This is a genomic window from Panacibacter ginsenosidivorans (genome assembly GCF_007971225.1).
Classification (GTDB): Bacteria; Bacteroidota; Bacteroidia; order Chitinophagales; family Chitinophagaceae; genus Panacibacter; species Panacibacter ginsenosidivorans.
Genome location: NZ_CP042435.1, coordinates 4,042,033 through 4,099,703, shown reverse-complemented (window position 1 = coordinate 4,099,703; position 57,671 = coordinate 4,042,033). Strand labels below are relative to the sequence as shown.

Genomic DNA, 57,671 nt, shown 5'->3' with positions numbered 1-57,671 from the left:
GCAGTTCAGCATCAAGATCTTCGAGTTCATTTTCTTTCAGGCTAACCTCGTTTAATTCATCAAAAAGAAACTGGAAATAGTCAAGCTCTTTATTAAAATTATTTTTTTGTTGCTGCAATTGCTGTAATTCTTTAGAGACGCTTTGCCATTGGGTGTATATCTTTTTGTATTCAGCAAGCAGTTCTGCATTACCTGCAAGAGCATCTAATACTTCACGTTGAAAATCTGAATCGCCAAGTTCTAATGTGTCAAATTGCTGGTGCAGATCTACAAGCAAAGAAGCAAGTTGTTTTAACTGCTGCAATGTTGCCGGTGAATCATTAATAAATGCACGTGATTTCCCATTGGCTGCAATTTCTCTCCTTAACACCAATTCATCATCTGCATCAAATTCCTCTTCGGTCAAAAATAATTTTACCGGCTCTTTATTGTCAATCGCAAAGAATCCTTCGATAAAACACTTTTTATCTGTTTTCATCAATACAGATGTATCTGCCCGTTCTCCCAGTATAAGGTTTAACGCACCCATCAGGATGCTTTTACCGGCCCCTGTTTCTCCTGTTATAATGTTAAGCTGTTTGGAGAAATCAATTTCTATCTCATCTATTATCGCGTAGTTCTGTATGTGCAGTTTTTGAAGCATAAGAGTAATGTGCTGATGTGCAAATTAGAAAATGTGCTGATGTACCGGCGTATCAATTTTCTAATGTTAATAAATAATGATACTGCTATCAAATTTGAAGATCATGTGCCTTCACACCTGGCAATACCAGCTTTAGCTTTTTGATCGAGGGAGTCTTTGTAATCATGATCTTTCATATCCATACACTGCGTATAAAATTTTATAGCGGCATCTTTCTTACCTTGTCGTTCATATATCCATCCTATTTGCAAGGCAGCCCTTGCTGCATAATATTCCGTTCTGTTTTGTCCTAACTTTATTGCAAACAGATACATTTTTACAGCTTCGCTGTCACGGCCAATGTCATCGTAAATGCGGCCAACGCGATAAGCAAATTCCAGTTTCTCTTCAGGCTTTTCAAAATTATTAGAACTCTTTCCATTTAATAAACCCAGTGCTTCTGTATTATAACCACCGTCATTCAACAACCTCACTTTCAGCAATAAAAGATTGGGCCAGCCTGCTTCTTTAGCATCTTTAGAAGCCTGCTTATCTGCATCTGTCATTTGGCTTCCTTTTTCTAAAACCTGTTTTCTTGCATTTTCAGCAGCAGCTACATTTCCCTGCAGGTAATAGCACCAGCTTAATTTCTCATACGCATCTTTTACATAGAATTTCCCTTTGAACTTATTAAAGAAGCGCTGGAAATACTGAATAGCTTCCGCTGTTTCAAGATGATGCATCTTTACGTAAGCCATTTCAAAATCCCAGACAGCTATGTTTAAATATTCAGGTGACTGATTCCGGTTGAGGATTACATTTTTTGCGTATTCAGTCTTTTTGTTATTGATGGCAAGGTTGGCTGCCATATATGCCAGCAGGTGGTTGTTAACTACATCCAGCTTTCGCTGGCTAATAAATTGAAATACTTCTTCCTGCTGATTTTGCACATAAAACAGAATATAACAATAATAAAAACTTGCTTCATTAAAAAATAGTTTTGCCATTGCATCATTGCTGTTCAAAAATTGTTGCATCAATGCCATGCCATCTTTTATAGAACCCTTTATACCAAAGATGCTGGCCAGCCATTTATAACCGGGCGGTATGGTGCCCGCAGCTACCTGCATCGGACCATAGATCATATTGTTTAACTGGAAAGCAGGATAATCTTTTTTATTTTCTTTTATAAGGCTAAATGCTTTTCTGAAACTCCATCCTGCAGACCATTGCCTGCCAAATTTTATTTCTACACAAGCCTTTTGCATATAAACTACGGTGCGACAATAATTATAAAATGGAGAAGTTTCCGGGCCTTCTTCTATCTTTTCTAATCGCTCAGCAAAATGTTCAAAACGCTTATCATATTCACTTTGATCTTCATTAAAAAACAACACATAAAAATCAATATAACTTTCCAGCATTTCGGGAATAAGGTTATCTGGATTTTCCTTTCTTGCCTGCTGCAGCAATTGCTCGCCTGCATTAAGTTTCAGGCTACTGATCTGTTGGTAGGCAAGTTGACAGGTTGTGCTGAAATCAAAAACTTTTTCTGCTTTTACGGAAATGAAAGAAAAGAAAGACAAAACTGAAAGAAATAAATATTTTCTGAACACAACTGCATTTTGCCGAATAGCATTGTTACCGCACAAGTGTGCGACGCAACGAAAGCGATATAGTAGTAATGCTGTCCGGCTCATAATATGCTTCAAAGGTATTTCCATAGATTGCCCGAAAATAAAAAAGGATGCCGAATACAGCATCCTTTTTAAAAGGTTTATTACGCTTTAACGTTATTTTACTTCTGTGGTATTATTCAATTCGTCGTCTACAAGTATGCGTCCGCAGTTCTCGCAGATCATTACTTTTTTGCGCTGGCGAATTTCGCTCTGGCGCTGTGGCGGAATAGCGTTGAAGCAACCACCGCAGGCATCTCTTACTACAGGCACCACGGCAAGTCCGTTGCGGTAGCTTCTGCGGATACGATCGTAAGAATACAACAGGCGTTCGTCGGTACTTTTACGGGCGCCGTCTGCAATATCCAGGAAATGTTTTTCTTCTTTTTCTGTTTCCGCAATGATCTTGTCAAGCTCGCCTTTTTTATGAGCAAGTGTAGCTTCTCTTGAAGCAATCTGTTTTTTAACTACTTCAAGTGCCTTTGCCTTATCTGCAAGTTCTTCGTTGGCATCCCGAATGTGTTTATCAGCCAGCTTGCCTTCCAGGGTTTGCATTTCTATCTCTTTGTTGATAGCTTCAAACTCGCGGCTGTTCTTTACTGCTTCGCTTTGCTTTTCGTATTTTTTTACCAGCGCTTCAGATTCTTTTATAGCAAGTTTCTTTTGCTCAATAAATTCTGAAATACCGTTGATCTCTTCTTCAACACGGGTTCTGCGGGCATTAAGACCCTGCAGTTCATCTTCAAGATCGCTAACCTCCATCGGAAGTTCGCCTTTCAAAACTTTGATCTCATCTAATTTAGAATCGATCTTCTGCAACCTTACGAGGGCTGAGAGTTTTTCTTCAACAGAGTAATCTTTAACTGCTGCCATATTTTTATGTACGATTTTAGATATTCGATACCGGCTTTTGTGCTTCGTGTCATCGCCTGTTGCGTCGCAATCACTTTATCGTTCTGTTCAATGGTCATCCTCTACAACCTGAATTCACTTTCACATTTCACCTTTCACTGCTCACTTATAATAATTAACCGGGTTTGTCTTCACTTCCGTTTTAAGGACGGCAAAGGTAGGGAATTTAGCTTTTAAAATATCAAACAACAAGTCAATGGTAAACTGCTCACTTTCCCAGTGACCAATATCGGCAATTACCAGCCTGCCGTCGGCATCAAAAAACTCGTGATATTTTACATCTGCTGTAATGTAAATATCTGCTCCTGAAGCAATTGCCCTAGCTGTAAGAAAGCTACCCGCCCCGCCGCAAAGGGCCACCTTTTTTATTTTTTTGGCCAATAACGGCGTATGTCTTATTACCGAAAGTCCAAATGCAGTCTTGATTTGCGCAAGGAAAGTGCTCTCTTCTACCCACTCGGGAAGTTCTCCAACAAGTCCGCTGCCCACCTGCTGAAATTCATTTGCCAGTGCCACCACATCGTAAGCCACTTCTTCGTAAGGATGTGCTTTTATCATGGCAGACACTATCTTATGCTGTAAATAAGCCGGGAAAATTGTCTCTATTTTAACTTCTCTTTCATGATGTTGTATGCCCACTTTGCCTACAAAAGGGTCCGTACCATCACCAGCTTTAAATGTGCCCGTACCTTCTGCATTAAAACTGCATTCGCTGTAATTACCAATATTTCCGCCACCTGATTCAAAAATTGCTGTCCTTACTTTTGCTGCATGTTCTGTTGGCACAAAAGTGAACAGCTTCATTAACTGGTTTGATTTAGGCGCAAGAATTTCCTTATTGATTAAACCCAGTTTATCAGCCATTTTATCATTTACACCATTTATGACATTATCGAGATTGGTATGAATAGCATAAATAGCAATATCATTTTTGATGGCAGTAATTACAGTTTTCTCCACATAATTCTTTCCTGTAATTTTTTTTAGCCCGCCAAAGATGATAGGATGGTGTGACACAACGAGATTGCAGCCTTTACTTTTTGCTTCGAGTATTACATCTTCTGTTGCATCAAGGGAACATATAATGCCGGTGCAATCCCATCCGGCGTTACCGGTGAGCAGGCCTGCATTATCGTAAGATTCCTGGTAAGATGGTGGCGCTGTTTGTTCGAGTAACTGAATTACTTCTGCAATCTTCATGATTGCAAGTTAAGAAATGTGTTGCCATAAAAAACTTCACGTACAAGTGTGCGACGCAACAGACGAAGCCATGAAAAACTACAGCCCGGTACATAAACATTCTCTATCAAAGTCAGGCAAGCGACAATAATATTTTATGCAATGTTTTCTCTTTGCACAAATAGTTTAGAGCATGGACAACGGTGAAAAGGTTATTTGCCCTTTGTGCAGTGATGCAGTAGATAAATTGCTGTACCGTTTTCATATTGACAGTGAACGCAGCGTGCTTGAAAAAATAAAAATGCAAAATCCATCATGGACATTAAATGATGGTTTATGTGGAAGATGTGTTGATTATTATCACACAGCAATTGTAATGGAGCAACGCATATTGCCGGAAATTGGCCCGCATTTTCCTATAAAAAGCGCCGATGATTTTGTGATCTTGCCTACACCATTGCGTGTGCACGCACATCCACGTTATACAGGAAAAGGGGTAACGATCTGCTTTATTGATAGTGGTTTTTGTGCGCATCCTGATTTAGTTGCAACAAGAAACAGGATAAAACTGATGCTTGATATTACTACAGGAGAACTTATTGACTCTACAACTATTGATGCATCATCTGCATGGCATGGAACAATGACCACTGTTGTATGTGCTGGTAATGGTTACTTAAGCAATGGATTATATAAAGGCATTGCATGTGATGCAGAATTGGTGCTGTTGAAAGTACAGGATGTAAACGGCAAAATAACTACAGAAAATTTAGTAAAAGCATTGCAATGGGTACATGATCATCACAAAGCATATAATATACGTATCGTAAATATTTCTTTGGGCGATGATGAAACAGGTTCTTATAAAGAAAGTAAAGTTGATCTGCTTGCTGAAGCATTGATAGAAAAAGGGATAACTATAATTGCGGCTGTTGGTAATGATGAAAACGGAAAGATTCATCCGCCTGCAAATTCTTTACATGTAATAGCCATTGGCGGCATTGATGATGGCAATGAACTTAATAATAATATCAAAGCTTATCATTCAAATTATGGTGCTACGGCTGATGCATTCATGAAACCTGAACTCGTGGCCCATGCTATCTGGATAGCAGCGCCTATACTGCCTGGCACAAAAGAACATACAGAAGCAACATCACTATACTGCAGCATTAGTGAATACAAAGACATTGAAGTAATTGCCCGTATACAACAGGCAAAATATATTTCAGCCAATTATATGCATGTTGACGGAACTTCATTTGCAACACCGATAGTAACTGCAGTAGCAGCACAACTACTGGAAGCAAACCCGTCGCTCACGCCAAAATCTATAAGACAAATACTATTTAGTACTGCAAAAAGATATGAGAGCATATTACCTGAAAGACAGGGCTATGGTATAATACAGCCACGCAAAGCAATTTTAAAAGTTGTAAAAAAGGCGCAGGTCATGAGACCACAAACTTCACCACTCATCGATCGCAAAAAGAACAGCATTGAATTTTATATACAGCATGATTGCGCAGAACAGATATCGCTGGCAGGTTCTTTTAATAATTGGGCTCCGGATGTATTGTTGCTTGAACCTTCACAGAATGGCATATGGAAAATTGAAATACCTTTATTAGCAGAAGGAAGATATGCCTATAAATTTTTAATAAATGAAGAACTTTGGATGGAAGATGTAGAGAATCCTTATCGCGAACCCGATGGCTTTAATGGTTTCAACAGTCTGTTGTTTATTCAAAACTAAATACATGCTTATCACATTCATATCGATCATATTTATCGCAACGGCAATTTATCTTGCGGCAGGCATATTATTTACCATTATTTTCCAGGCAAAAGGTTTATCAAAAATTGATGAAGGTGTACATGGCAGCAGTTGGGCTTTTAAAATTATTATTATTCCGGGCTGCATTGTGTTCTGGCCGGTGTTGTTGAGAAAATGGATTAGAAGTAAATAAGGTATATATAGTTTATAAAGTATTAAAACTTGTGAGCCTGGCCGAAGAATAACTATTAAACATCCGTTGCGTCGCACACTTGTACTGTAACAATTCTATTGAGAAAGCATCATGATCAAACCACTTCGTAAACGGCATTTACAAATATGGACTGCGTTAGCAGTCTTAATACCTATTGGCATTATTTCTGCCTGGCTTTCTATTCCAACAGCGGCAAAAGATAAATTGCTGCAACCTGCATCAGCTAAGGCTTTGCCAGTAGTACTGCTAGCGGCAGAGAAAGATGATTATACTGTGCGCATCAGAAGTTATAGCGATACTTCGCAATTACAATTAGAGTGGATCAATAAAAAAACTTTGACTCATCCAACAGCAACAATCTACAAAATTCAAACAGGTGTAAAAGATATACACAACGGCATATTAGTTGGAAGAATAGAAGCAAGAGGAAATTATTATTTCAAACTTGATTCTACTCTCAAACCTGTCAACGCTTCAACTTATCAACTTTTACTATATGATTTTATTCACAAACAGGTAATTGATACAATAAATTTTTAAAAAATGGGTGCATCATATTCAGCAGTAGGTTGGAACAGGCAGAAAAAAATTTATGACTGGATCATTTTCAGTTTTTGTGTTGTGTACCTGGCAACATTTATTGTACTTACTGCAATCTTTAATCCTGATTATACTTTCGAAACTGTATTAATTCGTTCTACCTCTACGCTTGCGGTTTTGATATTACATGTTATATTAAGCATCGGGCCATTGACAAGATTAAATAAAAAATTCTTCCCTTTATTATATAATCGTCGTCATCTTGGTGTTACTATGTTTTGTATTATATTGGTGCATGGTGCATTTGGTATTCTGCAATTTCATTCATTGGGTAATGTAAATCCGTTTGTATCATTATTTACTTCCAATACACATTATGATTCCATAGCAGATTTTCCTTTCCAGGCTCTTGGGTTTTTTGCTTTGATCATTTTCTTTTTAATGGCCATAACCAGTCATGATTTCTGGTTGCATAACCTTTCACCAAAGATTTGGAAAACGCTGCACATGTTTGTTTACCTGGCCTATTTTCTTGTAGTAATGCATGTGATGCTTGGTGTTATTCAGTATGAAACAAATCCGGTATTTATTATCATCATGATCATTGGCGCAATAACCTTGATATCGCTGCATCTCGTTGCAGGCCTAAAGGAAGCTAGAAAAGATAAGATAAACTACAATTTAAAAGAGGAAGGATTTGTATTTGTTTGTGGGGTAACCGAAATTGAAGAAAGCCGTGCAAAGATATTTTGTATTGATAAAGAAAGAATCGCTGTATACAAACATGAAGACAAATTATACGCGATACATAATGTGTGCAAACACCAGGGCGGGCCTTTGGGAGAAGGCAAGATTATTGATGGCTGCATAACTTGTCCCTGGCACGGTTATCAATATTTACCACAGAACGGGCAATCACCGCCGCCATTTAAAGAAATGGTGAATACCTATGATGTAAAAGTGAAAGACAACAAAGTTTGGCTAAATCCTATGCCATATGCAGAAGGAACGGAAAGACCCGGAGCGAATATTAGATAAAAGTTATACTGTACAAGAGTGCGACGCAACACAAGTTTAATAGATATTCAAGAGTTGGGCTCAAAAAAATAATTGATCACAATGCAAAACGATGAATTTTATATAGGTTGGATGCAGGAAGCGCCAAAAAGTTTTTCTGCATGGATAAAGAAATATTTATTCGTGCTTCTGACAATAATTATTATGTTAGGGGTTTTACTCGCTTTATCGCAAAAAAAATTTGACAGCGGCAATTTTGAATTTGGAAAGCTTACAGAAGTAAAAGGAATTTATTTCAGCAAGCCCGTACCTGTTATTAAAGTGATTGATGGAAAAGACATTTGGGGAAATGAAAATTATATAACTGTTCCGCTGATAGGCTTTGGCAAGCATGGTGCAGACGGTGTAATTGCTGACATTGAAAAAGAAAAAAATATTTCACTCGAAGCAAAAGAAGTTACGTTGAAAGGAACGTTATTGTATAATGATGGGAAATTATTGATGCAGATTGATGCCAATGATGAGCCACTTATAAGTGTTGCAGATGCTGCCATAAATATTGCTGATCTGCAAAAAATCAAACAGCTTGGAACAACGGATATTAAAGGAGAGATCGTTGATCCTAAATGTTTTTTTGGTGTTATGAAACCCGGCGAAGGCAAGCCGCATAAGGATTGTGCGATACGTTGTATTCTTGGCGGTATTCCACCGGTATTGAAAGTAACGAATGAAGAAGGGCGACAAAACTATTATTTGATCGTTGGGGCCGATGGAGAAAAAATGAATGACATGGTGCAGGATTATGTTGCTGCGCCTGTAACCATACACGCAAATGCAGTTGAATATGGTGATTGGATCGTTTTGTATGTTCAGCAAAATGGTTTGCAACATTATTCTTATATACAGGAACATTATAATTCCGCTTATGTTGCCTGCTCAGCAAATTGTTTAAAATAATTTTGCATACACATTATGTTGAAATGTTTTGTAAACTGCACGCTAAATCATTTTGCTGACTATGTTAAATAACAAAATCAAAATACTGGGTATATCCGGAAGTCTTCGTACAAATTCTTCTGCAACATCTGTTCTTAAACAAACAGCTTCGCTCCTACCCGCTAATACAGTTCTTCAATTGTATGAGGAGCTAGGGCGATTGCCGCATTTCGATGATAGTCTTGAAGTTCCTGCTGAAGTAATTCATTTCAGGCAATTGGTTGCGGAAGCCGATGGTGTATTGATCTGTACACCTGAATATGCTTTTGGTGTGCCGGGTTCTCTAAAGAATGCGTTGGATTGGACAGTTGGTTCCGGTGAATTTGTACACAAGCCCGTTGCTGTAATTACAGCTGCATCTGTAGGTAAGAATGCACATGCATCGCTCTTGTTAACACTTTCTGCTATTACTGCTAATGTGGCCGAAGATGCAAAATTGCTGATCCCATTCATCCGCGCAAAACTGAATAAAAAAGGGGAGATCAATGATCCTGCTTTGCTTGCTGATATGCAGCGTGTAGTTAATGCTTTTGTATCGTCTATTGAAAAGTGAAATAACTGGTGCCTGCTATGAGAGAGATAGTTTTAAAAAACAATTCAATCGTAAACATAAGACTGCTGAATAAAGATGATGCAGAACCACTCTTTCAATATCTTGAAAGCCTTTCTGCTGAAAGCCGCTCCAGGTTTGGTCCGCACGCATTTGACAGGGAAACAGTGACTAATATTTGTAATAACCTGGATCATGACGATGGGCAGCGATTTATAGCTGTTGCCAATAATCGTATAGTTGCTTATATGCTTACAAAGAGAGGTATGCTCGATGCGGATGCTGAAAGATATGCACAGCATAATTTGTTCTTTGATGCAGCAACAACAATAACCTATGCGCCTTCTGTTGCAGATGATTTTCAAAATACAGGGTTGGGTACAAAAATGTTTACTGAGATCTTACAGCAGTTAAAGCAGCAAAGTTGTAAAACAATTATTCTTTGGGGCGGTGTGCAGGCCTCCAATGCAAGGGCAGTTCATTTTTATGAAAAACATGGTTTTGAACCCAAAGGTAATTTCTGGTTTGATGAAAAAGATAATATTGATATGCTGCTGAATATATAATTGTCTTAGCTTCCTGCCCATTGGTCATCGCCTGTTGTGTCACTCACTTGTACTTTTAAACTTTGAGCGGCAAGCGGTGAGCTCAGGGTTATTTGCTCATAGTTATTCTTACGTACAAGAGTGCGACGCAAGAATGCTTTATACAACTACAATAGCCGGGAGCCAAAAAATTATATTCACTGCTTACTGCCGGGCCCGTTAAGACTACCAAAACAAACTTCACTACTTTTGCGGCAATGCAACAGAAAAAATATTCTTTAGAAAAGATACTTGCCGGACTAAATATTGATGCGCTTAACAAAATGCAATTGGCTGCTTTGGCTGCAACTGAGAAGCATGATAACGTGATATTGCTTGCTGATACAGGCTCAGGCAAGACACTCGCTTTTTTACTTCCTATACTTCAGTTGTTAGAAGCCGATAATAAAAAAACACAGGCCATGATCATTGTGCCATCAAGAGAACTGGCATTGCAGGTAGAACAGGTATTTAAAAAAATGAGCACGGGTTTTAAAATAACCTGCTGCTATGGCGGGCATTTAAGAGAAACTGAAGAAAATAATTTAGTGCAACCGCCTGCAGTAATCGTAGGAACACCTGGCAGAATTGCAGATCATATCCGCCGCGAAAATATTACTACAGATAGCATCGAAATATTGGTGCTTGACGAGTTTGATAAATCTCTGGAAGCAGGATTTGAAGAAGAGATGTCGTTCATCATTGGTTCATTGCCATCATTGAAAAAAAGAATACTTACATCTGCTACGGAAGCAGTGTATATACCTGATTTTATTGGCTTACAGGAGCCTACAAAGCTTAATTATTTATCCGGCGAAATAACAAATGGGCTCGCTATTCAAACCGTAAAAAGCGATGATAAAGATAAAATAGACACACTGTTTAATTTGATCTGTTATCTTGGAAACCGCTCTGCTGTTGTGTTTTGCAATCACCGGGAATCTGTAGAACGCACCAGCAATATGTTGAAAGAAAAAGGTATTGTAAATGTATTTTATCATGGCGCGATGGAGCAACAGGAAAGAGACAGTGCGTTGTGTAAATTCAGGAATGGAACTTCGAATGTATTGGTTACAACAGACCTTGCTTCAAGAGGACTTGATATTCCCAACATACGTTATATCATTCACTATCACATGCCGGCTTCAGAAGATATTTTCACGCACCGCAATGGAAGAACGGCACGGATGGATGCAAGCGGCACTGCAATACTTATTTTATCGCCCGAAGAAAAATTGCCACCTTACATTACTACAAACGTTACAGAAATAAAGTTGCCTGCAGAAGCAGTGTTGCCAGAAAAACCAAAGTGGTCAACTATATTTATTGCCGCTGGTAAAAAAGATAAAGTAAATAAAATTGATATCGTTGGTTTTTTAACTAATAAAGGGCAACTGAAAAAAGAAGATATTGGTTTGATTGAAGTAAAAGATTTTTTCTCATTTGTAGCTGTAAGAAAAGTAAAAATGGCGCACACACTGCAACTGATCAAAAACGAAAAAATAAAAAACAAGAAAGTAAAGATCGATATTGCCAGGTAATACTTTTTTTTGAGCCAGGCATTTGAATCCTTATCAGACCTACGTTGCTTCGCACTCTTGTACTGTTACTTATAAATTCAGCAGGAACTACTTATTCAATAATCTTCTGTGATAATTTATTTGCCCAAGATGATAATCCAAATGTCCATAAAGGTGAATAAGAAAACTTTCTGTTGTCATTTCATAACCAAAAACATTTATAGGATAAATACTTTTTATAGTATCATCGTTTAGTTTTGGCAACGTACTCATCACCGCTTCTTTTGTTTCTTCAATACTCTGCAGCAATTGCTCCTTAGAAACATCTTTATCTGAAAATTCTTTGTCGCGTTGTCTTTCGTAAGGAATATTGCCCAACACTTTACCAACAAAATGTTTTAGGTTACCTACAAGGTGTAAACTTAAATTACCTGCACTGTTTAAAATGCCATCCTGTATTTTCCAGAGATCAGTTTCATTGGTATAAGCAGCTATTTCCTGTTTCAATTTATTAAGGTCCCTTTCAAAAAGTGGCAAAAGTGTTTGTTGTAACATAAAAAAATTGATTGACGTTATAATTGAATCATTAAAGATAAAGATGTATAAAATTCGCGACTCTCCGTTTGTAAAAATTGTTTAGTATATAACAAAGCGTTCAGGAGTGCGACGCAAGAAAAGCTGCATTGCATATTGCAGATGGGCTTACAAATAAATTACAACTTCCAGGTATGAACAAAGTTTGCAAAATTTGGAATAATATCCAGCATTGCATGAATGGCCATAATGAGATAAAGGTTTTTTGTTTTGCTCCAGATGATACCAATAAAAATACCGCCTACAGACATTGTGCAAACAGTGTAAGCAGCCCAAAAAGCAAAAGGTAATGATTCAGTAATGCCTTCTGTTTCGCCAAACCCGCGCAGGTAAAGCCCCGGCGCATGCGCAAGGCCAAAAATCAAGCCGCTGATAAGAATGCCGCCTGCATTGGATTTTAGCAATGCACTCATTCTTGATTGCAACAAACCACGAAAGAAAAATTCTTCCACCAGGCCAACTTCGAGAAAAAGCCAAATGAACAACAGTGGAAATCCTGCAAGCATTTGTGCAAAAGAAAAATTGCCCTCACGAAAATGTTTGCCGCCATTGCTCATGAAATATTGAAACGCCAGTACGATCACCGAGATTACACAAAAGGTTATCAGGCTCTTCTTTGAAAAGATATTTTTAATGGGCGCTTCCAAACCAAAATCAGTTAAGGAAAATCCTGCAAGCCTGTATAATAAGAGTGGCACCATTACAAACACCAATAATTTTCTTGCAAGAATAACAAATGCATAAGCCCGGTCATTTTGCAGGATAGAAGCTGGTACTAAATGGTCAACAAAACTGCTGCCATATGTTATATAAAGTATTATCCAAAATATTAGTGCGAACAGAAGCCATGCTTCATTTTTAAAAGGATGTTTATCAATTCCACTATTGCTGATATTTTTTGTAAGCAACCAGGCTACAAGCGAAAAGCCGATACCAAATGAAAATAATCCTGTTAAAATATCTTCAACAGGATTCTGAAAAACTACCACTAAAACCAATGCAGCAATTATGTAAATAAATATATAAGCACTGATATAAATTTTGTCTTTACGCATCAACTTATCAGGCATTGTTGTAAACCTTATATACCGGCTCTCTTATTACAGAACCTTTTTCACTACAGATAAATTCAAGTATATCCGCAAGCTGCTCCGGTTTTACCCAATCAGCAGGATTTACATCAGGCATACTTTTTCTGTTTATCGCTGTATCAATAGTGCTGGGCACCACAACAGAAGCAACTACATTAGTGCCTTTGTTTTCTTCATTGATAAACTCTGCAAGTTTGAAGAGCAGTGATTTGGTTAATGCGTAAGCCACCAGAGCCTTGCCCTGTGCAGGATTAATAGCAGGCCTTGCGCCAATAAACACTAATCTCCCATATCCATTTTCCTGCATATGCTTATGTAAGGGCTGTGCTACGAAATATGCTGTTTCAAAATTCAACGAGAATTGTTTTAGTATGTCTGCGCCATTTGTATCGTTTACAGTCCCCATGGCAAAACCGCCAACAAGCATCAATGCAGCATCTATCTTTCCATGCCTTGTTACAGTTGACTTTATAAATTCTGCAGTCTTTTCTTCATTGGTAAGATCAATGGAATGAAATTCAAAATTAGTATTGTTTAATGCAAACTCAAGATGATCATCTTTTCCATCAATAGCAACAACTATATATCCCTCATCTAAAAACTTTTTTGCAGTGGCAACACCAAGGTTTCCGTTAGCACCTGTTATAATAACTGTCTTCATGGCTTTATTTTGTATGGAAGTTAAGACATCTTTTATTTAAATTTTACTGCCAGCAAAACCTGCCACCAGTTTCTACTCTTATCTTATACAAACTACTGTGGGCTGTCAAATATAAAGTCTTGCCATCTTCATCACCCCACGCCATATTAGCTGCACGCTCCGGTGTTGTTATCTTTCCTAATAATTTTCCTTCAGCAGATAATATCCAAACACCACCTGGCGCACTTACAAAAAGATTTCCTTCTTTATCCACTTTCATGCCATCAAGCGCTTCATCATCTTCTGTTAAGTTCCAGTCGAAAAATATTTTGCCATTCTTTAAACTTCCATCTTGTTGTACTTCATAACGCCATAATGTTTTGGTGTGATGTATATCACGTATATCCCAGTTTGTAACGTACAAATATTTTTCATCAGGTGAGAATGCAATACCGTTTGGTCCGCCAAGATCTTTTGATACAACATTAAGCTTTCCATCCTTTATCATAAACACTCCTGAATAATCTAACTCTTTTCTTGCATCATTGAAGAATTTCGGTAAGCCATAAGGCGGATCTGTAAAGTAAATTGTGCCATCACTTTTCAAAACAATATCATTCGGACTATTAAATCTCTTACCATCAATCTTATCCGCTAAAACTGTTAATGGTCCTTTCTTTTCATAACGCACTACTCTCCTGTTTCCATGTTGGTCAACAATCAATCTTCCTTCTTTGTCAATTGCCAAACCATTACTTCCCGGCTGACCATACTCACCAATATCTGCACCCGTATAACCGCTATGACTCATATAAACAGTTACATTATTATTCTTTGGGTTGTAACGATAAATTGTATTCGTGTTAGGATCACTAAACAATAAATATCCATCGGGGTGCCACACAGGCCCTTCCGTAAACTGAAATCCATCTGCAACTTTATCAATCGTAGCATCTTTAGAAATGATATGATTCAATTGTTCATCAATCACAGAAATTTTTCCAACATTTTTCCATGCTGCGTTCGATGGCAAGCCGTCTTTATAAAAATCAACAACCGCATTTCTTACCCATATATAATTATCTGGTATCATTCCCAACGGGCCATTAATCCCAAGTATTGCAATCGAAAAATGATCACCAGGTTTTGCATTATCAGTAAGTATAACCCTGTTGCGGGTATTGTATCCACTGATCACACCGTTCCCACTCTGACCAAATCCATGCATCTGTTTTCCATTCACCCAAATCTCGCTGTAATCATCAACTGTAATTTCAAACACTGCAGTGCTGCCTGCAGTATTCAATTTTCCAATCGTTGCAGGAATCGTCAATTCTGTTTTAAACCACACGGTTGAAACAAGTCCCATGCCTTCACGCATTTCAAGATCAATTGGTTTTATTGCAATAAAATTTTTATCAAAATCTGCAGCGCTAATCTGCGGATGAATGGTATGTGTTGAGATCGTCATTCCTGTAGGATACAGCAGCAGCGGGTCTTTTGATGATGGTCCCGGAGATTTGAAACTCGTTTCCTGTATGTGCGCTGGTTGCACAAACCATTTCGCATCTACTAATGCGGCACCCTCTGTTGTCTTCAAATCTGCAATTGCAGTTGGTTTTTCAACTGTTAATTGGCGTGTTTCCTGCGCCATTGCAAACGCACTTATCAAAAGCGATGGAAACAACATTCGCATTTTTATGTTTGTAAATTTTTCCATGTTGAATTTTTTGTTTGTCAGAAGATGTTCTTCGTGGCATCGCCTGTTGTGTCACTCACTTGTACCAAAGAGCCACGAGCGGCGAGCTATGAGCTTCGAGCTTTTTTCTTTGCTCGCAGCCAAAAGGTCATAGCTATTTTTCAGTACAAGTGTGCGACGCAACAAATGTTTAATGCTTATTCAAAAACATGGCACATAAAATTTCTTCCGCACTTTTTGACTTTGGAATTTTTACTTTTACTTTAATCAATACTTACTTTAGCACCGGCATTAGCCATGTCTTCATCCTGTTGCGCACTTGTACTACCGCTAACACCTACCGCACCTACAACCTGACCATCAACAATGATTGGAACACCACCTTGTAAAAATGTATGACCAACAGTAATGAGCGCATCTCTGCCACCATTGATTGCATTCTCCAGTTTTGAGGAAGGCGCTTTGAAAAGCGCAGCAGTATTGGCTTTTTTGATTGCCACTTCACTGGCAGCAGCGAAAGTATTATCCAGTCTTTCGAGGTAAACAAGATTACCGCCGTTATCAACAACAGCGATTGCACCACCGGGAGCATTGTTTGCTTTTGCATATTTCACTGCTTCTGCAACAACTTTTTTTGCGGCATCAAGTGAAATATTTTTTGTTGCAATTGTTTGTGCAGAACATACTGAAGCAATACCGATTGCAAGAACAATGAAGAAAAATATTTTTATCATATAAATGTTTTGAGTCTTTTATTATTTAGCGTCTGTAGTCGCTGGTTTTGCAGGAGCATCAAATTTTACTTTTTTACCTGCATGTTTCCTTATTTGGCCAGGCCAGTAACCATCTGCTTTTGCAGTGTTGCCTTTTGCGTCTTTGTTGAACTGATCATACGCATCCTGTGTGTGCTGCAAAATCAAACGACCATCAACAATCTGCCAGATGTTCGGATCAATTGGGCGAAGTTTATTTAGACTCATCGCATAACCGCAGAAGGCACCATATTGTGGAGCAAACATTTCAGGATGATCTTTAAACATTGAAGCATGTGCTTCTGATGCAAACCAATAGGTAGCACCATTATAACGTGCAGAATATTTTGGATCGCCTTTGGTTGGTTTCATATCTGTGAAGTAGGCAACGGCATCATAACCCTGGAGTGTTACTCCATCAGGGTCGGTGTTATTTAAAAATGCTTTCTCGGCATCTGTTTTAATTTGTTTGCCACCACCAGCTGTAACCTCTGGCCAGTATTTATCTGCGAGTGAAAGATTGCCTTGTACATCTTTATTCCAGCCGTCAACAGCACGTTGATTGTGTTGTATAACAAGCCGATTGTTTACAATAGAGAACGTGTTTACATCAATTGGTGCAACCCGGCCGAGTGATACTGCATAAGCACACCAGCCACCAAATTGTGGTTTGTATTTTTCCGGGTTTGCTTTGAACATATCAAGATGTTCCTGTGATGCGAAATAATAAACAGCATCATCATAATTGTATTGAAATTTTGCATCTCCTTTCACAGGTTTGTCATCTGTAAAGAAAGCAACGGCATCATAACCATCAATAATAACACCATCGGCATTGAGGTTATTGAAATATTTTCCTTCATATTTCTGTGCGTTAGTAAAAGATGGCAACGCAACCAACATCAAAATAAAAGCAGAGATTGCTTTTATGTTCATCATGATCTTTTTCATTTTTATAATTCTTTTATTTACGATACAAAAGAACTATGAATGTGAAAAGTGGGCTGTCGGTTGGATTACAGTTTAAAAAGATTTGCAGGAGTATATTTTAGAAAGATTGTTTTCTGCCGAATAAAATTGTACTTGTACAAGAGTGCGACGCAAGTAAAAATGATGTATATACAAAAGCTTGCATCAAAAAAATATCACCTGAAGGTTCACTTACAAACATTTTGTCCGGTATCGAACATTTTTAAAAATAGAAAACACACTAATACATTCGTTAGCAATCATTTAGGTTTGGCACTTCTATTGAAACATATTTGGCCAAAATAGGTTTCATGGACATCAGTATAGAAACTCAGGTAAGCGGAAAAAAAAGAAAGAAAGCAGTTACAATCATTGTTGTCATTGCTATTGCTATTATTGCCTTAATCCTGCTACTACGTTCCACTTTACAATCATCTATCACAAAAAAAGAATTTACTACTGCCGTTGTTGAAATGGGTAGCATAGAAAACACTGTTAATGCATCGGGTGAAGTATTGCCTGAATTTGAAGAGATCATTACTAGCCCCATCAATGCTTCAATAAAAAATGTAGTGATGGATGCAGGCACCAATGTAAAAGCTGGTGAATCTATTTTAACGCTTGATAAATCTGCCACCCAAACTGAATTAGAGAAACTGAAATTTGAACTGGAAGTAAAACGCAATAATATTCATAAACTAAAACTTGAACTGGATAAAAGCTTTTACGACATCAAATCAAACAACGACATCAAGCAACTACGTATAAATAGCCTGGAAGCAGATGTTGAAAATGCAAAACGTTTGTATAAAGCCGGTGGCGGGACACAGGAAGATATTGAGAAAGCTGAACTGGATCTGAAAGTTGCAAAACTGGAAAAACAACAACTGGAAAATGAGATCAAAAGCAAACAACAAACCATGCAGGTGGAAATGCGTGAATCTGAAATTGATGCTGCAATAAAAGAGAATGATTTGAAAGAGTTGCAACGCAAACTTGATCTCGCCAATATTGTTACGAGCCGCGCTGGTGTAATTACATGGATCAATAAAAATATCGGCGCTTCCGTAACTGAAGGCGAAGCACTGGCAAGGATCGCAGATCTTTCTGGTTTTAAAGTTTCCGGCAGCGTTTCAGATAATTTCATGAGTGATCTGCACATAGGTATGGCAGCAATTATACGTGTTGGTGAGTCTCAGATGCGTGGGACCGTAAGTAATATTTATCCATCAGTACAAAATAACATTGTAACATTTGATATACGGCTTGATGAACAAAACAATAAGCTGCTGCGCCCTAATTTAAAAGTGGATGTTTATCTGGTTACAGCTGCAAAAAATAATATAATGCGTGTAACTAATGGTCCCGGCTTCCAGGGGGCTTCTTCACAGAACATATTTGTGGTACATGATGGAAAAGCTGAAAGAAGAAGTGTGCATATTGGCATGACCAATTTTGATTTTGTAGAGATCAAAGACAATGTAAAACCGGGCGATGTGATCATTACTTCAGATATGAGCAAGTTTAAAAATGTACGGGAAATAACGATCAGGAATTAAGACAGAAAAATGAAGACACAACTACATTATATTATTTTTTTACTATTGCTGTCAGGGAAAATATTTTGCCAGGATAGTAGTGACACTGCAAGATTGAGCCTGCAGGATGTAATAGCAATGGCAAAAGAAAAATCAATTGAATCGAAACAGGCAGCAACGGTCAAAGAGACAAAGTATTGGGAGTGGCGTGTGTACAGGTCAAATTACCAGCCACAACTTTTATTAAATGGTTTATTGCCTGCCTATAGCAAAACATTCTCGCAGGTAATTCAACCAGATGGTACCATTTTGTTTCAACCAATACACAACAACAACTCCTCATTAAACCTTTCCTTCAGCCAAAGCATTGCAGCCACCGGTGGCACTGTATTCGGTACCACACAATTACAAAGGTTCGATGATTTCGACAGGAAGAACCAATTGTATAATACAGTACCGTTTGGGATTGGTTATAGTCAGCCGTTGTTCCAGTTCAATACGTTGAAATGGGATAATAAAATTGAACCACTAAAATATAATGAAAGCAAGCAGGCTTATATAGAATCCATGGAAGGTATTGCGATTGTTGCCAGCGGTTATTTTTTTGATCTCCTTTTGGCACAGGTTAATTACCAGATCGCTCAAACAAATTTGGAGAACACAAAAAAGATCATGCAGGTGGCCAATGAAAAATTAGACATTGGTAAAATAGCAAAGAATGAAATTCTTCAATTACAGCTTGAGCAGTTAAAAGCAGAAAAAGCAACTGGTGTTGCTAAGCGTGATATGGAAATTGCCTTATTAAATCTCCGTACATATACAGGCCTGCAAAACACTGATAAAATTGCGCTTGACCTTCCATCAACGATTGTTGATATGCAGGTTACAGCAGATAAAGTTTTGGAGCAGGCTTATGCAAACAGGGCTGATGCTATTGGGTTTGCAAGAAAAATTGCAGAAGCACAAAGAGACGTTGTAAAAGCCAAAGCCGACAATGGTTTGAACGCAACACTTACTGCACGACTTGGCTATACACAAACAGCTTCAACCATACCAAAAGCCTATCAATCGCCGCAGGATCAGCAATTGCTGCAACTTGAATTTGCCATACCAATAATGGATTGGGGAAGATCAAAATCAAGAACAAAAACAGCAGAAGCTAATCTGAAGTTTGCAGAATATTCAGTAGAGCAGGATAAGCAAAATTTTACACAGGAAATAGTAACACAGGTTACATTGTTTGACATGATGAAAGGGCAGGTGGAGCTTACAGCAAAAGCAGACAGCATTGCTTCTGAAAAATACAATATTGCACAGCAGCGCTATGTACTGGGCAACTTAAGTATTACTGATCTTAGTATTGCCTTCCAGGAGAAGGACCAGGCCAAAAGAGATTACATAGCAGCATTAAGAGATTTCTGGGGTGCTTATTACCAATTACGCTATCTCTCCTTGTATGATTTCGAAAAAAATGAAAAGATCACTTATAAATAACTACCAAAAAACAATCGCATGATACAGTTACAAAATATCGAAAAAGTTTATCGCACCGATACGGTACAAACACTGGCATTAAACAGTATAAGTCTTGATGTTGCCAAAGGAGAATTTCTTTCCATTATGGGTCCTTCAGGTTGTGGCAAAAGCACGTTGCTGAATATAATGGGTTTGCTTGATGCGCCTACAAAAGGAGAAATAAAAATCGCAAACCAAAAAACGGAACATTTAAGCGATAAGCAGCTTGCGCATTTCAGGAACAATAAACTTGGATTTATTTTTCAAAGCTATCACCTCATCAATGATCTTAAAGTGCTGGATAACGTAGAACTGCCATTGCTGTACAGAAAGATGTCTGCTAAAGAAAGAAAAGAACTAGCGCTGGAAGCATTGGGCAAAGTTGGCCTCAGCAACCGTGTCAAACACTTTCCAACACAGCTTTCCGGCGGACAGAAGCAACGGGTAGCGATTGCACGTGCAATCGTTGGCCAGCCGGAAATTATTTTGGCTGATGAACCAACGGGCAATCTTGACAGCGCCATGGGCAATGAAATCATGGACATTCTTATTCAGCTGAATGTAGTGGAAGGCACAACGATCGTAATGGTTACACATGATGAGCATATGGCAAAGAAAACACATCGTTTGGTAAGATTGTTTGATGGCAGCCAGGTTCAATAATTATTTATGAGCTATGCTACAGTACTGCTATTAAACTTTTCTTGCGTCGCACACTTGTACACTTAGTTCTTTGCTCAACATATTTCCGAACGTACAAGTGAGTGACACAACAGTAGTTGATGAAAGAACAAAAGCTGGCTCAGTAAAACATACAATTTAAAGTATAACATATGCTAAAGAATTATTTTAAAATAGCCATTGCAGTTTTAAAGCGAAGAAAATTTTTCACGTTCATCAGCTTATTTGGCATAAGCTTTACGCTTACTATATTGATCGTGGCAACTGCATTCGTTGATAACGTTACCAGCGCTAATTATCCTGAACTGAACAGGGATCGATCTCTGTATATTAATTTTCTGCAACAAAGGAATTCTAAGTATGGATATACGCAAAATGGACCTGCCAGTTATTATTACATGGATCAGTATGTAAACAAATTAAAGACGCCGGAAAGTATTGGCATCTCATCTTTATTTGTTCCGGTGAATACTTATGTAAACAATAAGAAACTTGTAGTAAACATTAAATACACTAATGAAGCGTACTGGCATGTAATGCAGTACCAGTATATAGAAGGCAAGCCCTATACACAACAACAAATTGATAATGCAGAACGTGTAGCCGTTATTTCAGATGATCTGAAGAAGGATTATTTTGGTGATATACCAAACGTTGTTGGTAAATACATTGAAGCAGATAATGTTCAATACCGCATTACAGGCGTAGTTAAAAGTGTACCTGTAACAATGGCTATCTCATACGCAGATCTATATGCGCCATATACCGTTTCAAAAACAGATTACAGAACCAAAGGGCTCAGCGGCAATTACAGTGCGATATTACTGGCACGTTCAAAAGCAGAACTTCCAAAAATAAAAGAAGAATACGCCGGTATTGTTGCAAAAATAAAACCGGAACAAAAAGATTTTGATCAGTTCATAAGTTATGCGGACAGTTATGTTACAAGCTTTACAAGACAAATGGCCGGTGATCCTACAAATTCATCGGGGTTAAATATTTTGATAACGGCCGCAAGCGCATTTATTCTATTTTTCATGTTGCTGCCAACATTGAATCTGATCAATATAAACATAAGCCGCATCATGGAGCGATCCTCTGAAATAGGCGTACGAAAAGCATTTGGAGCTTCTTCAAAAACTTTGGTTTGGCAATTTATTGTGGAAAATATCATTCTTACTTTTTTTGGTGCCGTGATAGGCATCGTGCTTTCTTTTATTATTCTGCAGGTAATTAACAACAGCGAACTTATTACTAACATGCATCTTTCTATCAACCTGACTGTATTATTGTACAGCCTTATTGCATGTTTGTTCTTCGGGTTATTATCTGGTGTTTATCCCGCATGGCGCATGTCTAGATTAGAAGTTGTAACAGCATTAAAAGCGCAATAAAATATTTATTTTTTAAAAGCATTGTATGATAAAGCATTTATTTAAACTGATATGGAACAAAAAGAAACAGAACTTTCTTTTAATAACAGAAATGTTCGTTTCCTTTATTGTAATGTTTGCTGTTTTTACGCTGATTGTGTATTACTATAACAATTATAAACAGCCAATGGGGTTTGATTACGATAATGTTTGGGTGGCAAATTATACACCGCCGCCAAATATTCAAAGCAATGATTCTGCCCAGCTTTTTCATGATGTGCTTGAGAAGATGGTCAAATCAATGCCCGAGGTAGTCGATATGAGTTTCATGAGTAATAATGTGCCTTTCTCTATGAGCACATCAAACACTGAAATAAGTTATGGTGATCACAGGAATGTACGCACAAATATTTATACTGCTGAAGATAGCTACAAAGATGTACTGAACTTTAAAATATTAGAAGGAAGGTGGTTTACAAATGCTGATATTGTAAAAGGTAGAGATATACCCATAGTAATAAACAAAAAACTGAAAGAAGAATTGTTTGGAAATGAAACTGCAACGGGAAAAATAATTGGTGAAAACATGATAGATAAATCGCAGCAATCTGCCAGGTACAGGGTAATTGGCGTTGCTGATAATTTAAAAGACAAAGGCAGTTACCAGGCTATTGAAAATGGCATGTACAGAAATATAGATACTGGAGCCATGCATTGGGTAGGAAATATCGTACTGAAAGTTAAACCGAATGTTGATGCGGCTTTTGAAGGAAAGCTCTTTAAAACACTTTCCAATGCTATTGGTACAAGTATAGAAATAGAACACTTCGATAAAAAGCTTGTAACCAAAAACAGGATCATGCTGGTGCCCATGATTATATTATTAATTGTGGCCGGGTTTCTTATCATCAATGTTTCTCTTGGATTGTTTGGCGTGCTCTGGTATAATATCAACAAAAGAAAAAGTGAGATTGGTTTGCGAAGAGCAGTTGGTGCAAGTGGCAGCTCTGTTTCAAACCAGTTGGTTGGCGAAGCTTTGGTGCTGGCAACTATTTCACTGATACTGGGTTTGTTTTTTGCTGTACAATTTCCTTTGTTAAATGTGTTTGATCTTGCATCTAATATTTATTTGTGGGCCATAGCATTTTCTGTTTTGTTTATTTATGTGCTTGTAATTATCTGTGCATTATATCCCGGAAAGCAGGCTGCAGCTATTTATCCGGCTGTTGCGCTTCATGAAGAATAAAATGGTTTGTTGTATTATTTTTATATACCGGGCTTTAAAATATGTATTAAACTTGTGTTGCGTCGCACACTTGTGCTTCCGGTTGAATAATGAACAAAGCGTACAAGTGAGTGACACAACGAAGATGATAAATGGTAAACTGCCGGCTTCAAAAAAATATTAATTTGCTGCATTAATTATGATACTGATTATTGATGATGATATTGCTGTAAGAACCTCGCTATTGCTCTTGTTAAGAAACGAAGGTTATAATGCCATGGATGCATCTGCACAGGAAGAAGCATTGTCTGTAATAAAAAAAACTGAACTCTCACTTATTATACTCGACCTGAATTTTTCGATCGAAACATCCGGCCGTGAAGGCATGGAGCTATTGCAACAAATAAGAAGGTTGAATGCAACGGTACCCGTTATTCTAATTACAGGTTGGGGCAGTATTGAACTTGCGGTAGAGGGTATGAAACATGGCGCCAATGATTTTATAACCAAGCCATGGAGTAATGAACATTTGTTGCAGTCAATAAGAACACTGCTAAACCTGCAGGATAAAAAGAAAGAACATCATACGCGTAAACAATTAGACAGCCTTTATAATTTTCAGCACATCATTGGTGAAGATGAACAAATGCTGGAACTTTTAGAAACAGTGGGTCGCGTGGCGGCAACAGATGCTTCTGTGCTAATAACCGGTGAAAGTGGAACAGGTAAAGAATTAATTGCAGAAGCGATACATCAAAATAGTTTAAGAGCGCACAAACCTTTTATAAAAGTAAATCTTGGCGGCATCTCCACTTCATTGTTTGAAAGCGAAATGTTTGGACATGTGCGTGGTGCATTTACCGATGCAAGAACAGATCGTGCAGGAAGATTTGAACTGGCTAATAAAGGCACGATCTTTTTAGATGAGATCGGTGATCTTGATGCAGGCAGCCAGGTTAAATTGCTGCGTGTGTTGCAGGACAGAACTTATGAAGTGCTTGGTAGCAGCAGAACAAAAACAGTTGATGTTCGTGTTATAAGCGCTACTAACCGTAAGCTGGAAGAAATGGTTAGTATGAATACTTTTAGGGAAGATCTGCTTTACAGGATAAATCTTATCACCATTCACTTGCCGGCTTTAAGAGAAAGAGCAAAAGATATTCCGCTGCTGGTAAATTTCTTTATCACTAACCTGAAAGAAATTTATAACAGGCCATTACTAACTGTAAGCAAGGATGCCATGAAATGGTTACAGCAATTGCCATTACCTGGTAATACACGGCAGTTAAAAAACCTTGTAGAAAGATCTGTACTGGTAAGTAAAAATAATAACCTTGACATAGAAGATTTTCGTAAGCAATTAGAATTATCTCCGGGTAAGAAAGGAAATATTCAATTACCTGATGTAGGCGTATTAACTTTGGAAGAGACTGAAAAGCTGATGATAAAAAGAGCAATGGAATTTCATAAGAACAGGATCTCCAAAGCCGCCGTATCATTAGGGCTTACACGCAGCGCACTGTACAGGCGATTAGATAAATACCATATTCCTTACGATGAAGCTTCGGACTAAATACTTATTGTTTGTTATAATACTGCACCTTACTGCATTGGTGTTATCCTTTTTTATTTTCAAAGACGATAAACTGATCTTTATTATATCGGAAGTATTCATCCTGTTATCAGCATTTATTTCCTGGCAATTATATAATGAGCTGATACAGCCCTTAAAAATGCTGATGCAGGGAACAGAAGCCATCAAAGACCGCGATTTCAATATCAAATTTGTTGAAACCGGTAAATATGAAATGGATCAGCTTATCAATGTGTACAATCAAATGATCGACCAGTTGAGAACGGAAAGAACAAAACAGGAAGAGCAGCATTTCTTTTTGGAGAAACTGATACAAACTTCTCCAACAGGAATTATGATACTTGATTACGAAGACCGCGTACAACAGATCAATCCAATGGCATTGCAGTTATTGAATATAAAAGAGAAAGAAGTTGTTGGTAAATCTATTGATGCAATTGAACATCCTGTAATGAAACAACTGAAGCTGCTTCCATCAGGGAAATCGGCCACCGTAACTTTTGATGCAGTTACCACTTATAAGCTTCAAAAATCTCATTTTATTGACCGTGGTTTTCCGAGGCATTTTATAATGATAGAAGAACTGACGGCAGAAATTCTTGCAGCAGAAAAAAAGGCTTATGGAAAGGTGATTCGTATGATGGCGCATGAAGTGAATAATACCGTAGGACCAGTAAACTCTATTATCCAAAGTACTTTACAATCTCAAAATATCTGGAAAGAGAATGAAACAAGTAATTTACATAACGCTTTGCAGGTTGCATTTGACCGCAACAATAACCTGAATATTTTCATGCGCAATTTTGCAGATGTGGTAAGGTTGCCTGAACCTCATTTAAAAAAAGTTGATCTTATAAAGATCATACATGGTGTTTCTCAATTAATGCAAATGAAAGCCGGAGAAAAACAGGTTGAGTTTATATATGAACTCAGGACAAATTCATTTTTGATTGATGCAGATGAACAACAACTGGAACAGGCACTGATCAACATTGTAAAAAATGCTATTGAAGCAATTACTGATAAGGGGAAAATTATTTTCGATTTGAATGCGCAAGCCCGTCAGCTCGTTGTAACAGATACAGGGTCAGGTATAAATGTCGATGTTGCAAGTAATTTATTCAGCCCTTTTTTTAGCACTAAAAAAGATGGGCAAGGTATCGGTCTAACACTTGTAAAGGAAATATTATTAAATCATGGTTTTACATTTTCTTTAAAAACAGTGAAAGACGGGCAAACAGAATTTGCTATTCAGTTTTAATAAAATTCTGTTCATTTAATTATTACGATCAATGTTTAGTAAGCTCCATTAGTTTTTCTCTATCAAGAATTGTAATATTTTTACCATCAACTTTCAGCAATTTATCTTCTAACAATTCATTAAGCATCCTGAAAACAGTTTCATAAGTTGTTCCAACAAATGATGCAAAATCCTGGCGACTTAATTCAATATCTATTGATCCATCTTCTTTCACGCCAAACTTTTCTTTCAAGGTAAACAATGCCTGCGCTATGCGACCTTTCACCGGCATATGTACCAGGTTGCGCATGTTTCGTTCTGATTCTTTTAATTCACTTGCAAAAAACATCATGAGCTCATACATAAAGTCATGATTCACTTTCATCGTCGATTTAAAAAAATCAAGATCTACATAACAAACATTAACCGGCTCCAAAGCTGTTGCAGATACGGAATACAGCATATCGCCACCCAACCCACGATGCCCTGCTATAGCGCCTTTTCTTGCAAAACGCAGTATTAGTTCTTTATCGCCCCATTGCTTGTGCACTTTCACCGTTCCTTCATTTATAAAATAAACACCTTTCAATTCCTCGCCCTCTTTAAAAAGTAATTCACCTTTCTTATAGTGAAAATTTTTACGGTTGGCTTCCATTGCAGGCTTCCATTCTTTTATACAAAGCCTGCACATCATGCAGCTTTCAAGATCACAATGTTTTTTACTTTCTTTCATATTTTTGGTTTCGGCAATATAGCTACTATGATGCTTTCCTTGTGTCACTCACTTGTACGTTTGGAACTTTATTGAGCAAGATGAGAGAAGATTCAAACTTATTCAACATAACTTAATGCAATATAATTGTAAAACAGTAAATGAAGTGATCAAACCTAATAGGTCTTAAAGACCTGTTAGGTTTATGGTAAGAGTATGGTTGACGGAGACTTTTAAAGCAGATGGGTAACCTGCTGATAGATAATTGTTCAGAACGTACAAGCGTGCGACGCAAGAGGTGATGCCATAAGCAATACAACCGGGCTCATAATATTTCTACTTCTTATTAACAAATACATTGCTATAGTTATTTGTATTCATTGAAACCTTTTGCGCTAGTTGTGAAGGATGCAAATTAACCACCTCTCCTACCATAATAATTGCAGGATTACCAAGACCAGCGTGTTGCGCTTTAAATGCAATATCTCTTACCTTACCGATCACTATCTTTTCTTTGTTGGTTGTGCCATCCTGAATAATAGCGACAGGCGTTTCTTTTTTGCCATGCGCTGCAAAAATATCCATGATAGCTTCGAGCTTGCTCATTGCCATAAGAATAATAACTGTTGCAGATGACTGCGCGGCAAGATGAATATCTTTCGAAATTTCTCCCGACATAGTTGTGCCTGTTGTTATCCAAAAACTTTCGTTGATACCGCGGCAAGTAAGGGGAATCATCTGTGAAGCAGGAACTGCAATTGCGCTTGATATGCCAGGAATAATTTGCACTTCAATACCTGCGGCTCTCGCAGCATCTATTTCTTCCTGTGCCCTGCCAAACACAAAAGGATCTCCACCCTTTAACCGCACAACATGCCCGTGCGAAAAAGCATATTCAATTATAAGATGATTGATCTCTGATTGTGATAACGCATGGCATCCATAACGCTTGCCAACAAACTGTTTTATTGCCTTAGGTGATACATATTCCAGCAACGATTCGTTTGCAAGGGCATCATATAATATTACGTCTGCCTGCTTTAGTATATTAATTGCTTTTAATGTGATCAATTCTGCATCTCCCGGACCCGCTCCTACTAAACTTAAAATTGATTTTTTCATATTATAAAAATAATTATTTTATTTAAGTCATTATTTTAATACTCAAATTTAAAACTATTTTCATAATTTTATGACATAAATAATATTTAATATATCATATAGTGATTGCTTTTAGGTTTTTCACATACATATAAATATTATAAATACGATTGTTTGCCGATAATTCGATTCATCATTTAAATGGCAGGTTAAATGAAAATAGTAATTGTCGGGAATGGTATGGTAGGCTACAAATTCTGTGAAAAGCTTGTAGCCAAAGCAAATTCAAACGAATTTGAAATAACAGTATTCGGCGAGGAAAATCGCCCGGCTTATGACAGGGTTCATCTAAGCGAGTACTTTGCGGGTAAATCAGCCGAAGACCTTACAATGGCGCCCCCAGAATGGTATGCGTCGCATAACATTACGTTGCGCCTCGGCGATCCTATAACATCTATAAAAAGGCAAACCAAAACAGTTCACTCCCACACTGGTCTCGCAGTTACTTACGACTATCTCATTTTAGCCACAGGTTCTTCTGCATTTGTCCCACCTATTCCGGGTACGGATAAAAAAGGAGTATTCATTTATCGTACTATAGAAGACCTGGAAATGATGACTGCACATGCAAGAAAAGCAAAGAAAGGTGCAGTCATCGGTGGAGGCTTACTTGGTCTCGAAGCCGCTAAAGCAATGATTGATCTCGGTGTTACCGACACACATGTTATTGAGTTTGCGCCTCGACTAATGCCACGCCAGGTTGACGATGCTGGTTCCTATATGCTCAAGGCAAAACTCGAAGAGCTTGGATTAAAAATTTTTACCAGTAAAAACACTTCTGCTATTCTCGGCGATGAATCGATTGCAGCAATGCAATTCTCAGATGATACATATATAGATGTAGATATGTTGGTGATCTCTGCGGGCATTAAACCGCGAGACGAGCTTGCAAAACAATGTGGACTCACAGTTGGTCCACGCGGTGGTATTGTTGTTAACGAACACATGCAGACAAACGATGCAAACATTTTTGCTATTGGTGAATGTGCCTTATATAATAATATGATTTATGGTCTTGTCGCACCCGGTTATGAAATGGCTGATGTAGTTGTTTCAAATATTATCGGTGGCAACAAAATATTTACCGGTTACGACATGAGCACCAAACTAAAACTGATTGGTGTTGATGTTGCAAGCTTTGGAGATCCCTTTGTTTCAGGAAATGAATGCCACACTATAGTTTTTGAGGACAAGATCAAAGGCATTTACAAACGCATCAACATTTCCAAAGACGGTAAACAGTTATTAGGTGGTGTACTTGTTGGCGATGCAGAGCAATACAATATGTTATTACAAACATGCAAGAACAAAGTAGTACTGCCACCAAATCCGGAATATATAATTCTTGGCTCAAGGGGCGGCAGCGAAAGTGAAGGTGGTGCAGGAATATTAAGTCTTCCTGATGATGCATTGATCTGTAGTTGTGAAAGTGTAACTAAAGCTGATATCTGCAATGCAGTGAGTGAAAAGAATTGCGAAACAGTTGATACGATAAAGAAGTGCACCAAAGCCGGAACCGGCTGCGGTGGTTGTGTTCCCATGTTGAAAGACCTGATGCTGCACACCATGAAAGCACAAGGAAAATATGTACGTAATATTTTGTGCGAACACTTCAATTACTCACGCCAGGAGTTATACGATCTTATAAAGATGAGGCAGATCAAATCTTATGATGATGCATTAAACGGGATCGGTCATGGAGATGGTTGCGAAATATGCAAGCCTGCTATCAGTTCTATCATGGCGAGTTTGTGGAATGAAATGATCCTGAAGAAAGGTAATGACACTGCACAAGACAGCAACGACCGTTATCTCGCTAACATACAAAAAGGTGGCACATATTCCGTAGTGCCACGAATTCCCGGCGGAGAAATAACTCCCGATAAATTAATCGTAATCGGTCAGGTTGCGAAGAAATATAATCTCTACACAAAGATCACCGGCGGACAGCGCATAGATATGTTTGGCGCGCATGTAAACGATCTTCCCGAAATATGGAAGGAACTTATTGATGCAGGTTTTGAAAGCGGTCATGCTTATGGCAAGGCATTGCGTACTGTGAAGAGTTGCGTTGGTTCTACCTGGTGTCGTTTTGGTTTGCACGATAGTGTAAGTTTTGCTATTCAAATCGAAGAACGTTATCGTGGTCTTCGTGCACCGCATAAAATAAAATCTGCTGTTAGTGGTTGCATTCGTGAATGCGCCGAAGCACAAAGTAAAGACTTCGGCATCATCGCAACAGAGAAGGGATGGAATCTTTACGTGTGCGGCAATGGCGGCAGCAAACCACAACATGCATTGTTACTCGCAACAGATCTTGATAGCGAAACATGCATCAAATACATCGATCGTTTTCTCATGTTCTATATTAAGACAGCAGATCCGTTAACGCGTACTGCAACATGGCTCAACAAAATGGAAGGTGGCATTGATTACTTACGCAATGTCGTTATCAACGATAGCCTTGGTATTGCTAACGAACTCGAAACAGAAATGCAATCACTGGTTGATAGTTATAAATGCGAATGGAAAGAAGTTGTTGAAACACCTGAATTGCGTAAGCGCTTTAATCATTTTGTAAATGCTCCCGAAGAAAAAGATCCTACAATACAGTTTGATGAAATGAGAGAGCAGAAGAAAGCAAAAGAATGGAAGTAGTGAACAAAGAACAGTAAACAATGAATAATAATTATGAGCCAAACCAATTGAACAAATATTAAACATCGTTGCGTCGCACTCTTGTACTTCTGGTTCAATAATGATCTGAACGTTGAAGTGAGTGACACAACAGGCGATGACCAAAGAACAAAAAGTTAAGTACCTAAAATAAAAACATCTTTTATGAATACAACTATCACAGAAAATATTACCTGGTTTCCTGCATGTAAAACACATGATGTTCCTGCAAATGGTGGCGTGTGCGTAAAATATAAAGACCAGCAGATTGCATTGTTTCATTTTACACGGCGCGATGAATGGTATGCAACACAAAACATGTGTCCGCATCGTCGGCAAATGGCACTGAGCCGCGGAATGCTCGGCTCTCAAAACGGAGAACCTAAGATTGCCTGTCCATTTCACAAAAAAACATTCTCGCTTGCTACAGGTGAATGCCTTAGCGGTGATGAATGCAGCATTAAAACTTATCCTGTAAAAGTTGAGCACAACATAGTGTTCATAGGCATCACAAAGGATGAGGGATTTGAAGAAGCCTTAGTTTAAAAAAGAAGCCCGGAAGGTGGCAGCCTAACCGGGCAGGTTTCAAAACAATAGTTGATCACTTTAAAACCAAATCAAATGTACAGGAAAAAATCTTTTACCAAAATAGCGCTGTGTCTAACGGCATGTTTTGGTATGCTGCACCAGGCAGAGGCGCAGCTAACGTTATCGGGTCAATTGCGAACGCGAACAGAATTCAGAGATGGGCAAGGTGCACCGCTTCCAAAAGATGCAAAAGCTGCATTGTTTACATCGCAGCGTACAAGACTTTCTTTGAACTACAATATGTATAGAATAAAATTTGGAGTAACGGCGCAGGATGTACGTGTATGGGGACAAGACGTTTCAACAATAAATAAAACTACGACTGCAGATAACAATGCCTTAATGCTTCACGAAGCATGGGCAGAAATTTTATTAACAGATACAATAGTAAAAAATAAAACATTCAGTTTAAAAATTGGTCGCCAGGAACTTTCTTATGATGATGAAAGATTGGTTGGCAAACTGGATTGGCTGCAACAAGGTCGCAGACATGATGCCGCATTGTTGAAATACGAAACAAAGAATGGTTATTTATTACATACTGCATTTGCATTTAACCAGAATAGAGAAAACGCATCAGGTACAATTTATAACAGCACACCTCCGGGAAATTATACTGCATCAACAAATGGCGGCACGATGTATAAAAGCATGCAGATGTTGTATGCAGGTAAGAAACTAGAACAAGGCAACGCGTCATTCTTATTTCTTGCAGACCAATTCAGTAAATATCACAGTGATTCACTGAATGCAAAAATTTTTGAAACAGGAACATGGGCAAGATTTACAACAGGTGTTTATTTCAACAACACGTTTAATAAAATTGCTACAACAGCATCTGCTTATTACCAGTTTGGTAAAACATCAACAGGGCAAGAGTTGAGCAGTTATTTATTAAGTGGTAGTGCACAATATTTATTCAGTAATAAATTCAATGCAGGTGGGGGTGTTGATTATTATAGCGGCGGTAGCAATGGAACCACAAGCCACACATTCGATCCGCTCTATGGCACGCCACATAAGTTTGCAGGTTTTATGGATTATTTCTATGCCGCAAGTGGTTTTGGTAAAGGTGGTCTTGTTGATTACTACGCAAAAGCAAAATACAAACCGTCGGATAAATTTCAATTAGCTACAGATATTCACCAGTTCAGCAGTGCAGCAAGTATAAGTGGAACAGACAAAAAAAGTCTTGGACAGGAAGTTGACTTAGTTGGTGTTTACAGCTTAACAAAAATGATTGGCTTTGAAGCAGGTTATGCTCATTACTTTGGCACATCGCTTATTGCGTCACCAACGGTTAAGAATGTAACCAACGCAAACCTTCAAAGTAACTGGGCTTATTTACAGATCAATATAAAGCCCGAGTTTCTTTTAAAATAAATACGATCAGCTTCTCATGTGTACTCTAACGGTTGCCCGCCATATGTTTAAATAATTTAAACACATTCAAAACTTACCACAATGTCTGCAAATATTATAAATACGCCACTCGAAAAACTCAGCATCTTTAAAGGCAAAGGTGTGCAGATGCGCACGTTCCATATAACATGGCTAACATTTTTTGTATGCTTTTTTGGCTGGTTTGGCATTGCACCATTAATGCCAACTATCCGTGCAGATCTCAACTTAACAAAAGCAGAAGTTGGTAACACGATCATTGCTGCAGTTTCTGCAACGATCATTGCACGTTTATTAATTGGTAAACTCTGCGATACCTGGGGACCACGAAAAACTTACACAGCATTATTATTGATCGGGGCTATACCTGTAATGGGTGTTGGACTTGCGCATGATTACACAACATTTCTTTTATTCCGTTTGGCAATTGGCATTATCGGCGCATCATTTGTTATCACGCAGTTTCATACATCAATGATGTTTGCGCCAACGATCAAAGGCACTGCAAATGCTGTTGCAGGTGGTTGGGGTAATCTTGGTGGAGGCATCACCAATATGTTAATGCCATTGATCTTTGCGGCTATCGTTGGTGCTGGTTATACAAAATCAGAAGCATGGCGTTATGCTATGATACTTCCTGGAGTGTTATTACTCGTTATGGCTTTTGTGTATTACAAGTTTACAAAAGATACTCCCGCAGGAAACTATGATGAGATCGGAAGAACAAAAGCAACAAAAACAAAAACTGACTATACTATTTTGAAAGACTGGCGTATCTGGAGCCTTGCGTTGGCTTATGCGGTTTGTTTTGGTATGGAAATAACTTTTGACAATGTTGCCGCATTGCATTTTGTAGACACGTTCAAACTCTCTCAATCAAGTGCAGGTTTATGGGCTGGAGTGTTTGGTTTCATGAACATTTTTGCACGTGCACTTGGTGGCATCTTCGCGGATAAAGTTGGTAACAAATATGGCATGAAAGGAAAAGGTTTGTTACTCGCATGTGTGTTGCTACTTGAAGGTATTTGCCTCTTGTTGTTTGCGCAATCAGGCAATCTTGCAATGGCAATTGTAACGATGTTATCATTTGCGCTCTTTCTAAAAATGGCAAATGGAACTACGTACGCAATAGTTCCTTTTGTAAATGAAAAAAATGTTGGGCTTGTTGCAGGCATCGTTGGTGCAGGGGGAAATGTTGGTGGTATGTTGTTTGGTTTTCTATTCAAAAGCGAAACCATCACTTACGTACAAGCCTTTACCTATATAGGTTTCGTCGTTATGACAGTTTCCGGAATTGTGTTCGTTACAAGATATCAGAAAGCGAAAGTAATAGAAGCGGTGGAAGCAGAAACTGAATTTGCAGCAGCGTAGTTCAATTTGAAGATGTGGTGATTTGAAAATTTGAAAACGAAGAAAATTTTTATGCGCCAGGGTGAAGAATAAGCATGAAGCTTTCGTTGCGTCGCACTCTTGTACTGAAAAACAGCCATGAGCTATTAGCTGCGAGCCACGAGCAAAAAGAGAATGCTCGAAGCTCAAAGCTCGCTGCTCGCAGCTCCACAGCACAAGTGAGTGACACAACAGGCGATGAATAAAGTATCAACAGTTGGTCAATAAAAAATAAATGAGTAATTCAACATCATATAAAACGACTTGTTGCTATTGCGGTGTTGGTTGCGGTATTGTGGTAAATAAAGATCGCAATGGCAGGTTGCATGTGGAAGGAGATAAAGATCATCCGGTAAATAAAGGCATGCTTTGCAGTAAAGGCATGAACCTGCATTATACGGTAATGGATCAAAGTGATCGGTTGTTGTATCCTGAAATGCGATATAGCAAAAACATGCAGCGACAAAGGGTTTCATGGGATGTGGCATTGGAAAGAACCGCTGCGGTCTTTAAAACATTGATCGAAAAATATGGACCGGATAGTGTTGCATTCTATGCATCGGGGCAATGTTTAACAGAAGAATACTATGTGGTGAATAAACTTATAAAGGGTTTTATCGGCAGTAATAATATTGATACGAATTCGAGGCTGTGCATGAGCAGTGCAGTTGCTGCCTACAAAATGAGTTTAGGTGAAGACAGTGTACCTGTTTGTTATGATGATATTGAAGAAGCAGATTGCATTTTTGTAGCTGGCGCCAATCCTGCATGGTGTCACCCGATTATCTGGAGAAGAGTGGAAGCAGCAAGAGCAAAGAATCCCAACTTAAAAATTATCGTAAGTGATCCGCGCAAAACACAAACCTGTGCTAATGCAAATGTACATCTTCAAATAAAGCCAGGAACTGATATTGTGTTGCATCATGCTATCGGCAGAGTGTTGATTGAAAATGGCGATATTGATTTTTCCTTTATAAAAAATCATACAGAAGGTTTTGATGCGTACAGTAAAAAAGTAATGCGGCGCAGTATTGCAGAAGCTGCCTTGATCTGTGATATTCCTGAAGCTGCGATAAGAGAAGCAGCGTCATACATCGGTAATGCCAAAGGTTTTATTACCATGTGGACGATGGGGTTGAATCAAAGTGTGGTTGGTGTAAATAAAAATCTTTCACTCATCAATCTCAATTTAATTACAGGTCATATTGGTAAGCCGGGCAGCGGACCATTTTCATTAACCGGTCAGCCCAATGCAATGGGTGGTCGTGAAGCCGGTGGCATGGCAAACATATTACCTGCGCACAGGGATCTTTCAAAAGAAGCGGACAGAAATTTTGTACAAACATTCTGGGGCGGGACAAATATTTCTGCAAAGCCCGGTTACACCGCAACAGAAATGTTTGAAGCATTAAATGATGGAAGATTGAAAGCAATATGGATCATATGCACGAATCCTTTGACAAGTTTACCTGATGCACGCATGGCAGAAGCTGCATTGAAAAAAGCAAAGTTTGTAGTGGTGCAGGAGATAAGCAACAAACCAGAAACATTGCCATATGCAGACGTTGTTCTGCCTGCTGCTGCTTGGGCAGAGAAAGAAGGTACCATGACCAATGCAGAAAGAAGAATTTCTTATTTAAATAAAATTGTTGATGCGCCGGGAGAAGCACTACCAGATGCAGAGATCATTTGCAGGTTTGCAAAGAAAATGGGTTATCATGGCTTTGATTATAACAATGTAGCCGAAATTTATGCAGAGCATTGCAAATTAACAGAAGGAACAAATATTGATATCAGTGGTTTAAGTCATGAAGTGTTGAAAGAGAAGCGCGGTGTGCAATGGCCCTTCCCATCATCGTCTCCCGCAAGGGACGATGATGACAACTTCTTTGGTACGGAAAGATTATTTGCTGACAAAAAATTTTATACGCAATCAAAGAAAGCAATTATACATGCTGTTGATGACAGCAATCAATCTGAGGCTACTAACGAAGATTTGCCTCTCACACTAACCACTGGCCGCATTCGTGACCAGTGGCATACTATGAGCAAAACAGGAAAAATAAATAAATTGAAACAACACATCTCTAATGCATTTCTTGAGATACATCCTGATGATGCAGAGAGGAGAAATATTAATGAATACGACCTGGTTGAAATATTTAATGGCAGAGGAAAAGTAAGAGTAAAAGCAAATCTTTCTACCGATATAAAACCCGGTGTTATATTTCTGCCAATGCACTGGGGGAAAATATTGAACAACGATCTCAATCGTGCAAATAATCTTACCAATAATCTTGTTGACCCAATTTCTAAAGAACCTGATTTCAAATTTTCAGCAGTACAGGTAAAGCGATATAAAAAAGCAAAACAAAAAATTATTGTGATTGGTGCAGGTGCAGGTGCATTTGGCTTTGTAAAAAGTTACCGCGCATTAAACACAGAAGATGAAATTGAAATTTTCAGCAAAGAAAATTTTCCTTTTTACAATCGTGTAATGTTGCCTGATTATATAAGTGGTGCACAGGAATGGCTCCAACTGGTAAAAATGAAAGACGAAGAAGAATTCGATTTCAATATCAAATTGCATCGCGGTGTAAGTATTGAAAACATAGACAGAAAAAATAAAACTGTTATTGATAGCAAAGGCAAAACACATTCCTACGATGTATTATTATTAGCAACAGGCAGCCGCGCAACGATGTTGAGAGATGTCCCTGATATGAATGGCATTTTTACCATGCGCAGCAGGATTGATGCAGATAATTTTAAACATCATGTCGATCCTTCAAAAGAAAAAGTGTTGATCGTTGGCGGCGGTTTGCTTGGTATTGAACTCGCCGCATCGTTAAGAGAAGTGAATGTTGGGGTTTGCATTGTGCAGCGTATCTCAAGATTAATGGATCGACAGCTAGATATTTTAGGAAGTCAGCTCTTGCATGAAGAGCTTACAGATAAAGGCATCGATATTTTTTACGATGATGAGATAGAACGCTTTCTTGGCAAAGAAAAAGTAGCAGGCGTTCGTCTAAAAAGTGGACAGGAAATAAATTGCCAGGCAATCGTTATTGCAATCGGCACTACACCAAATATAGAACTGGCAAGGGCTTGTGGTATTGAATGTAAACGCGGTGTTGTAGTGAATGAATATCTACTTACAAATGACCCTGACATTTATGCTATTGGTGAAATAGCAGAGTTCAAAGGATTCTTATATGGCATAACTGCTGCTGCAGAACAGCAGGCAGAGATTGTTGCAAGACATTTAAGCGGCGATATTGCACACTATTACGAAGGGTCTTTATTGATGAATATTTTAAAAATGCATGGCACAGAATTGTGTTCACTTGGTATACCAGATGCACCTGTAAATGATCCTGCTTATGAAGAAGTAGTTTTCATTGATAAAGCAAAACGCTATTACAAAAAATGTATTATTCATAATGACCGTTTGGTTGGTGCAATATTGATTGGTGATAAAACAGAGTTCTTAGAATTCAAAGATCTCATCAGCAATAAAATTGAATTATCCGAAAAGCGTTTGGAGTTGTTACGTTCTGGTAAAAAAGCTGAGCCTGTTATTGGCAAACTTGTTTGTTCTTGCGGAAATGTTGGCGAAGGAAATATCATCCATAAGATCAATGAAGGTTGTACAGAGTTGAGAACATTGTGTCAGGCTGCAGGTGCCGGTATGGGTTGCGGCAGTTGCAGACCAGAAGTACAGGCGATATTGGAAAAAGAGCTTTCAAGAGCAGAGAATGAAAATGTTTTGAAAACGATAAGAGCTTAAATAATTTTTGGATAACCGGCTTTTAAGTTTCAAATATGCATTGTTGTGTCACTCACTTGCACTGCTAAATCATTGTTGAGCAAACATACCGAAAGTACAAGTGTGCGACGCAAGAAGTGGTGATATTAGCAATGCAGTCTGGTGCATAAAATAAAAAATCATGACAATAACGATCAATTTTACAGGAGGCATTGTTTCACCGGGATATCTAAAAGATATTCTTGAAATAGCTGCTGCATGTGGTGTGGGAGACGTAAGTGTTGGTCGCAGGCAACAACTTAAAATGGAAGTACCTGCAAAACACACTTCACTGTTTAATAAATTATGCGCTGAAAAAAATATTCAATTTTATAAAGCTGGTGAAGTGCTTCCCAATATTGTAAGCTCCTACCCTGCTGCGAATATTTTTACTACAGACACATGGTTAAAAGAAGGCGTGTATAAAGATATTTTCTACTCATTGGATTATACTCCGCAACTAAAAATAAATGTGTGCGACAGCAGCCAGAGTTTTGTTCCATTCTTTACAGGGCATATCAACTGGATCGCTTCTCCAAATATTCATTACTGGTATTTATATATCCGTTTTCCCAAAACACATAAGGTGTATTGCTGGCCCGAATTGATCTACACCAACGATGTGGCGCAGGTTTCAAAACAAATTGAAGCCTTGCTATTGCAGGATAAAGAAACATTTTATGCAAATGCCAATGCGGATGGTAAAAAATTGTTTGCAGATTTTAAAGCACAACACAGTTACATTGGCAAGCAACCAGAAACAGAATTGCTGTTACCAAAATTTTATTTGCCTTATTACGAAGGCTTCAATAAAATGGACAATCATTATTGGCTGGGCATTTACAGAAGAGATGAATTATTTCCTGTTTCCTTTTTATTGGATGTTTGTGAGATCTGTCTTGAAACAAAAATTGGGCAATTGTACACAACGCCATGGAAGAGCATTATTGTAAAAGGTATTGAACAAACAAACAGGATTTTATGGGATCGCGTGCTAGGCAAGTATCGCATTAATGTGCGTCATGCTGCAAATGAATTGAACTGGCAGGTGGGTGATACCGGAGAAGAAGGATTGATCTTAAAACGGCATATCATTCGTTATTTTGATAAAGAAGATGTACGTACGTATGGTTTAAGTTTTGCAGTACAGATATATGCTTCATCGAGTATGTTTGGTTCTGTTATTATTCGTAAACAGCAAAATAAAAACCCACATAAATTAAAATCATTGGAACGCTTTGATATTTTATACAATCCAGATTTTAATCCCAATTCAGGCGAGCTCATTATCTATAGAGACGGTGTTGAGAAAGATCATATAGGCACTTATCTTGTTTCGCTTTGCAAAATGTTTTATGAGCAGGAAAGTAAAAGGCATGTATTGCAAAGCGCCGGTAAACAACCAGTCCCACCCGCTGTAACAGCTAAGTCAGTGAAAATGGTTCATCAATGCAAACACTGCTTTACAATATACGATGAACAGCAAGGCGATGCAGAAAATAACATTGCAGCAGGCACCCCATTTGATAGTCTTCCTGCTGCATATACTTGCCCATTATGTGATGCAGGCAAACAAGATTTTATCGAAGTAGAAGAAAGTAATTTGTCAATAGCAGTATAATATTTTTTTTTGAGCCGGGCTTAAGAATAAATATTAAGCTTTCGTTGCGTCGCACTCGTGTGCTTTCTGAACTTTATTCAGTGTTATCTGCATTTTAGTTTCCGCTGCGTTTTATGCTTAAAATAAACTAACTAAGCTCCTGCACATTCACTCTTTATTATATCATCCTATTTAATGCATAATTTAAAACTAATGGACACCCGGAAAATTAAGATAGACCTGGTACACAATTGGATTAGCATATGTAGGCACAAATCCTTTTGGTGTTGTACCAGAAGTTGGTCCCATTGAAACGATACCTCCGAAAATATAACCAACCATACTTTGTAATGTACTGTCCGCATTTATTTTATTTACATCCAATATCATAGGGTTTCCTGCCAACGCAAATTGTTGCACAGGAATAAAGATCGCATTGGCACCAATAAACCCGGGAAGTAAAGGCGAATTGGGTGGTATTTGAATAAATTCCAGGGAGTTATTTATTCCTCCGCCAGTAACAATTGTAGAAGCAATATTTGAGAAAGGCATTGGTACGCCATGGTCTCCAACAACAAGCTTACCTGAACTTTTATCAAACATTTTGTAAGTAATACCGCCAAAAAAAGAAGTTGCGGAAACAGAAAATGAGCTATCAGAAAAAGTAGCAGTGGCACAAGAATATTGGTTAACATTCTGCTGCATAGAATCTACCATAATTGAAGGGTTGCCAGTTGACAGACCATTTATAAAAACTGCATTTCGAAAAGCTTCATCTTTTTTTGTAAAAACACCACCGTATAAAATAACACCCTGGTCATTGCCCGGGGGACCAGGCACAACATTCATATCTCTCCGGTGCAGGTTAACTGTGTCTATAAGCGAAGCTGTATCACTTATAACCCATGTGCTTTGTTGCTGCTGTAAAGTAAATTTGCGTATAGCATTAGTATAGGCTCCTGTAGTGCCTGAATTATAAGTAGTGCTATAATTTTGCCCGCCTATTAAATAAAAAAATCCATTGTTATAAACAAGCGCGCCGCCGGTTACTTGTACAAAAGGGTCTTGTATTTGTTTTGTAATTACACTACTGAGTGATGCGTTTCCCCCATTTTGAACGTAGCTCACCAGTGCACTCAGATCAATTTCCAGAAAAATATTTGAGGTGTAGTTGAAGTTGGGTGCTGCAGGGTTACTCTTTGTAAAACCACCACACAGATATAGAAGATTACCAACCTGGCAATATGCAGAATTGGTGGCAGATAATATAGCACTCAAAGAAGAGGGAACGGCGATGCTCCAGCTTTGCTGATGATTTATATCAATAACCCAAATTGAATCATTAGCAACTTTTGATCTAAATGGTGGAGGGTCATTGTCAGTACCATGAAACCCCTTCTTTTCTCCTCCAATAAAAATCCATAAACCATTATACTGGCCAAATACAAAAGACTGCAAAGCTGGAATCCTGCAATTAAGTATAGACGGTTCAAGGCTATAGTAAAAAGTAGCAGGCAAGTATTGGCTTGTGTCTGTAGCTTTCTTAACAGACATCATCTTAATATCCATTTTCTTCTTTACGCTTTCTTTTTTTTGAGATGATGGATTATTACAACTGCAAAAACACGCAGAGAGGAATAAAATAATTACGATTGAAAAAAGTGATTTATTCATAATGAGTAGTTTGCTTTTTTAATTGCTGTGATTGTTTAATCCACATTTGCAACAATTGTCTTTGCGTAGCAGACATGTCTCTTGTAATTGGCATAAACAACGGTTGATTCCAATTACTTTCATCAGTAAGCATAAGAATTTTCTTTTGAATAAAAGGATCGCTCCATGTTTGCTCGTTAATTGGCAACACGATATCCATGATGGGATAAACTGTTTTATATAATTGTAAAACATTCGTAAAAACAACTTCCCATGTGATAGGCTCTTGTCCGCTTAGATATGGCGCTAATTGCGGCTCTTCAGATAAAACCCTGCAAACAATAAGGGAAGTATTCATTGCCAAATATGCAAAAGCCGGTAGGGAGAAGGCTGTTGGAAATTTTTCATTGGAATTAGTAGGAAACAGATAAGTAATGCAACCTTCCTGGTCTACCGGAAAAGTATATTGAAGCCCGTCAAAAACCTGAATGTTTGTATTGGTAACGTTCATAGTTGAAAGATTAACACCCTGGACCGTCGTTGAAGCCGGAGTAAGGTTGCTTACGGGAACGCCTCGTGAAAAAACTCTTAGAGTACATGGAATTCTGGGTAAACCATCGGACATATATAAACCAGGAGGTGTTTGATTCTGCTCTGCGTAAATGCCTTGCTGATCAGTAATTATATACAGATCATCTTCCGTTAAAAAATTTATATTATTTAAACTGAGGTAAAAATATCCGGTGCTATAATCCCCCGATGGAAGAGAAATATCCACCATTCCTGCAGTGTTAATAAATTGCTGCATGTTGTAATTGTCTGCATAAGTTATACTTCCAATATTTGACGGGCTTCCACCTGCATCAGGTTGAAACATAAGATTGAAAGTTCCATAATTATAATTTATAAAATCCTGGTAAGGTGGAATATCACCATTGCCTGAATACGGTGGCATAGTTCCCGGATTCGCTCCATATTCATGCAACATATTGGAAAGATCAAGCGAAATAAGATTGAGGGAGGCATTAACAATAAAAGGAACAGGTGCAAGATTAACTGCTGAAGGAATTCCAAGTGGACCGTTGGCGCCTTGCGGTATTGGATTATCTATGCCATTGCTGTTAATTGCAACAGTTGCAGATGGTGCATTTTTTAATATCCTGGAAATTGATGTTGTTTTCATATCTCCATTACTCCATGGAGTTATGGAACCTGTAATCGAAACTTTTGCCGGGTTTTTTGGTATTTGCACTTTATTACCGCTAACTGTCGTAACATCTGCAATTGGCATATTGCTGTAATCAGGGTCGCGAACCTCATGTACTTCATGAATAAGTATCTTTATAAAGATGCCATTTACAGCTCCGTTTCCATATTTGGAAAATAATTGCGTTAAGTTGTTACTACTGTCATCTTCTATCGTTGTATAAAAACTGGCAGAGCCACCCATGGGAACGATATTCGCATAATTTAATACGCGAAAAAGATTCATGAAATGGACGGTAGACTTCACAGGGTGCCCTTTAAAAAAGGTTATGTTGCTACCATTTATTGATTTATACAAACCGGCTTGTCCGTAAAAAATTTGTGTACATAATTGTCCTTCAGAATCTACATCACAAAGGAATGCTGTAGTACGCGAACCCTTTGTAAAATAATCTGAATTGAAAGATAACTCTGCGCCTATCAGAATAGAAAGATCTTCGGGACACAGATCTATATTATCGGCTGAATATGTTACAGGTACATTATTGTTATTAGTGTCCGGCACAGTTATGCCTGTAACAACAACATTATCTAATGCCATGCTTATATCGCCATAATAATTCCAGTAACCGGGATTCATTCCATAGTTGCCAACAGCCTGGTAAAACTGCTCATAACCTGAATCTGTAGAGAATGTTCCTAACGGGGTAGTGCACCATTGCTGAAAGTTATCTCCTGTAACGCCTAATGGGTAAATATAATCCTGGGTTCCATTACTGCCTGGAACAGGCTGAGGGTTTGAGCCAGTCGGCGCTGTTATTTTTGTAGGATCAAAAGTGATCCAGGGCGGTACAAATACACCTGATTCACTCTGGTTAAAAAGTATAACATTGGGGATGTACCCATTATTTGCAGTCGGAGTATCTAGAAAGGCTTGCCCATGAAAATTTATCCTGGGAAAATCAAACTGGCTCATGTGTTATAGGTTTAAGTGGTGATTATTATTAAGTAAAATTTTTAAATAAAACTTCAACCGCTGAATAATGATCATAAAGTACAAGAGTGCGACGCAACCGCAGTTGAATAAAGAACTGAAGCCGGGTACAAAATATCTCTCACAAAAACATTACTACATTTGATTTTTCAATGGATAAGAAATGGGTAATAATGTCAGTAAATTTTTACAGGGGAATCGTAATGACAAATTCTGTAAAACTTCCTTCTTTTGTATTTACTGTCAATTGTCCATTATGTTCTTTTACAATTTCGTAACTGATGGAAAGACCAAGCCCTGTTCCTTTGCCGGTAGGTTTAGTAGTAAAGAATGGCTGAAATATTTTATTTAATATTTTTTGTGGTATCCCAGGGCCATTATCCTGAATAGAAATTTGAAAAGTATCTGTATTTTTTGTTGTGCTAATTGTTACAATAGGGAAATATTCATTAAGTGCTACTAATTGCTTTTCATTAACTGCATAAAATGCATTATTTAAGAGGTTGAGCAATACTCTTCCTATATCCTGCCGGTTAATATTTACATTACCAATACCGGCATCATAATTTTTGACAATTTTAGCATTGAAGTTTTTATCCTTTGCTCTCAAACCGTGAAAAGAAAGGCCAACATATTCATCACACATCATGTTTAATTCCACCATTTCTTTTTGACTGGAATTTGCACGTGTGTGCTGCAACATGCCTTTTACAATTGAATCTACTCTTATGCCATGAGACAATATTTTTTCTGAATTACACTTGATATCTCCTGAGATTTCTTTTGCTGCTGCTATATTCTCTGAATTAAGTTCTTCCTGCAATTCCATTATAAGATCTGTATTCAATTCGGAAAAATTCTTAATGAAATTGAGTGGATTTTGAATCTCATGTGCTACGCCCGCCGTTACTTCTCCTAACGATGCAAGCTTTTCCTGTTGTATTAATTGTTGCTGGGAGTCTTTTAGCTCTTTTGTTCTTTCTTCTACTTTTTGTTCAAGTTCACGGTTGGCTTTATCCTGTAATTCCCCATATAGTTTTAATTGCTCAATTATTTTTTGCTGGCTTTCGTCATTTTGTCTTTTCAAAACATTGATCCTGTTTCCCAAAGCAAAAGAAAATAACACAATTTGAATAGCAGAACCAATTGGTATTGAGAAATTAAATAGAAAACCCTGGTCCATTTTAAAAATAGCTAATGATAAATAAACAAAAATGCTTATCATGAATATGCCATTAGCCAATAGAAAAATACCTGATGATGGATACCTTTGTTTGTAGCTCCTTATGGCTGCTATTAAGGTTATCGCAGATGTCAGCATACCTAATAATCCGGAAATATTTGTTGCAACAAAAGAATAACCAAATAAGGCAGGTATTAGTACAAGCACCAATGCCACCATTATGAAGCTGAATATTTTATCTGTTACAGGCGAATATGTTTTTGTTTGAAGAAAACTTCTTGTAAATAACAGGATGGCTATGCCAAACAGAGAAGAGCTTACCAAATCAAAATTTGTTATCCACGAAGGAAATTCTGAAACACTCCGAAATATCTGAACAGTGTAACCTGTATTTTCCCAAATCGCAAACAGGGAGAAAAAAATAAGGTACAGGTAATAGAGGTAACTTTTTTCTTTTATAGAGTAAAAGACAAATAAGTTGTACAGCAACATTACCACGTAAATACCAGAAAAAAAATAGATGATACTAATAACTCCTTCCTGGTAATCTAAAATTGATGATTTGGAATACACAGCGCATGAAAGATCATCAGGCCTTTGCATATAATCATAGCCTGTTGTAAGCTTTACATAAATTTCTCTTGACTGAGCATTGTTTATCCTTATATCAATAAGATTTCTATTTGCCAGTTTAAAATCCTTTTTATCAAAAGGAATAGTATGCCCGGTTATTTTTTTTAAAACCCCGGAAGCACTGTCGACGATGTACATTTCAACAGATTTCCATTTGTCATACTCAATAAGCCATTCGTTATTGTTATTCGAATTATTTTGTAACTCAAACTTTACCCAATAACAATTGACATTATCTTCAACGGCGGCTTGCTCAAGATTCCCCTGATGAAAATATTTTGAAAAGCCGGGAACGCTTACCTGTTCAAAATTCAGTGAGCAAGAAGTATCAGCGTAAAAAAGGCCATTTGTAACTACAGTTATTTTATCCGTGCCTGTAATAGAAGTTATACTGGTTTGTGCTTTCGAAAAAAAGAACAAGCAACTAAACAAACAAGAAATAGCAAACTTACAAGCCATTTTGCCTAAAGTTTGAAAAGGGGGGAAAATACAGTCGCATTACCTAAAGTAATAATATTTATCTGGATATAAAAATTATTTGTTGGAACATTGATTATGCCATAGCAATTAAGAATGATGTCTTTATTGACCAGGCTTTAAAACCAGGGTCGGCTTTTCTTGCGTCGCACACTTGTACTCATGAATGTAAATGAAGAGTGAACAGTGAATAATGAACAATCATAAATCTCTTTGCCTGTTGCCTCTTTGCCTGTTGCCTCTTTGCCTGTTGCCTCATTTCCTTGTCGCTTCTTTTTTCCGAGCGTACAAGTGTGCGACGCAACAGGCGATGCTATGTAAACTGCAGCCGGTAACAAAAGAATACTCTTCATAAAACACAACCATAAAATATCGCCTGTAAATATTATCTTCAAAATCTATTTATTTAAACATGAGAACAATTACCATACTAACCGCAACCTTGCTTTTTGCAATTTCATCTGTTTCTTTTGCGCAAGGCAACGCAGCAACATGGCTTCGCTATCCATCCATTTCGCCAGATGGGAAAACAATTGTATTCGAATACAAAGGCGATCTCTATAAAGTGTCGTCAACCGGTGGAGCTGCACTGCCATTAACTTTGCACGAAGCCCACGATTTTATGCCGGTGTGGAGTCACGATGGAAAATGGATTGCATTTGCAAGTGATCGTTATGGCAACTTTGATATTTTTCTGATGCCCACAACCGGTGGCGAGCCAAAACGTTTGACTTATTATTCCGTTGGCGAAGTACCTTATGATTTTAGTCCAGATGACAAATATGTAATCTTCGGTGCTGCAAGAATGGACGCTGCAGATAACAGGCAGTTTCCTTCAGGTTACATGCAGGAGTTGTATAAAGTTTCTGTAAATGGCGGTCGTGTAGAGCAAATACTTACAACGCCTGCGGAAAATGTAAGGTTTAGCAAGAATGGCAACACCATGATCTATGAAGATAGAAAAGGACAGGAAAATCCATTACGCAAACATCATACATCATCTGTTGCAAGAGATATATGGATCTATGACGCAGTAACAGGTAAGCACACAAAGATAACCACATTTGCAGGTGAAGACAGGAACCCTGTTTTTACGGGTGATGAAAAATCAATGTATTATTTAACTGAAGCCAGTGGCAGCTTCAATATTTACACTATGCAGTTGAATGATCCTTCATCTGCAAAAGCCGTTACAAATTTTAAAACGAATCCTGTTCGTTTCCTAAGTATTGCAAATGATGGCACGTTGTGCTTTAGTCAGAACGGAGACATCTATACAAAAGGCAGCGGCGAAGCTCAAAAATTAAACATCACGATTGCAACAGATGATAAATACAACAATGAAAAAATTTTGCAGGTAAGTGGTAATGTAAAAGAGTTAGCAGTTTCACCAAATGGAAAGGAAGTAGCGTTTATTTTTCGTGGAGAAGTATTTACAACATCTGTTGAAGGCAGCACAACTAAAAGAATTACCAACACTCCCGAACAGGAAACCAGTGTAAGTTTTTCGCCTGATGGTAAATCTTTGTTGTATGCCAGCGAACGCGATAATAGCTGGAAAATTTATCAGACAGAAATGCAGCGCAAGGATGAATTATATTTCTATGCTTCCACACTTCTAAAAGAAACACCCATCATTGTAAACGATAAAGAAAATTATGAACCTGCATATTCCCCGGATGGAAAAGAAATTGCATTCATCGAGAACAGGAACACATTGAAGATATACAACATCGCAAGTAAACAGGTGCGCACACTGCTTACTCCAAAAGAGTTGGTGAGTATGGGCGATAACGATCAATACTTTCAATGGAGCCCTGATAGTAAATGGCTGCTTGTTCAATATTCACCCGAAGGAACTTCTTACAGTGAAGTAGGTTTAATAGCTGCTGATGGAAAAGGCAAGATTACCAATCTTACACAAAGTGGTTTTAGTGATGTATCTCCCAAATGGGCAATGGGTGGTAAAATGATGCTATGGTTCAGCGATCGCGAAGGCTTGAAAAGCCGTGCCAACAGTGGTGGTTCGCAGTATGACGTATATGCCATGTTCTTTACACAGGATGCGTTTGATAAGTTTAAACTTAGTAAAGATGAAGCGGCATTATTAAAAGATAAAGAAGACGAAGCAGCAAAAGCTGACACTACAAAAAAGAAAGTAGAAAAAAGAGATACTGTTCTTATTGATTGGGATGGACTGCAATTACGCAAAGTAAAACTTACCATTGCTTCTGCAGATATTGCCGATGCGCTTGTTTCAAAAGATGGAACAAGCTTATATTATCTCGCAAAGTTTGAAGATGGTTATAATCTCTGGACAACAGATCTTAAAACAAAAGAAACAAAAATCCTGTCATCGCTAAATGCAGATTACGGATCTATACAATGGGATAAAGAGCAGAAAAATATTTTCGTGAATGCAAATGGCAGCATTAGCAAAATTGATCCTTCGAGCGGCAAAGCAGATGGCGTAAAAATAAAAAGTGAAATGACGCTTGATGTTGCCAAAGAACGTGCCTTTATGTTTGAGCATGTATGGCGCAGAACAAAAGAAACATTTTATACTTCGGGTTATCATGGTGCAGATTGGGATTGGCTCGGTAACAACTACAGGAAATTTCTTCCCTCCATCGGCGATAATTATGATTTTGCAGAACTGATGAGCGAGATGCTTGGCGAATTAAATGTATCACATTGCGGTGCATCTTATTTCAAAAATGATCCTAACGGGGATGCAACAGCAGCGCTTGGTGCATTCTATGATAATGCCTACAAAGGCGATGGTGTAAAGATCGTAGAAGTTATAAAAGATGGTCCGCTTGATAAAGCCGGTCTCAGCATAAAACCCGGAATGATCATTGAACAGATAGATGGAGAAACAATTACCGCAGATAAAGACCTCGCACAATTCCTAAATCGCAAAGCAGGAAAAAATGTATTGATCTCTGTTACCAATCCTGCAGATAAAAGCAAAAAAGAATATACCATCAAACCAATTTCTCTTGGAGAGCAAAATACACTGCTCTACAAACGTTGGGTAAAACGCAACGAAGATGAAGTTGCGAAACTCAGCAATGGCACGCTTGGTTATGTGCATATTCCCGGCATGAACGATTATGCATACCGCAATATGTTCGGAGATGTGCTTGGAAAATTTGCAGATAAAAAAGCGCTGGTTGTTGACACACGCAACAATGGTGGTGGTGATCTTGTAAGCGATCTCGCCATGTTCCTCAGCGGCAAAACATATCTTGTAAATACAAGCGATAGCCGCGTTTGGTATTACGAACCAAGTTTCCGCTGGACCAAGCCAAGCATTGCGCTTGCCAATGAAAGCAACTACAGCGATGGTCATTGCTTTGCGTTCAGTTACGAAGATCTCAAGCTCGGAAAGCTGGTGGGCATGCCGGTTCCGGGCACATGCACTTTTGCAGCCTGGGAAACGTTGCAGGACGAAAGTATGCGTTGGGGTGTACCGCCAATGGGTGTAAAAAGTGTAACCACCGGCGGCTATTTAGAAAATCACCAGACCGTACCAGACATACAACTCATGAACGAATACGATAAAGTAAGCAAAGGACAAGACCAGCAACTCGAGGCCGCAGTTAATGAATTAATGAAAGAGATAAAGTAAAATTTTTATGTACTAAGCTTTAGTATTTCATGGCATCGGTTCTTGCGTCGCACACTTGTACTTTTAGTTTTCTAAGTAGCAATTGAAAATTTTACTATTGTTTAAAACTTCAGTGTTGCCACAGCGTTATCTGAAAGGAAAGCTGTGGATTTGAAATAATGATTCATGAATCACAGAGTTCCCTGCGGGTAACCCTGTGAGAACAAAAAAATTATTAGATTAGCCTATGGTACAGCATACATCATACACGGTTATTTTCTGGACTGCTATACTAGGCGCTATCGCTGCAGGAATTGTTATTCCTTTCGTCAAGTATGCAATACCACGATACTTTAACAAACTCCTTATAAAAGTTACGCTAGAACAAAGAAAGGAAAATACATATAGCGTATACAATCTAAGATTGTTTAATAAGACTTTTTCGACTTTAAAAAATGTGTATGCTTATGTGACAATTGATAATGATGCTTCGGACATAGTTAAACAAGAAAATTTTAGAATAAGCTTTTTTTGTTCGGATTCTGCTGTTGACTTTGGGATGTTATCATGGTCTAAAAATGTGAATAATCAAATTGCGCCGAATATAGACATTAATCAAGGTGAAGCTCCTGATATAAATTTTGTCCGCTATCATGTAAACAACCCAGACGATGCGATTGAAGTTTCTTCCGAACAAGGATTCTTTGATGAAAAATTAAAAAATTCTTCAAGAATTGTTTTGAAAGCTGGCAACCGAGATTTTATTTTTAATGTTTTAATAACTGCAGACAATATTTGTCCTAAGAAATTATCATTTCGATTTAATCATAATTCGAGAAACATAACTGCATTTTAAATACTTCGGTTGGCTTAAGAATATAAGAGAAATGTTAGTAAGGAATGAGAGCTATGATTTTTGTTAACTCCGCCATGGTGCGTGTTCTCACGCACCATTATATAAATTAACTTTTATCACCATCAAAACATAATCAATGTCAAACCTCACCTACATATCACCTTCTTTCATTGTTGCAAGTTTAAAAACTTCAGTTTCATTTTATATAGAAAAACTTGGTTTTGAAATCAGGTATATTGGCCAGATGGAGACCTTCTTTCTTCGTAATGTCTCCGCAGGGACATTGCGCCTCGCTTCTATTCCTAATTAAATTATGAGATAGTTGACAAAAAATAATCAGTAACATTGGTTACAATCTTGTGAATATCCGCTTTATAAAAACCAGCACCATTCATGCAACCGCATTCAACAATAAAATAGTCATCACCGCACAAACATATGTCCATTACAAAAACATTATGAGGAGTATATTCCTGACATCTTTCCTCAGCAAAATATAAAACGTCATCAGGGCACCCTTGTTCTTTTCTCAACTTAAAATATTCTCTATATTTTGACGCTGCAATAACTTTTTTATTGACGATCCAAAGTCTCCATTCATAATGAATATTATAAGGCTCTGATACGATAATCTTGCTTTCAAGAGAAAGATTTGTGTTTCCAACTATTTTAAGCTTTTTATACCATTCCCCTATCTCATCAAATCTTTTGACCTCACCTGCAAACGATTTGCTATCATCATTTGGGCGAATAAACAATAATTTATCCGGGTTATACTTGTTATCATCAATTAATTCTTTAAAGGTTATAACAGAGGCATCATAATTAAGCATGTGACAACCCCATTTTTCAATGTAGTTCTCAATAGAAAAAGTAACTTCATCAAAGAAAAGTCCGCAACGAAGGTTATCATCTTTTAATGCTAAAGCGTTAAAAGTAGTTGACCCATATATTATTGAATGGCGACTTCTATTAAATCTCGGGAGTTCATTAGTAAAAGGAATTATATCAAGTTCAATAAACGGAATACCGATTTCCAGACAAGAATCCTTTAACTCCTTAAAATCAGATTGACTTGTCAGGTTACGTTGCACAACCCATTGAATATTTTTATACTTTTCGTTCATTAAACAAATTTAGTCTTCTAAAAACTTAAATATCAAATGCAAACAAACCTCCCAGTTAGTCTAAGAATATAAACGGGGTGATGGCGCAGGAATGAGGCGGCGGAGTTGTGCGTTAGCTTCCTGTGCCTTTGTTGCAATTATGAATCACTTCTTGCTATACATGCTTTACTCTACCTGTTTATGTATTACCTTTTGCAGATAATAGTATATGTTTTTGTAGAACTGGCATGATTAGTTATCGTAAGGTAATCTTCACCGCCGGTATTACTTAGAATACCAGTATCTCTGCCACCAATATTGTAACTAATAAAAACAGTATCATTTTTTTGCTGCCATGTAAACGAATCGTCATCGCCTGGTATTCCTGAAATTACAGACAACGAGCCTTGCTGAAAGAGGTAACATGTATCTGATCCGGCATAGTAATATCTTCCTGTTGCGCCTGTATTAAATTCATATTTGTTATCACTGAGGCAAGGGGTGGTAATTGCATTATAATTAAGTACATAGCTTTCACCCTTGTCGGTTATGTTTTGTGAAGACCAATCACCTGTAGCTTTAACATAATCGGGTGTTGCGGGACCGGTATTATTATCTTTTGAGCAGGCTATGATAAGTAAAAATGATAAACAAAAACAAGAAGAAAATCTGATAGACATATAAAGTATTTATGGTTGAAAAAATAAAATCAAATATATAGGAATTTTTAGGAAAGTTTTCCCTAAACTAGCACATGTTTCTGACCTGTGCTTAGCATTTACTTATTTTAAAAATTGATGTAATGTCAAACCTCACCTACATATCACCATCTTTCATTGTTGAAAGTCTAAAAACTTCGGTTGCATTCTATGTAGATAAACTTGGTTTTAAAATAAGGTATATGGGTCCTGATGGCGATCCCTTTTGGGCTATTGTTGGTCGGGATAATATTTCTATTTTTCTTAAGGAAATTGCTCCGGAAATAAAACCCATTCCAAATCATACACGCCACGAATGGGCGCGCTGGGATGCATATATTTCCGCAGCAGATCCGGATGCATTGTTCGAAGAATATAGCTCACGTGATATAACTTTTCATCAACCTCTTCGTAATGACGAGGATGGCTTGCGTGGATTTGAAGTTGCAGACGCAGATGGCTATACTTTATTTTTTGGAAGACCCAATATTTAGATCATAAAAAATTCTCTTATGAATAAAATATTAGTTTCAGCTCTGCTGTGCTTTTCGATGAATTTCAGTTTGCATTGTTTAGCACAACAAAAAATTATCAGCGCAGATTTATCAGATAAATCAAAGTTGCAAACTGTTAACAGGACTGCTACATTGTCAAAAGACGCACAAGGCAAACCAATTATTCATTTAGATGCTAAACCCGGGGACGGTGTTATTTGGATAAAAGGTTTACATTTTACAAAAGGTACAATTGAATTTGATGTAAAAGGTAAAGATCTTTTACAACAAAGCTTTGTGGGTATTGCATTTCACGGCGTTAACGACAGCACCTTTGAAGGAGTTTACTTTCGTCCGTTTAATTTTCAGGCAGCAGACCCTGTAAGAAAAAAACATGCTGTTCAATATATCTCTCTCCCAAAATATGACTGGTCTTACTTACGGGAAACTTATCCCGACAAATATGAGCATGCTCTTTTATCTGTAGTTGATCCTAACAGTTGGTTTCATGTAAAGGTCATTGTGGAGAATAATAGCATTACTGCATTTGTAAATGCAGACACAGAGCCATGTCTTTCTGTTCAGCCATTAACACATGCGCCAGAAGGGAAAATAGGTTTTTGGGTGGGTAATAATTCTGACGGCGATTTCTCTAACCTGGTTATAAAAAATATGCCCTGAAATTTTCGAGCATATGAAGGCCTAACTTTGAGAAAAAAGAAATATCATAAATGCTAATTGCACCAATTTTATGAGTACAGGAAAAGTAATTCTTACATCAAATAAAAAAGGAACAAAGACTGCAAACAGTGAATACACTTTTCACATTTCATCTTATGATACAGATGGAAAAGTTTGCCTGTATGAAGCATTATTTAAAAATCATCAGCAAAATAAAAGTGTGCATTATCATAAACTGATAACAGAAACATTTACAGTGCTGGAAGGTGAGTTTTATTTTTACTTAGATAAGGATGAATACGTTTTAGGCAAAGGTGATTCACTGGTAATTCCTCCTTATACTATTCATGGCTTTCGTTCAAAAGCACCTAACAGCCGCGTCATGATAGCATTTTCTGATAGCAGGAACAGAGATGATTTTTTTATTGAACTCGCACAAATTGTAAATGGTGAAATGATCTTAAATGCTGAAGAGACAGAAGCATTTTATAATAAGTATGACCAGTATAATGTTCCGCTATAAACATCTGCTATTTGTACAATAAAAATTCATCAGCACAAGGGTGCGACGCAACAGGCGATGCCATAAAAGATCAAGTGCCGGACTCAAAAAAATATTACTCCACACTCTTTTTATTTCCGGCAACAGCAATATAATAAAGCGGTATACCAATTAATGTAATGATCAATCCCGGCCAGGTAAATTGCGGTTTATAAATAATAAGTAACACGCAAAACGTAATACCCATAACAATATATAATGCGGGTAAGAAAGGATATCCAAATGCTTTATAAGGCCTTTCGATGTTTGGCATTTTTTTGCGTAAAATGAAGATGCCAAGAATAGTAAGCACATAAAATATTACGGCAACAAATGAGATCATATCGAGCAGGTCGCCATACTTACCACTTAAACAAAGAATAGATGCCACAATGAACTGTGCCCACAAAGACCACTGTGGTACTGCATTTGCGTTGAGTGTACCTGCATTTTTAAAGAACAGTTTATCTTTTGCCATGGTGTAATACACACGTGCACCGGCAAGTATCAAACCATTGTTGCAACCGAATGTAGAGATCATGATCATAACTGCAATTACATAAGTGCCGATGTTTCCAAAGATTACGTTCGCCGCAGAAACGGCCACACGGTCTTTTGCTGCATGTGCAATTTCATTCATGGGCAGTACCGAAACATACATGAGATTGGTAGATACATAAATAACCGTAACGATGAGTGTTCCAAGGAATAAACTGAGGCCAATGTTTCGTGCAGGATTTTTTATTTCGCCTGCAATGAATGTAACGTTGTTCCATGCATCGCTGCTGAATACTGAGCCTACCATACCTGCCGCAATGCCGCCAAACAATGCAGCACCTGTAATGCCGGTAATATTAAATCCTTCTGCAGGATTGCAGACATTGATCAATGATTCTTTTGTTGCAGTCCACGCATGTGCCCAGTTGGCATTCCAGACTTCTGGCTTAAATGCAATAAAGCCTGCAAGGATCAACCCAAATAATGAAAGCAGCTTTGTACCGGTAAAAATATTCTGGATCCATTTACCACTCTTTACACCTTTTGTATTCGTATAAGTAAGCAATGCGATAATACCTATGGATACAAATTGCGCAGCGCTGATGGTAAAGTAAGATTGTTGCCCGCAGGCATCAATACTTGTAGGAATTCTGATGAGTTTATTGTCTTCGCTTAGTGCAGGAATTAAATAGGCGGCAAATTTTGAGAACGCCACACCAACAGCAGCAATGGTTCCTGTTTGTATCACGGCGAAAAAACTCCAGCCATATAAGAACGCAATGAGCGGATTGTATGCTTCTTTTAAATAAACATATTGACCGCCTGCTTTGGGAAACATGCCACTGAGTTCTCCGTAACTTAACGCAGCGGTCAACGTCATAAAACCTGTTATTGCCCACACCACTATTAACCAGCCGGCACTACCTACATTTCTTGTTATGTCTGCACTTACAATAAAAATACCCGAGCCGATCATACTACCTGCAACGATCATTGTTGCATCCATTAAGCCTAATGCCGGTTTAAAACTGGAGGCGTGTTCTGACATGTGATTTATTTAAAAGGTCAATTACTTGATAAACAAAATCCCGTTGCATAATACAACGGGATTTGAAGATATAAAATATGTTTGAACTTATTTGGTCTTTGATGCTTTGTATTGCTCGTTTAGACCGATTATGATACTGTCGGTAATGTTCCTGATGGTATCCTTATAATAAATATCATCATCTTTACTTGATGCAAATACATATGCATAGCCTTTATTGGCGCAGTATGCTTTGAGAAAATCCTGGATCTTCATTTTTACCCCTTGCAGTTTTTCCAGCATCTCTGCCTGCATTTCAGAATTGATGTTTGCTTCGGTGGTTTGATAATCGTTCTGAAGTTTCATCAGTTGTTGTTCATAATCGCTCTGCTGACTTTGAGAAAGCGTGGGGCCCTTATCCTGATATTCTTTCAGTTTATTTTGATACCTGTTTCTAATAGCATTCAATTGCTGACCATAATCCGAATCTTTTTTGGTAAGATAATCCTTCACCTCTTTGTAGTATTCGTAGTTTGTTTGCAAAGAGTCCAGTTCAAAATAAGCGATCTTGAATGTGTTTGCAGCAGCAGCCTGCGCATGTTGCCTGTCATGAATGTCACTTCTTGTATAATCAAAATACATGTAGTACAACACTCCAACAGCAATAACAAGAACCAGATTTAAACCGAGTAAAAACTTATTCATGCAGGCGATTTTTTTAAAGCGTGTAAGATAGAAGGATTTTAAAAAACAGAATTGTTAAAAAGAAATTAACAGATAATATTCACAGTTTACATTTTATGAACCAGGCTTTTGAATAAATATTTAGCTTCTGTTGCGTCGCACTCTTGTACTGCATTGGAGGTGGTCAAAAGTGAAAAGGCAAAAGTGAAGTAGCGCAAAAAAATTTGACCTTTGATCTTTCACTTTTCACCTGCACATCTTTGTACCGAACGTACAAGTGAGTGACACAACCGGTGATGACTCAAGCTCCACAGCCCATAACATAACTACTATAAAATAAAAACAGGAAGCATTGCTGCTTCCTGTAAGTTATAAAAACGGAGCGTTAATTATTCTTCATCATCAAAGTTCAATACTTCACGTGCAGTTGCCAGTAATTCGTATTCTTCCTTGTTACCAACAATAGTGTTCTCGAACTCTTTCTGGCCTGTACCTGCAGGTATCAGGTGACCGGTGATAACATTCTCTTTCAATCCGAGCATATCATCTGTCTTACCCTGTATAGCCGCAGAACTCAACACTTTTGTTGTTTCCTGGAAGGATGCTGCAGAGATCCAGCTTGGTACGCCCAGTGATGCTTTGGTGATACCAAGCAATACCGGTGTAGCAGTAGCAGGTTCTGCGTCGCGTACTTCAACAAGCTTTTTATCTGAACGGCGAAGGATAGAGTTTTCTTCCCTGAATTCACGAACAGAAACGATTTGTCCAGCCCTGAATTTTGAACTTTCACCCGGATCAGTTACAACTTTCTTATCAAAGATGCGGTCATTCTCTTCATTGAATTCGTAACGGTCTTCGAGATCTTCTTCAAGGAAGCGTGTATCACCAGCATCAACAATTTCAACCTTCTTCATCATCTGGCGAACGATCACTTCAATGTGTTTATCATTGATACGCACACCTTGTAAACGGTATACTTCCTGAATTTCATTTACCACATATTCCTGAACTGCAAATGGTCCTTTGATCGTTAAGATATCAGCAGGAGCAATTTGTCCGTCAGACAATGGAGCTCCAGCTTTTACGAAGTCACCATCCTGCACAAGAATCTGGCGAGTTAATGGTACAAGATATTTTTTAACCACACCATCTTTTGCTTCTACTACTATTTCGCGGTTACCACGTTTAACGTTACCAAAAGTTACCACGCCGTCGATCTCGCAAACAACAGCAGGATTGCTTGGGTTACGAGCTTCGAACAACTCAGTTACACGAGGAAGACCCCCTGTGATATCCCCGCTCTTACGCATTGTTCTTGGAATCTTCGCAATTACCTGTCCGGCTTTTACTGATTCATTTTCTTCAATGATCAAACGAGTACCAACAGGTAAGTTGTAAACTTTATTTTCCTTACCTTCTACAATAAGGCCTGGTATTTTAGTTTTATCTTTTGTTTCAATAACCACTTTATCACGGTGACCTGTTTGCTCATCA

48 protein-coding genes (2 of these 48 only partly in view) are annotated in these 57,671 nt (G+C 38.0%); 27 read left to right on the top strand and 21 right to left on the bottom strand.

Going from position 1 to position 57,671, the window contains the following annotated elements; all coding sequences use genetic code 11:
- The 4 genes from recN to FRZ67_RS17135 form a co-directional block, all read right to left on the bottom strand.
- Positions 1-643 carry the 5' portion of a DNA repair protein RecN gene (gene recN / locus FRZ67_RS17150; protein WP_147191508.1) on the bottom strand. 1,013 nt of this gene lie to the left of the window's left edge, so the window shows 643 of its 1,656 coding nt (coding positions 1-643); the start codon lies at positions 641-643; its stop codon lies off the left edge, out of view.
- Between the two features lie 101 nt (positions 644-744).
- Positions 745-2,238, bottom strand: coding sequence for a tetratricopeptide repeat protein (locus tag FRZ67_RS17145; RefSeq protein ID WP_225975379.1), 1,494 nt, complete (start codon positions 2,236-2,238; stop codon positions 745-747).
- A gap of 177 nt (positions 2,239-2,415) precedes the next feature.
- The gene (locus tag FRZ67_RS17140; RefSeq protein WP_147191503.1) at positions 2,416-3,171 is read right to left on the bottom strand and encodes a zinc ribbon domain-containing protein; all 756 of its coding nucleotides are present in this window, start codon (positions 3,169-3,171) and stop codon (positions 2,416-2,418) included.
- Positions 3,172-3,312: 141 nt separating this feature from the next.
- The gene (locus FRZ67_RS17135) at positions 3,313-4,410 is read right to left on the bottom strand and encodes a Nif3-like dinuclear metal center hexameric protein (RefSeq protein ID WP_147191500.1); all 1,098 of its coding nucleotides are present in this window, start codon (positions 4,408-4,410) and stop codon (positions 3,313-3,315) included.
- A gap of 172 nt (positions 4,411-4,582) precedes the next feature.
- Between FRZ67_RS17135 and FRZ67_RS17130 the strand changes: the two genes are divergently transcribed.
- The 8 genes from FRZ67_RS17130 (at position 4,583) to FRZ67_RS17095 (ending at position 11,608) form a co-directional block, all read left to right on the top strand.
- The gene (locus FRZ67_RS17130; RefSeq protein WP_147191498.1) at positions 4,583-6,145 is read left to right on the top strand and encodes a S8 family serine peptidase; all 1,563 of its coding nucleotides are present in this window, start codon (positions 4,583-4,585) and stop codon (positions 6,143-6,145) included.
- 4 nt (positions 6,146-6,149) lie between these two features.
- A complete protein-coding gene (locus tag FRZ67_RS17125; RefSeq protein ID WP_147191496.1) occupies positions 6,150-6,359 on the top strand; it encodes a hypothetical protein in 210 nt (69 codons plus the stop codon).
- 111 nt (positions 6,360-6,470) lie between these two features.
- The gene (locus FRZ67_RS17120) at positions 6,471-6,920 is read left to right on the top strand and encodes a hypothetical protein (protein ID WP_147191494.1); all 450 of its coding nucleotides are present in this window, start codon (positions 6,471-6,473) and stop codon (positions 6,918-6,920) included.
- 3 nt (positions 6,921-6,923) lie between these two features.
- The gene (locus FRZ67_RS17115) at positions 6,924-7,958 is read left to right on the top strand and encodes a Rieske 2Fe-2S domain-containing protein (protein WP_147191492.1); all 1,035 of its coding nucleotides are present in this window, start codon (positions 6,924-6,926) and stop codon (positions 7,956-7,958) included.
- An 81-nt stretch (positions 7,959-8,039) separates the two neighbouring features.
- Entirely contained in the window at positions 8,040-8,894 is an 855-nt protein-coding gene (locus FRZ67_RS17110) for a hypothetical protein (protein WP_147191490.1), read from the top strand.
- A 61-nt stretch (positions 8,895-8,955) separates the two neighbouring features.
- Positions 8,956-9,486: an NADPH-dependent FMN reductase gene (locus FRZ67_RS17105; protein ID WP_147191488.1), complete on the top strand. Its 531-nt coding sequence runs from the start codon at positions 8,956-8,958 to the stop codon at positions 9,484-9,486.
- 17 nt (positions 9,487-9,503) lie between these two features.
- A complete protein-coding gene (locus FRZ67_RS17100) occupies positions 9,504-10,049 on the top strand; it encodes a GNAT family N-acetyltransferase (protein WP_147191486.1) in 546 nt (181 codons plus the stop codon).
- A gap of 236 nt (positions 10,050-10,285) precedes the next feature.
- Positions 10,286-11,608 carry a DEAD/DEAH box helicase gene (locus FRZ67_RS17095; protein WP_147191484.1) on the top strand — a complete coding sequence of 441 codons (1,323 nt, stop codon included), beginning with the start codon at positions 10,286-10,288 and terminating at the stop codon, positions 11,606-11,608.
- Positions 11,609-11,695: 87 nt separating this feature from the next.
- On the opposite strand, the gene FRZ67_RS17090 is transcribed toward FRZ67_RS17095, so the two are convergent.
- The 6 genes from FRZ67_RS17090 to FRZ67_RS17065 form a co-directional block, all read right to left on the bottom strand.
- Positions 11,696-12,142, bottom strand: coding sequence for a DinB family protein (locus tag FRZ67_RS17090; protein WP_147191482.1), 447 nt, complete (start codon positions 12,140-12,142; stop codon positions 11,696-11,698).
- Between the two features lie 158 nt (positions 12,143-12,300).
- Positions 12,301-13,251 (bottom strand): CPBP family intramembrane glutamic endopeptidase, encoded by a 951-nt coding sequence (locus FRZ67_RS17085; RefSeq protein ID WP_147191480.1) that lies wholly within the window; start codon positions 13,249-13,251, stop codon positions 12,301-12,303.
- On the bottom strand, positions 13,244-13,933 hold the full coding sequence (locus FRZ67_RS17080; RefSeq protein ID WP_147191478.1) for an SDR family NAD(P)-dependent oxidoreductase: 690 nt from the start codon (positions 13,931-13,933) through the stop codon (positions 13,244-13,246). The genes FRZ67_RS17085 and FRZ67_RS17080 overlap by 8 nt, the downstream gene beginning before the upstream one ends.
- 43 nt (positions 13,934-13,976) lie before the next feature.
- Entirely contained in the window at positions 13,977-15,632 is a 1,656-nt protein-coding gene (locus FRZ67_RS17075; protein ID WP_225975378.1) for an SMP-30/gluconolactonase/LRE family protein, read from the bottom strand.
- 242 nt (positions 15,633-15,874) lie between these two features.
- Positions 15,875-16,345: a GlcG/HbpS family heme-binding protein gene (locus tag FRZ67_RS17070; protein WP_147191476.1), complete on the bottom strand. Its 471-nt coding sequence runs from the start codon at positions 16,343-16,345 to the stop codon at positions 15,875-15,877.
- 21 nt (positions 16,346-16,366) lie between these two features.
- Complete coding sequence (locus FRZ67_RS17065; RefSeq protein ID WP_147191474.1) at positions 16,367-17,314, bottom strand: YHS domain-containing (seleno)protein; 948 nt, start codon at positions 17,312-17,314, stop codon at positions 16,367-16,369.
- Positions 17,315-17,643: 329 nt separating this feature from the next.
- Between FRZ67_RS17065 and FRZ67_RS17060 the strand changes: the two genes are divergently transcribed.
- From FRZ67_RS17060 to FRZ67_RS17030, 7 genes are all read left to right on the top strand, one after another.
- On the top strand, positions 17,644-18,891 hold the full coding sequence (locus FRZ67_RS17060; RefSeq protein ID WP_147191472.1) for an efflux RND transporter periplasmic adaptor subunit: 1,248 nt from the start codon (positions 17,644-17,646) through the stop codon (positions 18,889-18,891).
- A 9-nt stretch (positions 18,892-18,900) separates the two neighbouring features.
- On the top strand, positions 18,901-20,364 hold the full coding sequence (locus FRZ67_RS17055) for a TolC family protein (protein ID WP_147191470.1): 1,464 nt from the start codon (positions 18,901-18,903) through the stop codon (positions 20,362-20,364).
- 18 nt (positions 20,365-20,382) lie between these two features.
- The gene (locus tag FRZ67_RS17050) at positions 20,383-21,048 is read left to right on the top strand and encodes an ABC transporter ATP-binding protein (protein ID WP_147191468.1); all 666 of its coding nucleotides are present in this window, start codon (positions 20,383-20,385) and stop codon (positions 21,046-21,048) included.
- A gap of 170 nt (positions 21,049-21,218) precedes the next feature.
- On the top strand, positions 21,219-22,460 hold the full coding sequence (locus tag FRZ67_RS17045) for an ABC transporter permease (RefSeq protein ID WP_147191466.1): 1,242 nt from the start codon (positions 21,219-21,221) through the stop codon (positions 22,458-22,460).
- Positions 22,461-22,485: 25 nt separating this feature from the next.
- On the top strand, positions 22,486-23,685 hold the full coding sequence (locus tag FRZ67_RS17040; RefSeq protein WP_147191463.1) for an ABC transporter permease: 1,200 nt from the start codon (positions 22,486-22,488) through the stop codon (positions 23,683-23,685).
- A 178-nt stretch (positions 23,686-23,863) separates the two neighbouring features.
- Complete coding sequence (locus FRZ67_RS17035) at positions 23,864-25,237, top strand: sigma-54-dependent transcriptional regulator (RefSeq protein WP_147191460.1); 1,374 nt, start codon at positions 23,864-23,866, stop codon at positions 25,235-25,237.
- Positions 25,221-26,519, top strand: coding sequence for a sensor histidine kinase (locus FRZ67_RS17030; RefSeq protein ID WP_147191458.1), 1,299 nt, complete (start codon positions 25,221-25,223; stop codon positions 26,517-26,519). Before FRZ67_RS17035 ends, FRZ67_RS17030 begins: the two co-directional genes overlap by 17 nt.
- A gap of 28 nt (positions 26,520-26,547) precedes the next feature.
- Here FRZ67_RS17030 and FRZ67_RS17025 read toward each other — a convergent pair whose 3' ends face one another.
- Both FRZ67_RS17025 and cobA read right to left on the bottom strand, forming a co-directional pair.
- A complete protein-coding gene (locus FRZ67_RS17025; RefSeq protein ID WP_147191456.1) occupies positions 26,548-27,231 on the bottom strand; it encodes a Crp/Fnr family transcriptional regulator in 684 nt (227 codons plus the stop codon).
- 315 nt (positions 27,232-27,546) lie between these two features.
- The gene (cobA, locus tag FRZ67_RS17020; RefSeq protein WP_147191454.1) at positions 27,547-28,332 is read right to left on the bottom strand and encodes a uroporphyrinogen-III C-methyltransferase; all 786 of its coding nucleotides are present in this window, start codon (positions 28,330-28,332) and stop codon (positions 27,547-27,549) included.
- A 192-nt stretch (positions 28,333-28,524) separates the two neighbouring features.
- Here cobA and nirB point away from each other — a divergent pair, with 192 nt between their 5' ends.
- The 6 genes from nirB to FRZ67_RS16990 all read left to right on the top strand — a co-directional run bounded on the left by nirB (position 28,525) and on the right by FRZ67_RS16990 (position 39,854).
- A complete protein-coding gene (gene nirB / locus FRZ67_RS17015) occupies positions 28,525-31,029 on the top strand; it encodes a nitrite reductase large subunit NirB (RefSeq protein WP_147191453.1) in 2,505 nt (834 codons plus the stop codon).
- Between the two features lie 183 nt (positions 31,030-31,212).
- Entirely contained in the window at positions 31,213-31,593 is a 381-nt protein-coding gene (gene nirD, locus FRZ67_RS17010; protein ID WP_147191451.1) for a nitrite reductase small subunit NirD, read from the top strand.
- Positions 31,594-31,668: 75 nt separating this feature from the next.
- On the top strand, positions 31,669-33,018 hold the full coding sequence (locus FRZ67_RS17005) for an alginate export family protein (protein ID WP_225975377.1): 1,350 nt from the start codon (positions 31,669-31,671) through the stop codon (positions 33,016-33,018).
- Between the two features lie 81 nt (positions 33,019-33,099).
- Positions 33,100-34,407 (top strand): NarK family nitrate/nitrite MFS transporter, encoded by a 1,308-nt coding sequence (locus FRZ67_RS17000; protein ID WP_192903880.1) that lies wholly within the window; start codon positions 33,100-33,102, stop codon positions 34,405-34,407.
- Between the two features lie 253 nt (positions 34,408-34,660).
- Positions 34,661-38,215, top strand: a complete 3,555-nt coding sequence (locus FRZ67_RS16995; RefSeq protein WP_147191449.1) for a nitrate reductase — start codon at positions 34,661-34,663, stop codon at positions 38,213-38,215.
- A 160-nt stretch (positions 38,216-38,375) separates the two neighbouring features.
- The gene (locus FRZ67_RS16990) at positions 38,376-39,854 is read left to right on the top strand and encodes a rubredoxin (protein WP_147191447.1); all 1,479 of its coding nucleotides are present in this window, start codon (positions 38,376-38,378) and stop codon (positions 39,852-39,854) included.
- Between the two features lie 189 nt (positions 39,855-40,043).
- Here the strand turns inward: FRZ67_RS16990 and FRZ67_RS16985 are convergent, their stop codons facing one another.
- The 4 genes from FRZ67_RS16985 to FRZ67_RS16970 form a co-directional block, all read right to left on the bottom strand.
- Positions 40,044-41,507: a hypothetical protein gene (locus tag FRZ67_RS16985; RefSeq protein ID WP_147191445.1), complete on the bottom strand. Its 1,464-nt coding sequence runs from the start codon at positions 41,505-41,507 to the stop codon at positions 40,044-40,046.
- Positions 41,500-43,668, bottom strand: a complete 2,169-nt coding sequence (locus FRZ67_RS16980) for a hypothetical protein (RefSeq protein ID WP_147191443.1) — start codon at positions 43,666-43,668, stop codon at positions 41,500-41,502. The genes FRZ67_RS16985 and FRZ67_RS16980 overlap by 8 nt, the downstream gene beginning before the upstream one ends.
- Positions 43,669-43,873: 205 nt before the next feature.
- Positions 43,874-45,961: a sensor histidine kinase gene (locus tag FRZ67_RS16975; protein ID WP_147191441.1), complete on the bottom strand. Its 2,088-nt coding sequence runs from the start codon at positions 45,959-45,961 to the stop codon at positions 43,874-43,876.
- A gap of 137 nt (positions 45,962-46,098) precedes the next feature.
- Positions 46,099-46,374, bottom strand: a complete 276-nt coding sequence (locus FRZ67_RS16970) for a hypothetical protein (RefSeq protein ID WP_147191439.1) — start codon at positions 46,372-46,374, stop codon at positions 46,099-46,101.
- A 17-nt stretch (positions 46,375-46,391) separates the two neighbouring features.
- Here FRZ67_RS16970 and FRZ67_RS16965 point away from each other — a divergent pair, with 17 nt between their 5' ends.
- From FRZ67_RS16965 to FRZ67_RS23450, 3 genes are all read left to right on the top strand, one after another.
- The gene (locus FRZ67_RS16965) at positions 46,392-49,613 is read left to right on the top strand and encodes a S41 family peptidase (protein ID WP_147191437.1); all 3,222 of its coding nucleotides are present in this window, start codon (positions 46,392-46,394) and stop codon (positions 49,611-49,613) included.
- A gap of 226 nt (positions 49,614-49,839) precedes the next feature.
- The gene (locus FRZ67_RS16960; RefSeq protein ID WP_147191435.1) at positions 49,840-50,448 is read left to right on the top strand and encodes a hypothetical protein; all 609 of its coding nucleotides are present in this window, start codon (positions 49,840-49,842) and stop codon (positions 50,446-50,448) included.
- A 136-nt stretch (positions 50,449-50,584) separates the two neighbouring features.
- Positions 50,585-50,758, top strand: a complete 174-nt coding sequence (locus tag FRZ67_RS23450) for a VOC family protein (RefSeq protein ID WP_158638392.1) — start codon at positions 50,585-50,587, stop codon at positions 50,756-50,758.
- A 1-nt stretch (position 50,759) separates the two neighbouring features.
- On the opposite strand, the gene FRZ67_RS16955 is transcribed toward FRZ67_RS23450, so the two are convergent.
- Positions 50,760-51,575 carry an ATP-grasp domain-containing protein gene (locus FRZ67_RS16955; protein WP_147191433.1) on the bottom strand — a complete coding sequence of 272 codons (816 nt, stop codon included), beginning with the start codon at positions 51,573-51,575 and terminating at the stop codon, positions 50,760-50,762.
- A gap of 185 nt (positions 51,576-51,760) precedes the next feature.
- Positions 51,761-52,234 (bottom strand): hypothetical protein, encoded by a 474-nt coding sequence (locus FRZ67_RS16950; protein ID WP_147191431.1) that lies wholly within the window; start codon positions 52,232-52,234, stop codon positions 51,761-51,763.
- Positions 52,235-52,356: 122 nt separating this feature from the next.
- Here FRZ67_RS16950 and FRZ67_RS16945 point away from each other — a divergent pair, with 122 nt between their 5' ends.
- The 3 genes from FRZ67_RS16945 (at position 52,357) to FRZ67_RS16935 (ending at position 53,950) form a co-directional block, all read left to right on the top strand.
- Entirely contained in the window at positions 52,357-52,746 is a 390-nt protein-coding gene (locus tag FRZ67_RS16945) for a VOC family protein (RefSeq protein ID WP_147191428.1), read from the top strand.
- Between the two features lie 18 nt (positions 52,747-52,764).
- Positions 52,765-53,427, top strand: a complete 663-nt coding sequence (locus FRZ67_RS16940) for a hypothetical protein (protein ID WP_147191426.1) — start codon at positions 52,765-52,767, stop codon at positions 53,425-53,427.
- Positions 53,428-53,497: 70 nt separating this feature from the next.
- On the top strand, positions 53,498-53,950 hold the full coding sequence (locus FRZ67_RS16935) for a cupin domain-containing protein (RefSeq protein WP_147191424.1): 453 nt from the start codon (positions 53,498-53,500) through the stop codon (positions 53,948-53,950).
- A 94-nt stretch (positions 53,951-54,044) separates the two neighbouring features.
- Here the strand turns inward: FRZ67_RS16935 and FRZ67_RS16930 are convergent, their stop codons facing one another.
- The 3 genes from FRZ67_RS16930 to rpoC form a co-directional block, all read right to left on the bottom strand.
- Positions 54,045-55,514 (bottom strand): APC family permease, encoded by a 1,470-nt coding sequence (locus FRZ67_RS16930; RefSeq protein ID WP_147191422.1) that lies wholly within the window; start codon positions 55,512-55,514, stop codon positions 54,045-54,047.
- Positions 55,515-55,601: 87 nt separating this feature from the next.
- Positions 55,602-56,198, bottom strand: coding sequence for an OmpH/Skp family outer membrane protein (locus FRZ67_RS16925; protein ID WP_147191420.1), 597 nt, complete (start codon positions 56,196-56,198; stop codon positions 55,602-55,604).
- A gap of 368 nt (positions 56,199-56,566) precedes the next feature.
- On the bottom strand, positions 56,567-57,671 hold the 3' portion of the coding sequence (rpoC, locus tag FRZ67_RS16920; RefSeq protein ID WP_147191417.1) for a DNA-directed RNA polymerase subunit beta'. Its footprint extends 3,191 nt past the window's final position; 1,105 of the gene's 4,296 nt are visible here — the last part of the coding sequence; its start codon lies beyond the right edge, outside the window; the stop codon is at positions 56,567-56,569.

Coding starts and splice junctions, on each gene's coding strand:
- FRZ67_RS17120 (WP_147191494.1), top strand. CDS start 6,471: ATGATCAAACCACTTCGTAAACGGCATTTACAAATATGGACTGCGTTA.
- FRZ67_RS16925 (WP_147191420.1), bottom strand. CDS start 56,198: ATGAATAAGTTTTTACTCGGTTTAAATCTGGTTCTTGTTATTGCTGTT.
- FRZ67_RS17110 (WP_147191490.1), top strand. CDS start 8,040: ATGCAAAACGATGAATTTTATATAGGTTGGATGCAGGAAGCGCCAAAA.
- FRZ67_RS16930 (WP_147191422.1), bottom strand. CDS start 55,514: ATGTCAGAACACGCCTCCAGTTTTAAACCGGCATTAGGCTTAATGGAT.
- FRZ67_RS17000 (WP_192903880.1), top strand. CDS start 33,100: ATGTCTGCAAATATTATAAATACGCCACTCGAAAAACTCAGCATCTTT.
- FRZ67_RS17050 (WP_147191468.1), top strand. CDS start 20,383: ATGATACAGTTACAAAATATCGAAAAAGTTTATCGCACCGATACGGTA.
- FRZ67_RS17095 (WP_147191484.1), top strand. CDS start 10,286: ATGCAACAGAAAAAATATTCTTTAGAAAAGATACTTGCCGGACTAAAT.
- FRZ67_RS17055 (WP_147191470.1), top strand. CDS start 18,901: ATGAAGACACAACTACATTATATTATTTTTTTACTATTGCTGTCAGGG.
- FRZ67_RS17125 (WP_147191496.1), top strand. CDS start 6,150: ATGCTTATCACATTCATATCGATCATATTTATCGCAACGGCAATTTAT.
- FRZ67_RS17140 (WP_147191503.1), bottom strand. CDS start 3,171: ATGGCAGCAGTTAAAGATTACTCTGTTGAAGAAAAACTCTCAGCCCTC.
- FRZ67_RS17030 (WP_147191458.1), top strand. CDS start 25,221: ATGAAGCTTCGGACTAAATACTTATTGTTTGTTATAATACTGCACCTT.
- FRZ67_RS16935 (WP_147191424.1), top strand. CDS start 53,498: ATGAGTACAGGAAAAGTAATTCTTACATCAAATAAAAAAGGAACAAAG.
- FRZ67_RS17100 (WP_147191486.1), top strand. CDS start 9,504: ATGAGAGAGATAGTTTTAAAAAACAATTCAATCGTAAACATAAGACTG.
- FRZ67_RS16985 (WP_147191445.1), bottom strand. CDS start 41,507: ATGAATAAATCACTTTTTTCAATCGTAATTATTTTATTCCTCTCTGCG.
- nirB (WP_147191453.1), top strand. CDS start 28,525: ATGAAAATAGTAATTGTCGGGAATGGTATGGTAGGCTACAAATTCTGT.
- FRZ67_RS17070 (WP_147191476.1), bottom strand. CDS start 16,345: ATGATAAAAATATTTTTCTTCATTGTTCTTGCAATCGGTATTGCTTCA.
- FRZ67_RS17065 (WP_147191474.1), bottom strand. CDS start 17,314: ATGAAAAAGATCATGATGAACATAAAAGCAATCTCTGCTTTTATTTTG.
- FRZ67_RS17025 (WP_147191456.1), bottom strand. CDS start 27,231: ATGAAAGAAAGTAAAAAACATTGTGATCTTGAAAGCTGCATGATGTGC.
- FRZ67_RS17090 (WP_147191482.1), bottom strand. CDS start 12,142: ATGTTACAACAAACACTTTTGCCACTTTTTGAAAGGGACCTTAATAAA.
- FRZ67_RS17045 (WP_147191466.1), top strand. CDS start 21,219: ATGCTAAAGAATTATTTTAAAATAGCCATTGCAGTTTTAAAGCGAAGA.
- FRZ67_RS16940 (WP_147191426.1), top strand. CDS start 52,765: ATGAATAAAATATTAGTTTCAGCTCTGCTGTGCTTTTCGATGAATTTC.
- FRZ67_RS16980 (WP_147191443.1), bottom strand. CDS start 43,668: ATGAGCCAGTTTGATTTTCCCAGGATAAATTTTCATGGGCAAGCCTTT.
- FRZ67_RS16960 (WP_147191435.1), top strand. CDS start 49,840: ATGGTACAGCATACATCATACACGGTTATTTTCTGGACTGCTATACTA.
- FRZ67_RS17040 (WP_147191463.1), top strand. CDS start 22,486: ATGATAAAGCATTTATTTAAACTGATATGGAACAAAAAGAAACAGAAC.
- FRZ67_RS16950 (WP_147191431.1), bottom strand. CDS start 52,234: ATGTCTATCAGATTTTCTTCTTGTTTTTGTTTATCATTTTTACTTATC.
- FRZ67_RS16995 (WP_147191449.1), top strand. CDS start 34,661: ATGAGTAATTCAACATCATATAAAACGACTTGTTGCTATTGCGGTGTT.
- FRZ67_RS16975 (WP_147191441.1), bottom strand. CDS start 45,961: ATGGCTTGTAAGTTTGCTATTTCTTGTTTGTTTAGTTGCTTGTTCTTT.
- cobA (WP_147191454.1), bottom strand. CDS start 28,332: ATGAAAAAATCAATTTTAAGTTTAGTAGGAGCGGGTCCGGGAGATGCA.
- FRZ67_RS17075 (WP_225975378.1), bottom strand. CDS start 15,632: ATGGAAAAATTTACAAACATAAAAATGCGAATGTTGTTTCCATCGCTT.
- FRZ67_RS17105 (WP_147191488.1), top strand. CDS start 8,956: ATGTTAAATAACAAAATCAAAATACTGGGTATATCCGGAAGTCTTCGT.
- FRZ67_RS17135 (WP_147191500.1), bottom strand. CDS start 4,410: ATGAAGATTGCAGAAGTAATTCAGTTACTCGAACAAACAGCGCCACCA.
- FRZ67_RS17005 (WP_225975377.1), top strand. CDS start 31,669: ATGTACAGGAAAAAATCTTTTACCAAAATAGCGCTGTGTCTAACGGCA.
- nirD (WP_147191451.1), top strand. CDS start 31,213: ATGAATACAACTATCACAGAAAATATTACCTGGTTTCCTGCATGTAAA.
- FRZ67_RS17035 (WP_147191460.1), top strand. CDS start 23,864: ATGATACTGATTATTGATGATGATATTGCTGTAAGAACCTCGCTATTG.
- FRZ67_RS16990 (WP_147191447.1), top strand. CDS start 38,376: ATGACAATAACGATCAATTTTACAGGAGGCATTGTTTCACCGGGATAT.
- FRZ67_RS17085 (WP_147191480.1), bottom strand. CDS start 13,251: ATGCCTGATAAGTTGATGCGTAAAGACAAAATTTATATCAGTGCTTAT.
- FRZ67_RS17080 (WP_147191478.1), bottom strand. CDS start 13,933: ATGAAGACAGTTATTATAACAGGTGCTAACGGAAACCTTGGTGTTGCC.
- FRZ67_RS17115 (WP_147191492.1), top strand. CDS start 6,924: ATGGGTGCATCATATTCAGCAGTAGGTTGGAACAGGCAGAAAAAAATT.
- FRZ67_RS16945 (WP_147191428.1), top strand. CDS start 52,357: ATGTCAAACCTCACCTACATATCACCATCTTTCATTGTTGAAAGTCTA.
- FRZ67_RS16955 (WP_147191433.1), bottom strand. CDS start 51,575: ATGAACGAAAAGTATAAAAATATTCAATGGGTTGTGCAACGTAACCTG.
- FRZ67_RS23450 (WP_158638392.1), top strand. CDS start 50,585: ATGTCAAACCTCACCTACATATCACCTTCTTTCATTGTTGCAAGTTTA.
- FRZ67_RS16965 (WP_147191437.1), top strand. CDS start 46,392: ATGAGAACAATTACCATACTAACCGCAACCTTGCTTTTTGCAATTTCA.
- FRZ67_RS17130 (WP_147191498.1), top strand. CDS start 4,583: ATGGACAACGGTGAAAAGGTTATTTGCCCTTTGTGCAGTGATGCAGTA.
- FRZ67_RS17060 (WP_147191472.1), top strand. CDS start 17,644: ATGGACATCAGTATAGAAACTCAGGTAAGCGGAAAAAAAAGAAAGAAA.